Raw genomic sequence first — 57671 nt, 5'->3', positions numbered from 1 at the left:
ATAACCGGAACCGGAAGCATATTTCCGATGACGGCGATCAGATAGGCCGGAAGCGTCGGAATATGGAAAGCTACCGCGTACGGAATCGCACCACGCAGCTCGATGAGCGGAACCATGGAAATCAAAAATACAATCAGATATTTGGTAATCATATACACCTCTCGTTTTTTGCAAAATGTTATCGTTTCTTAGTGCAACGCTCTTATTGTAGCGTGATGCCCGCCATTTGTCCAGTATAAAAAGAAAGAAAGGAGCGGGAGTAAAAGAAATCTTAAGAATTTCTGCATTTTTGTATAATTTTATAACTTTCAAAATTTGAATTTTAGAAAACGGTATGTTAGAATGAAGTGTACTGTTTGCAAAAGAACAGCAGAGATGCCCCCAATGACAGGGGGCGTGGACTGAAATAACAAACGAGGAGGACCCACCTATGATTGCACTGATCGATTATGATGCCGGAAATATAAAAAGCGTGGAAAAAGCCTTTCAAAGCCTTGGAAAAGAGGTTGTACTGACCAGGGATCCAGACGTGTTAAAACGCGCAGATCACGTCGTTCTGCCGGGTGTCGGCAGCTTTGGAGATGCGATGGAAAATCTGAACCGCTATCATCTGGTGCCGGTTATTCATGAAATCGTAGAAAAAGGGACTCCGTTTCTTGGAATCTGTCTCGGGCTTCAGATCCTGTTTGAACGCAGCGAAGAGAGCCCGGGCGTTGCAGGCCTTGGTCTGTTAAAAGGAGAAATTCTCCGGATTCCGGACAAAGAGGGCTTAAAGATTCCGCACATGGGCTGGAATTCCATCCATCTGCAGAACGGTGGACGCTTATTCAAAGGCATCCCGCAGGAATCGTATGTTTACTTTGTCCACTCCTACTATCTGAAAGCAGAAGAGGAGGAAATTGTAAAAGCAACGACAGAGTACAGTACACACATCCATGCATCTGTGGAAAAAGAAAATCTGTTCGCCTGCCAGTTCCACCCGGAAAAGAGCTCAGATCTTGGGCTTGCCATTCTGAAAAATTTTGCGGAAATTGGAGAGGAGGACTGACGGATGTTTACAAAACGAATTATCCCATGCCTGGATGTAAAAAACGGAAGAGTCGTAAAAGGCGTTAATTTCGTCGATTTAAAAGATGCCGGTGACCCGGTGGAGATCGCAAAAGCGTACGACAAGGCAGGAGCCGATGAAGTTGTTTTTCTTGATATCACTGCTTCCTCCGATCAGAGAGGAACCGTCGTTGATATGGTACGCAAAGTAGCAGCAAACGTTTTTATCCCATTCACCGTTGGCGGCGGAATCCGTACCGTGGATGATTTCAAGATGCTGCTCCGCGAAGGAGCCGATAAAATCTCGATCAACTCCTCTGCCATCAACAATCCGCAGCTCATCCACGACGCGGCACAGAAATTCGGCAGCCAGTGCGTGGTCGTTGCGATCGATGCAAAGAAAAGAGCGGACGGAAGCGGCTGGAATATCTATAAAAACGGCGGCCGCATTGATGTCGGCATCGATGCCGTTGCGTGGGCAAAAAAAGCAGAAAGCCTTGGCGCCGGAGAAATCCTGCTCACCAGCATGGACTGTGACGGAACAAAGGCAGGGTATGATATTGAGCTGACAAGAACCATCGCAGAAAGTGTCGGCATTCCGGTCATCGCATCCGGCGGCGCAGGAACGCTGGAGCATTTCTATGACGCTTTAACCGAAGGAAAAGCCGATGCCGCACTTGCCGCATCTCTGTTCCACTACAAAGAACTGGAAATTCGTGAAGTCAAAGAATATCTGGCAGGCCGCAATGTGCCGGTCCGCCTGTAAAAGGAAGGGAGAAAACGATATGCCGCCTCTTAGCGGAAGCTGGGCCAATGCCCTGAAAGGAGAATTCTCCAAAGATTATTATAAAAAACTGTTTCAGACGGTGGGAGCGGAGTACAAAACCCGCACTATTTACCCGCCGGCTGATGATATTTTCAATGCGTTCCACTTTACCCCGCTCGAGCAGGTAAAAGTGGTCATCTTAGGCCAGGATCCGTACCACGAGCCGGGACAGGCGCACGGACTCTGCTTTTCCGTAAAACCGGAAGTAGACATTCCGCCGTCTCTGGTCAATATTTACAAGGAACTCGAAGACGATCTGGGATGCTACATCCCGAACAACGGTTATCTCGAAAAATGGGCACGGCAGGGTGTTCTGATGCTGAACACGGTGCTGACTGTGCGTGCGCATCAGGCAAATTCCCACAAGGAAATCGGCTGGGAGCAGTTCACGGACGCGGCAATCAAAGTGCTCGCCGGGCAGGACCGCCCGATGGTATTCATCCTCTGGGGACGTCCCGCACAGCGCAAAAAAGAGATGATCCACAATCCGAAACATCTGGTGCTGATGTCCGCTCATCCGAGTCCGCTCTCTGCATACCGTGGATTTTTCGGCAGCCATCCGTTTTCCAGAACAAACGAATATCTGGAAGAAAACGGTCTTGCGCCGATTGACTGGCAGATCGAAAATGTAATACGGGAGCAAAAGCATGAGTAAAAAGAAAAATACATTATTGAGAAATACTTCTATTTTAATGGCGGCAACGATTATCTCACGTGTGATCGGTCTTTTATACCGGTCACCGCTCGGCGAAACGATTGGAAATGAGGGACTTGGCTATTACAGTACGGCGAGTAATCTGTATACGATTCTGCTTCTGATCTCCTCCTATAGTATTCCGATGGCAGTGTCAAAAATCGTATCCGAACGTCTGGCATTAAAAGAGTACCGAAATGCACATCGCGTGTTCCACGGTGCCCTTCTTTACGCCGTGATCGTAGGTGGAGTTGCTGCACTGGTGGCATTCTTTGGCGGGAAATTCCTTCTGCCGTATAACCAGCAGAATGCACTCCTCGCCCTGCGTGTATTGGCGCCGACGATCTTTTTCTCGGCTGTTCTCGGCGTTCTGCGTGGCTATTTCCAGGCCCACAGCACGATGATTCCGACCTCAATTTCACAGATCATCGAGCAGGTATTCAACGCCGCATTCAGTATTGGCGCCGCCTGGTTCTTCATCCAGCAGTTCGCGACAAACGATACCGAACATGCCAAATTCGGTGCCGCCGGCGGAACCCTCGGAACAGGAGCCGGTGTCCTGGCAGGCCTCTGCTTCATGTTGATTGTCTATGGCGTAAATCGGAAAACCATTCTGCGGAAAGTGGCAAAGGACACGCGCCACCGCGAAGAATCCTACCGCGAAATTTTTCAGGTTCTTTTTCTGATGGTAACACCGGTTATCTTTACGACCTTTATTTATAACTGCAACGCTTACCTGGACAATTACCTGTTCTTCACCATCCTCGGATGGCACGGAGAGAATCAGAAAGCACTGAATGCCGCATATGGAGAGTTTTCCAACTATTATGTTACCCTGATCAACGTCCCGCTTGCTATGGCAAGTGCATCCGCATCCGCGATGATGCCGGAGGTATCCTCGTGTTATGCGACCGGTGATCTCGATGAGGCAAACGACAAGATTCTTGAGACGATCCGTCTGACGATGTTCATCTCCATCCCGGCAGCTGTCGGTCTTGGCGTCCTGGCATTCCCGATCACAGGAGTTCTGTTCCCGTCAAGCTCGAGCCTTTCCGGCAAACTGTTGATGATGGGTGCAGTCTCAGTTGTGTTTTCGGCACTGTCCACCATTACCAACAGCGTCCTGCAGTCCATCGGCCAGCAGAAAAAAGCCCTGCACAACGCTGCCATTTCCCTTGGAATGGATCTTGCCATCCTGGCTTTGATTCTCGCAGTCTTCCCGAAGACAAATATCTATGCTGTTGTCTTTGCGGGAATCCTGTTTTCCTTAAGCATGTGCATACTAAATAATCTATCAATCCGCAAACACTTGAATTTCCGCAACGAATTCAAAAACACCTATGTAAAACCATTGATTGCAGCTGCAATCATGGGCGTCGTAACCTGGGTTGTTTACTATGGGCTCTTTGCCATCACCAAACGCCCATCCATCAGCATGCTGATCGCAATCCTGATTGCAATTGTTGTATATTTGATTGCTTTTGTGGTTGTAACCGGGACAACCGAGGCCGAAATGCGCCGCATGCCAATGGGAACAAAACTGGTAAAGGTTCTCCGTATCCTGCGGATTTACCGCTAAAACCAATAGAAAAGGCGGTCAGAGTTTTTCGACTCTGACCGCCTTTTCGGTTAACTGAATCAAGCAAATAGCAAAGCGGATTGCGAATATCCGCTTTGCTTGAAACTATGTAAATTTACACGTCTTTTTCTTCACGCAATTTCTGCTTCAGATTCTTATTTGCAGTAGAAAGCATCAGTTTAATACGGTTCAGCTGATTCACCTCCGAAGCACCGGGATCGTAGTCGACAGCCACGATATTTGCCTTCGGATACTCCTTACGGATTGCCTTAATCACACCCTTACCAACAATGTGGTTCGGCAGGCATGCAAACGGCTGGATACAGACGATGTTGTAAACATCACTGTGAATCAGCTCCATCATCTCGCCCGTCAGGAACCATCCCTCACCGGTCTGGTTACCACAGGATACAATCGGGGAAGCATATTTTGCCAGATCCCGCACATCGGCCGGTGGATCAAAATGCTCACTCTTCTTGAACTCCGCAACCGCCGCACTGCGCAGCCAATTGATCAGTTTAATACCGGTATTTCCCAGCATCGAAGAACTTTTTTTGAATCCCAGGTGCTCTACCTTGAAGTTCGTATTGTAGAAGCAGTAACAGAAGAAGTCGATCAGATCCGGGACAACCGGTTCCGCGCCTTCACTCTCAAGCAGCTCCGCCAGATGGTTGTTAGCCGCCGGAAGGAACTTAACAAGAATCTCGCCGACAATACCGACACGCGGTTTCTTTTCATCGGTGATCGGAATGTGGTCGAAATCGCGAATCATCGTGCGGCAGATCTGTTTGAAGCGGGTATGGCTTAAGCGTTTTGCTGAAATAAAATCAATACAGATCTTTTCCCATTTCTGATGAATCCGGTCTGTTGTACCCTTCTTCTGCTCATAAGGACGCATCCGGTAAATACATTTCATCATGATATCGCCGAATTCTGCCGCATAGCAGAGACGGATCGCAAGATCCGGTGTAATCTTAAAGCCCGGATTTTCTTCCAGACCGCTTAAGTTAATGGAGATTACCGGAATCTGTGTCATATCGGCTTTCTCCAGGGCACGGCGGATAAATCCGATATAGTTCGAAGCACGGCAGCCGCCGCCGGTCTGGCTCATGATGACAGCCACTTTGTTCAGGTCATACTTGCCGGAGAGCAGCGCCTGCATAATCTGTCCGACTACCATCAGAGACGGATAGCAGGCATCGTTGTTAACGTATTTCAGTCCGACATCAACCGCCTCTTTGTTGTCGTTCGGAAGCACTTCCAGATTGTATCCGGCTGCGTTGAACGCCGGCTGCAGAATCGAGAAGTGGATCGGTGACATCTGCGGGCAGAGGATGGTGTAGTCTTTCCGCATTTCTTTCGTGAAGACCGGTTTCTGGATCGAGGACGGAAGAATCTCGCGTACCGCCTGTTTCCGGTCATGTGCACGGAGGGCAGCGAGCAGAGAGCGGACACGGATTCTGGCAGCGCCGAGGTTGTTGACCTCATCAATCTTCAGGCAGGTATAAATCTTGCCGCTTCTGGTCAGAATCTCATAAACCTCATCGGTGGTAACGGCGTCGAGACCGCAGCCGAACGAGTTCAGCTGAATCAGGTCAAGATCGTCGCGTGTCTTTACATAGTTTGCAGCTGCATACAGACGGGTGTGGTACATCCACTGGTCATTGACACGGAGCGGACGCTCGAGCGGTGCCAGATGGGAAACAGAGTCCTCCGTCAGCACGCACAGTCCGTAGGAGTTGATCATATCCGGGATACCGTGATGGATTTCTGGATCGATGTGGTACGGACGGCCGGCAAGCACGATGCCTCTGCGGCCGGTTTCTTTCATATACTGAAGCGTTTCCTCGCCTTTTTTCTGCATATCGCGTCTTGCAGCGCCAAGCTCTTCCCATCCGGCATGAACAGCAGCACGGACTTCATCCTCCGGCAGACCGGAGAACTCTTTGACAAGACCATCGGCAAGCACCTTTTCACTCGTAAACGCAAGGAACGGATTGCGGAACGTAATGGAATCGTCCTGCAGCTCGTCCACGTTGTTTTTGATATTTTCCGCATACGAGGTAACGATCGGGCAGTTGTAGTGGTTGATGGCTTCCGGGAACTCGGTGCGCTCGTACGGGATACACGGGTAGAAGATGAACTTCACACCGTGGCGTAAGAGCCAGGTCACATGGCCGTGCGCCAGTTTGGCCGGATAGCACTCGGATTCACTTGGAATCGACTCAATACCGAGCTCGTAGATCTTGCGGCTCGAGGTCGGAGAGAGTACCACGCGGTATTTCAGCCGCGTAAAGAAGGTGTACCAGAACGGATAATTCTCAAACATATTGAGGACTCTCGGAATGCCGACCTCTCCGCGGATCGCTTCATCCTGCGGCAGCGGCTGGTAGCCGAAGATCCGTTTGTATTTGTATTCGAACAGGTTCGGAATATGATCTTTGTTTTTCTCTTTTCCGATACCGCGCTCGCAGCGGTTTCCGCTGATGTACTGACGGCCGCCGGAGAATTTGTTGATGGTCAGACGGCAGCTGTTCGTACATCCCTTACAGTTTGCCATCGTGGTCGAATATTTCAGCTCGTTGATCTTTTCAATGGAGAGCATCGTGGTCTCCTGATCGGCGGAGTAGCGCTCTCTTGCGATCAGCGCCGCACCGAACGCACCCATGATGCCGGCGATGTCCGGGCGGATGGCTTCGCAGTTGGCGATCCGCTCAAAGCTTCGGAGAACAGCGTCGTTGTAGAATGTACCGCCCTGTACGACGATGTGGCGTCCCAGCTCGGTGGCATCCGAAACTTTAATTACCTTATATAATGCGTTTTTAATAACGGAGCAGGCAAGTCCGGCAGAAATATCGGCGACGGATGCGCCCTCTTTCTGCGCCTGTTTTACCTTGGAATTCATAAATACGGTACAGCGGGTACCAAGATCGATCGGGTGTTTTGCAAACAGCGCCTCATGCGCGAAATCCTGCACGCTGTAGTTCAGGGACTGCGCGAACGTCTCGATGAAGGAACCGCAGCCTGAGGAACATGCCTCGTTCAGCTGTACGCTGTCTACGGTGCCGTTTTTGATCTTGATGCACTTCATATCCTGGCCGCCGATGTCGAGAATACAGTCGACTTCCGGATCAAAGAATGCGGCAGCGTAATAATGGGAAATCGTCTCTACCTCACCCTCGTCCAGCATCAGTGCAGCTTTGATGAGCGCCTCGCCGTAACCGGTCGAACAGGACCAGGCGATCTGTGCGGAATCCGGCAGTTTGGAGTAGATCTCCTGGATCGCGCGGATCGATGTGCCGAGCGGATTTCCGTGGTTGTTGCTGTAGAAGGAATAGAGAAGAGCACCATCTTCGCCGACGAGAGCAGCTTTGGTCGTCGTGGAACCGGCATCAATACCGAGATAGCAGTTTCCTTCGTAGGTGGAAAGATCGGCGGTCACGACGTTGTTGACACTCTGGCGCGCCAGAAATTCGTCATACTCGGCCTGATCTTTAAACAGCGGCTCAAGACGGGCAACCTCAAAATCGATAGCAACTTTCTCTTCGAGCCGTTTTTTCAGTGCGAGAAGGGAAATTTCGGTTTTTCCGTCTGCATTCATCGCAGAACCGATGGCTGCAAACAGGTGGGAGTTGTCCGGTACGATTGTATGCTCGTCATCCAGTTTTAAGGTACGGACGAATGCTGTCTTTAATTCCGAGAGGAAGTGCAGCGGGCCGCCGAGAAAGGCAACGTGGCCGCGGATCGGTTTACCGCAGGCAAGACCAGAAATGGTCTGGTTGACAACTGCCTGGAAAATGGAAGCGGAAAGATCCTCTTTTGTTGCACCGTCGTTGATGAGCGGCTGGATATCGGTTTTTGCGAATACACCGCAGCGTGCTGCGATCGGATAAATCGCCTGGTAATGCTTCGCGTATTCGTTGAGTCCGGTTGCATCGGTCTGCAGAAGAGAAGCCATCTGGTCGATGAACGAACCGGTGCCGCCGGCGCAGATACCGTTCATACGCTGCTCCACATTGCCGCCTTCAAAATAGATGATCTTGGCATCCTCACCGCCGAGCTCGATGGCAACGTCGGTCTGCGGAGCGAGTGCTTTTAACGAAGTGGAAACCGCGATAACTTCCTGCGTGAACGGGATGCCGAGGTGGTTGGCAAGAGCAAGTCCGCCGGAACCAGTGATGACCGGCTGCAAGGTCAGTTCGCCCAGCTTTTCGTGTGCTTCCCCGAGCAGGTGGGCAAGGGTTTCCTGAATGTTTGCAAAATGGCGCTCGTAATCGGCAAAGAGAAGCTGGTTCTCTTCGTCGAGGATCGCAATTTTAACAGTGGTGGAACCGATGTCGATTCCGAGAGTATATTTTTTATCAGTCATGAATCAAACTCCTTTTATAATAAGAAACAATCTCAACACATTATACGACAAAAAATAAGGAAATACAATTGGAAAAAGGGCGATGTCTTATGAAAAAAGTATAAAGTCCTTGTGAAAAATGGAGAAACCAGGAGGGAAAAAGGCAGAAAAAAGAAAATTCAGGCATTGTCAAAAACAGATTTTGCCTGTATACTAAAAATAGTATGCCCTGCATGAAAACAGGAGGCAGGGATCATTGAGAAAGGATGAAAAGCGTTATGTATAAAATTCTGAAAATGGAAGGAAGAGCGAAGCGCGCCCATATGGAAACCGTGCACGGCAATATCGAGACGCCGGTATTCATGAATGTCGGAACTGCAGCAGCAATCAAGGGAGCTGTTTCCACCGAAGATCTCCAGCAGATCGGCACGCAGGTAGAACTTTCCAATACGTATCACCTCCATGTGCGCCCGGGAGATGAAGTCGTAAAGAAGATGGGCGGACTCCACAAATTCATGGTCTGGGACAAACCGATCCTGACCGATTCCGGCGGATTCCAGGTGTTTTCTCTGGCAGGCCTTCGGAAAATCAAGGAGGAGGGTGTCTATTTCCACTCGCACGTAGATGGAAGAAAGATCTTTATGGGACCGGAGGAGAGTATGCAGATCCAGTCCAACCTGGCTTCAACCATCGCGATGGCTTTCGACGAGTGCCCGTCTAGTGTGGCAGAGCGCCGTTATGTGCAAAACTCTGTCGACCGCACGGCGAGATGGCTGCAGCGATGCAAAAATAAGATGCAGGAGCTGAACCAGCGGGAAGACACGATCAACAAACATCAGCTTCTGTTCGGAATCAACCAGGGTGCGATTTATGAGGATATCCGCATTGACCATGCAAAACGGATTTCCGAGATGGATCTCGATGGCTATGCGGTCGGCGGCCTGGCAGTAGGAGAGAGCCACGAGGAGATGTATCATATTCTCGATGAAGTGGTTCCGCATCTGCCAAAAGAAAAACCGACATATCTGATGGGTGTCGGAACACCGGCCAATATTCTCGAGGGTGTAGAGCGCGGCGTTGATTTCTTCGACTGTGTATATCCGAGCCGGAACGGACGTCACGGTCACGTTTATACAAATCATGGAAAAATGAATTTGTTCAACCAGAAATACGAATTGGATCCGCGTCCGATCGAGGAAGGCTGCCAGTGCCCGGCGTGCCGTCACTACAGCAGAGCCTACATCCGTCATCTGCTGAAAGCAAAAGAGATGCTCGGCATGCGGCTCTGTGTTCTGCACAACCTGTATTTCTACAACAATATGATGACAGAAATCCGGACCGCGCTGGACGAGGGCAATTTTGCTTCCTACAAACGGGCAAAACTCGCAGGATTTGAGGAATACGACAAAAAGTAATCGGGAAAGTATGAAATCTTTGGAAAATATCCGAAAAAGACTTGCCCATCGGTTCCGGATTGTGTATTATGATAGGTGTGTCTAAAGAACGGGATGTACTCTCGAATAACAGGAGGAAAGAAAATGTTTTTAGCAACAACAACAGCAGCAAACAGCGGTGTGATGAGCACTGGTATGTTAATTATGTGGCTGGTCATCATGTTCGGTATGATGTATTTCTTAATGATCCGCCCGCAGAAAAAAGAGCAGAAAAAACTTCAGGCAATGCTGAATGACCTCGCAGTCGGCGATGCGGTCATCACGACAAGCGGTTTCTACGGCGTAGTCATCGATATCACAGACGACGATGTCATCGTAGAGTTCGGAAACAACAAAAACTGCCGTATCCCGATGCGTAAAACAGCCATTACAGAGGTTGAAAAACCGGAGACAGCAGTCGTTGAAGAAAAAACAGAAAAGAAAAAATAATTTTACACGGCGAAAAGCCAAGAAAAACGCAGGTATTCAAAAAAACGAATGCCTGCGTTTTTTCTGCCCCGAAACTTCTTCGGCGGAACACGGCGAAAAATGCCGCGTATTTTTCTTTTAAATGGCAAAAAAGCAAAAAGATTATTGCGTTTCGTCCGATACAAAGAAATTTCGTGTTGAAATTACCGGAAAAATGGCGTATAATTTAGAAATGCTATAGACGCAGAGAAAATAGAACGGTTTTTCAGCCGGAAGAAAAGAGGGAGAAAGATATGGAATACCGTATTGGATTAATTCACGGTGACGGAATCGGACCGGAAATTGTAAAGGAAGCAAAAAAAGTTCTGGACGCTGTCTGCGAGAAATATGGACATAAGTTTGAATATACCAACCTTCTGCTGGGCGGAGCCTCCATTGATGTGCACGGCGTGCCGCTGACAGATGAAACCATAGAAGAAGCAAAGAAATGCGACGCTGTCCTGATGGGCTCCATCGGAGGAGATGCAAAAACATCCCCATGGTACAAATTAAGCCCGGACAAGCGCCCGGAGGCAGGACTCTTAAAAATCCGGAAATCGTTAGGTCTGTTTGCAAACCTGCGTCCGGCTTACCTGTATCAGGAATTGAAAGATGCCTGCCCGTTAAAAGAAGAGATCATCGGCGAGGGCTTCGACATGCTGATTATGCGTGAACTGACCGGCGGCCTGTACTTTGGAGAGCGCAGCACTGTAGAAGAAAACGGCATCCGGAAAGCAACCGATACGCTGACCTACAGCGAGACCGAAATCCGCCGCATTGCAATCCGTGCATTCGACATCGCCATGAAGAGAAAGAAAAAAGTAACGAGCGTAGATAAAGCAAACGTTCTCGATTCCTCCCGTCTGTGGAGATCCGTGGTAGAGGATGTTGCAAAAGATTACCCGGAAGTTACCTTAGAGCATATGCTGGTCGACAACTGTGCGATGCAGATCGTCCACAATCCGTGCCAGTTTGACGTCGTTCTGACCGAGAACATGTTCGGAGATATTCTTTCCGATGAGGCAAGTATGGTAGCAGGCTCGATCGGAATGCTTTCTTCCGCCAGCCTGAACGAGACAAAATTTGGTCTGTACGAGCCAAGCCACGGCTCCGCACCGGACATCGCAGGAAAGAACATCGCAAACCCGATTGCAACGGTTCTGTCCGCAGCCATGATGCTCCGCTATTCCCTGGATCTCGATCAGGAGGCAGAGGCAGTCGAAAATGCTGTACAGAAAATTTTAAAAGACGGATACCGAACCGTAGACATTATGTCTGAGGGATGTACCCAGGTATCTACATCCGAAATGGGAGATCTGCTGGTAAAAGCACTGGCATAAAACTGTAAGATAAGAAAAGAGGAAAAAATCATGAGAAGTGATGCTGTAAAAAAAGGAATCGCACAGGCGCCACAGCGTTCTCTGATGCGTGCGCTGGGTCTGACCGAAGAAGAAATGAAAAAACCGCTCGTAGGAATCGTAAGCTCCTACAATGAGATCGTACCGGGCCATATGAACCTGGATAAAATTACAGAAGCTGTAAAAATGGGCGTTGCCATGGCAGGCGGAACACCGATCGTGTTCCCGGCCATTGCAGTCTGTGACGGTATTGCCATGGGCCACATCGGAATGAAATATTCCCTCGTTACCCGTGACCTGATCGCCGATTCCACCGAGTGTATGGCAATGGCTCACCAGTTTGATGCACTGGTATGTATCCCGAACTGTGATAAGAACGTACCTGGCCTTCTGATGGCAGCAGCAAGAGTCAATGTTCCGACCGTATTTGTCAGCGGCGGTCCGATGCTTGCCGGCCATGTAAAAGGTGAGAAGAGAAGTCTTTCCAGCATGTTCGAGGCGGTTGGATCCTACGCTGCCGGAACTATGACAGAGGAAGATGTTTATGATTTTGAGTGCAATGCATGCCCGACCTGTGGTTCCTGCTCCGGTATGTACACTGCAAACAGCATGAACTGCCTGACCGAGGTTCTCGGCATGGGCTTAAAAGGAAACGGAACGATTCCGGCCGTATATTCCGAGCGTCTGCGCCTGGCCAAGAGAGCCGGTATGCAGGTTATGGAGCTGTTAAAACAGAATATCCGTCCAAGAGACATTATGACAAAAGAAGCATTCTTAAATGCTCTGACCGTCGATATGGCACTTGGATGTTCCACCAACAGTATGCTGCATCTGCCGGCCATCGCGCATGAGGCAGGCGTAGAGCTGAATCCGGAGATGGCAAATGCCATCAGTGAGAAGACCCCGAACCTCTGCCATCTGGCTCCGGCAGGATACCACTACATCGAGGAGCTGAACGAGGCCGGCGGTGTTTATGCCGTTATGAACGAGCTGAATAAACTGGGACTTCTGCACACCGAGTGCATGACCGCAACCGGAAAGACCGTTGGCGAGAATATCAAAGGCTGTGTCAACAAAAACCCGGAGATCATCCGTCCGGTAGAAAATCCATACAGCAAGACCGGCGGTATTGCTGTCCTGAAAGGAAACCTGGCACCGGATACCGCAGTCGTCAAACGTTCTGCCGTTGTACCGGAGATGCAGGTTCACGAAGGACCGGCCAGAGTCTTCGACTGTGAGGAGGATGCCATCGAGGCAATCCGCGGCGGCAAGATTGTGGCAGGCGACGTTGTTGTCATCCGTTATGAGGGACCAAAGGGAGGTCCTGGTATGCGTGAGATGCTGAATCCGACCTCTGCGATTGCAGGTATGGGACTTGGCTCTTCCGTAGCTCTGATTACAGACGGCCGTTTCTCCGGCGCATCCCGCGGTGCATCCATCGGCCATGTCAGCCCTGAGGCAGCAGAAGGCGGTCCGATCGCGCTCGTTGAGGAAGGCGACCTGATCCGCATCAATATTCCGGAGCACAAGCTGGAGCTTGCCGTATCGGATGAAGAGCTGGCACGCAGAAAAGCTGCATGGACTCCGAGAGAGCCGAAAGTAACCACAGGCTATCTGAAACGCTACGCAAAGATGGTTTCCAGCGCAAATAAGGGAGCCATTCTGGAGTTCTAATAGAAAAAAATCATATCAGCCGTCCGAACGTGCATTTTCATCGGATGGCTGATTTCATACACAAAGCCAAAAGATAAGGAAGGAATCATACAGACATGGAATTAACTGGATCACAGATTGTTATTGAGTGCCTGAAGGAGCAGGGCGTGGACACCGTGTTCGGCTATCCGGGGGGAACGATTTTGAATATCTATGATGAGCTTTACCGTCATCCGGAAATCCACCACATCCTGACCTCCCACGAGCAGGGTGCTGCCCATGCGGCAGACGGGTATGCGCGTGCGACCGGAAAAACAGGCGTATGTATGGCAACAAGCGGCCCTGGTGCGACAAATCTTGTCACTGGAATTGCAACTGCCTACATGGATTCTACCCCGATGGTAGCCATCACCTGCAACGTAGGCAAGGCACTGCTTGGAAAAGACAGCTTTCAGGAGATTGACATTGCAGGCGTTGCGATGCCGATCACAAAATACAGCGTGATCGTAAAAGATATCACGGTTCTCGCAGACACGCTGCGCCGTGCGTTTTCGATTGCAAAGAGCGGAAGACCGGGCCCGGTTCTGGTGGATATCACGAAAGATGTCACGGCGGCAACGTATGAATATGAGCCAAAGACACCGGAAGCAATCGCACTGTCTACCGAAAAAATCACAGAAGAAGGACTGGATCACGTTGTATCTCTGATCCGGGAGTCGAAAAAACCGTATATTTTCGTGGGCGGCGGCAGCATCATCTCCGGTGCGGCCGAGGAAGTGCGTGAACTGGCACACCATATACAGGCGCCGGTCTGCGATACCCTGATGGGAAAAGGCGCTTTCCCGGGAACCGATCAGCTGTACACCGGCATGCTCGGTATGCACGGAACAAAAACATCGAACTATGGCGTGACGAAGTGCGACCTGCTGATCGTGCTCGGTGCAAGATTTTCCGATCGTGTCACCGGAAACGCCGCAAAATTTGCAAACAATGCAAAAATCGTTCAGATCGATGTAGATGCGGCAGAAATCAACAAGAATGTTGTTGTCGAGTCGAGCATCATCGGAGACGTCAAAGAAGTCTTAAAACGCCTGAATGCGAAGCTGGAGCCGATGCATCATGACGAGTGGATTGCCGAAATCGAGGCAATGAAAGAAAAATTCCCGTTAAAGCATGAAGAAGGCCTTACCGGACCGTTCGTGATCGAGGAGATCTATAAGGCAACCGACGGCCAGGCTGTCATCACGACCGATGTCGGACAGCATCAGATGTGGGCGGCGCAGTATTATCGGTATACGAGCCCGAGAACCCTTTTAACCTCCGGCGGTCTTGGAACCATGGGATTCGGTCTTGGAGCTGCCATGGGCGCCAAAATGGGACGCCCGGACAAAACCGTTATCAACATTGCAGGCGACGGCTGCTTCCGCATGAATATGAACGAACTGGCAACCCTTTCGAGACACAACATTCCGGTGATCGAAGTCGTTGTCAACAACCATGTACTCGGTATGGTACGCCAGTGGCAGACACTGTTCTATGGAAAACGGTATTCCAACACTGTTCTGCAGGATCAGGCGGACTTTGTCAAGGTTGCTGAGGCGCTCGGCGTAAAGGGCATCCGTGTGACGAAGAAAGAGGAAATGGGACCAGCCATCCGTGAGGCGATTGCGAGCGGAAAACCGGCACTGATCGACGTATGGATCGACTGCGATGAAAAAGTATTCCCGATGGTTCCGGCCGGAGCACCGATTGAGGATGTCTTCGATGCAGAGGATCTGGCAAAAAAGGAACAAGAAAAGGATTGACATATTTCTAACAAAGAGGTATCATAGTTTCAACGTGGTAAAGTAATACCGTATTACCATATGAATTGCAGACTTGTAAGAAAAACTGCAATACAGGTACAAACGATTACAAGGAAAACCACCGGCATAGGAACGGTGGTTTTCCAGTAATATAAAGTAGCAAGAGAAACAGGAGGATGAAAAATGAGCAGAGTTTATAATTTTTCCGCAGGACCGGCAGTTCTGCCAGAGGAAGTGTTGAAAGAAGCCCAGGAGGAAATGCTGGATTACCGCGGATGCGGCATGTCCGTCATGGAGATGAGCCACCGTTCCAAAGTATTCCAGAATATCATCGATGAGGCAGAAGCAGACCTTCGTGACCTGATGGGAATTCCGTCAAATTACAAAGTTCTGTTTCTTCAGGGCGGTGCCTCCCTGCAGTTTTCCATGATTCCGATGAACCTGATGAAAAACGGTGTCGCTGATTACATCGTAACGGGACAGTGGGCAAAGAAAGCATATGCAGAGGCGCAGAAATACGGAAAGGCAAACAAAATTGCCTCCTCTGAGGATAAAACATTTTCCTACATCCCGGACTGCAGCGATCTTCCGATCAGCCCGGATGCCGATTATGTTTATATCTGTGAAAACAACACCATTTACGGAACCAAATACAAAAAACTGCCGAATACCAAGGGCAAAACCCTGGTGGCAGATGTCTCCTCCTGTTTCCTCTCCGAACCTGTTAATGTCTCCGATTACGGCATCATCTACGGCGGTGTCCAGAAAAACATCGGACCTGCCGGAATGGTCATCTCCATTGTCCGTGACGATCTGATTACCGACGATGTCCTGCCGGGAACACCGACCATGATGAAATTTAAAACGCATGCAGATGCCGGCTCTCTGTATAACACGCCGAACTGCTACTGCATCTACATGTGCGGCAAAGTGTTCAAATGGCTGAAGAAAATGGGCGGACTGGAAGTCATGAAACAGCGCAACGAAGAAAAAGCAAAACTGCTGTATGATTTCCTGGATCAGAGCAAGCTCTTCAAAGGAACCGTTGTACCGGAAGACCGTTCTCTGATGAACGTTCCGTTTATCACCGGAAATGCAGATCTGGATGCCAAATTCGTCAAAGAGTCCAAAGAAGCCGGACTTGAGAACCTGAAAGGTCACCGTACCGTCGGCGGTATGCGTGCAAGCATCTACAATGCAATGTCGAAAGAAGGCGTAGAAGCACTCGTAGCCTTCATGAAAAAGTTCGAGGAGGAAAATCTCTAATGTTTCAGTATCATTGCTTAAATCCGATTGCAGGCGTAGGCCTTGCAAATTTTAATGAAAACTATCAGCAGAGTGAAAGCCTGGAGGGAGCCGATGCGGTTCTCGTCAGAAGTGCAGCCATGCACGGTATGGAGCTGCCGAAAAGTATTCTTGCCGTAGCAAGAGCAGGAGCCGGTGTCAACAACATTCCGCTTGCCGACTGCGCAGAGCAGGGTATCGTTGTATTCAACACACCGGGAGCCAATGCAAATGGCGTCAAAGAGCTGGTGCTTGCCGGCATGCTGCTTGCATCCCGCGATATCGCAGGCGGTATTGAGTGGGTGAAGAGCGACAAAGAAGACGGCGACATTGCAAAGACAGCAGAAAAACAGAAAAAGAAATTTGCCGGCTGTGAGATCAGCGGAAAGAAGCTCGGTATCATCGGACTTGGCGCGATCGGTCAGCTTGTAGCAAATGCAGCAACCCATCTTGGCATGGAAGTATACGGATACGATCCGTACATTTCTGTCGATGCGGCATGGAATCTGTCCCGTGACATTCATCATATCCAGAACGTGGAAGATATCTACCGTACCTGCGATTATATCACCATCCATGTTCCGCTGATGGACAGCACAAAAGGTATGATTAACAAGGCAGCGATCGATGAGATGAAAGACGGCGTGGTTCTTCTGAACTATGCAAGAGACCTCCTGGTTGATGAGGATGCTGTTCTGGAAGCATTAAAGGCCGGAAAAATGAAAAAATATGTGACTGACTTTGCGAACCCGAAGGTAGTCGGCGCAGAGGGAACCATCGTTACTCCGCATCTTGGAGCATCGACCAAAGAATCCGAAGATAACTGTGCTGTCATGGCAGTTAAAGAAATCCGTGATTTTCTGGAGAACGGAAACATCAAAAACTCCGTCAACTTCCCGAACTGTGATATGGGTGTATGCACAGGAGCAGGCCGTGTGACCATCTGCCATAAGAATATTCCTGGTATGCTGGGTGCATTTACCACCGTTATGGGTAACGCCGGTGTCAACATTAGCGACATGACAAACAAAGGTAAAGGCGATTACGCTTACACCATGATGGATCTGGAAAGCGAAGCAACAGAAGAGATCGTAAAAGCGCTGGAAGCAGTAGACGGCGTGTTAAGGGTTCGTATTATTAAATAAAGAAACAGCCATCCGAAAGAAACAAAAAAGGCGGTATCCGGAAAATGGATGCCGTCTTTTTTTCGATGCCCTGCATCCGAAGGAAGCCGCAAGCAGCAGGTGAAAAAGCATAAAAAAGAGAACTGCCGCATCAGAGCAGTTCTCTTTGGAAGAAGTTTAATAGAAAGTGCAGCCGCGTTTTCACAGGTAATATACTGGTCGGTTGTTGCTTTCAGCACATGAAATTCCCTGTTTCCTTCGTAGGAAATGAAGAAGAAAATCAGAGTTCCTCTTTCGTGCAGATCAGATCCGTTTCCAGACGGCTCCGCCGCGTACATCAGCAACTTCAATGCCCTGGGATTTCAGGTCATCGCGGATTTTATCTGCTTCTGCAAAGTTTTTGGCTTTTTTTGCCTCATATCGTTTCAGAACAAGAGCATCAATTTCCGGATCTCCTTCGCCGGTAATCTGATAGCCGGACGCGGTGGAAGCAGAAGTTGTCTTTGCAGCCTCTTTTCTCTTCGCATCTGCATGAGCGAGAAGGGAAAGACCGAGTACCTGATCGAAACTGTCGAGAAGCGCCAGCTTTGCAGCATCATGCATGTCTGCTTTTAACACATCGTACAGCGTTGTGATGGCAAGCGAGGTGTTGAGGTCGGCATCGAGCGCTTTCTGGAATTTCTCTTTTAAAGCAGTCATAGAAGCTTCCTCGGCCGGTCCGTCTTTCGGGTCTAAAGCGGCGATGCGGGCGATCAGCTTGTCGTAGGCAATTTTGGCGTTGTCCAGGTTTTCCCAGGTGAAGACAAGCGCCTTACGGTAATGGGACTGGAGGCAGAAGAAACGGTAGACGAGAGGATCATAACCTTTTTCCTCAAGAAGAGAAACGGTTAAAAACTCACCTTTCGATTTCGACATCTTTCCAGTCGATGTATTCAGGTGATGCACATGGAACCACTGCGGGCACCAGGCGTGGCCGAGGTAGCTTTCGGACTGTGCGATCTCGTTCGTGTGGTGCGGGAATGCATTGTCTACGCCGCCGCAGTGCAGGTCAAGGTATTCGCCATTGTATTTCATGGAGATACCGGAGCACTCGATGTGCCATCCCGGATAACCGACGCCCCACGGGGAATCCCATTTCAAGGCCTGGTTCTCAAATTTGGATTTCGTAAACCAGAGAACGAAATCATTTTTGTTGCGTTTGTTTGTATCTTCCTCTACGCCCTCACGCACACCGACCGCGAGGTCATCCTCGTCGTGATCGTTGAACACATAGTAGTGGTCGAGACGGCTGGTGTCAAAGTAAACATTTCCGCCGGCAAAGTAAGCGTAGCCGGTGTCCATCAGTTTTTCAATGATTTTGATATATTCGTCAATGCATCCCGTTGCCGGCTGTACGACATCCGGGCGCTTGATGTTCAGCTTTTTGCAATCCGCAAAGAATGCATCGGTGTAATACTGTGCGATTTCCATGACTGTTTTGTGCTCGCGCTTTGCACCTTTGACCATCTTGTCCTCGCCGGTGTCCGCATCGGAGCTTAAATGGCCGACATCGGTGATGTTCATGACACGGTTGACGTCGTAGCCTTCATAGCGGAGTGCCTTTTCCAGGACATCCTCCATAATATAACTGCGCAGGTTTCCGATGTGCGCAAAATGATAAACGGTAGGTCCGCAGGTGTACATTTCTACACGGCCCGGTGTGTGTGTCAGGAATTCAGCTTTTTTATGGGTTGCAGAATTATAAAGATACATAAAAGAAGTCTCCTTTTTTCTTTTCGTGCGGATACGGATGCAGAAGTGATGATACACAAGAAAGCAAAAAAGCGTCTGCTGTATCCGACAAGGATATCAGAGACGCCGCGTGCGGTGCCTGTTTTCCGTGTACTGCACTGGTTCCTTATTAAAATTAATATTAGCAGGATTTTTTTTTGATGTCAATAGTCCGGAGACTGTCGAAGACAAAAAGTAAGAAAGTGTTACTGTTCACACGCTACTATCCCGCGAGGCGTTTTGGCATGAATATGTCAAAATCCCGAGACATACAGCGCGAATTTATGCGGTTAGCATAAATTCTGTGCATCGCGAAGCGTGTTACTGAGAACGGAGTGAACAGTAACAAGAAAGTGATTTCGGTGTGAGCGGTCTTCATGGAAGGCTTTGCTTTGTAAAAGAAGGAAACGAAAGTAAAAAACGAAAGTAAAAAACGAAAGTAAAAAACAGTATGACGCTCTTAAATAAGAAGAAATGTGATTTTCAGAAGTCTGTTTTTGCGTCCGGCAGGATTCTTTCCCGGAGCAAAATCTGAAACAAATACAAAAAGACAGTGCTGCAGAACGCAAATGGAAAGAAACAATTATTTGTGTAATCTTTTTTTATTATAAAACCGAAGAATACAGGAAAATAGAAAAACAGCATCAGAACAATACCCAAAAAGAGGAAAATAGAGGATTTTGATGACTTTAAATGCAGTTTATACACTTTTCTCCTGCATCGGATATTGACAAACAGAGAGAGTTCTGGTTATAATGAACCCAGTTGTTTTTGGACAAACGGACAAATGTACGGGCATGAGGGATGAAGAAAACAAATCTTGTTGGACGCATCTCCTTTTTGTACTATTCGTTTTGATGTGGTAAAGTGCCAAAATGAAAAACGGTGGAATGGCGAAGCCGTTCCGGTAAATGTCCGGATGATGCAAAAACAACGCGAATCCATGAAAGGAGTTAGGAAGAAATTATGAAAAGAAAAATTGTAAGCGCATTACTTGTTATGAGTATGACTGCAAGCCTGGTTGCCTGTGGAAATTCCGGCAGCGGAAGTTCTGATCCGGCGGATGAGAGTGTAAGCGTAAGCAGCAGCGCATCTTCCGAAAGCAATGCAAGCGCATCTGCAAGCAGTGAGAGCGAAGCCGAGGCAGAGGAGTCCGAAATGCCGGAAGGATACGATGAGACCAGCACAGAGCTCTATAACGAGGCACTGGGCGATTTCAACGATGCACTTGCTACTGCAAAGGAAGCAGAAACGGTGGATGAGAGATATGCCCTGATGGCAGTTGCCGAGGGAAAACTGATGGAGTCCGCCATGATGTACCCGCTCACCTCAAGAGGTGGTACGTACGCGATGTACAGAATGGCTCCGCGCACCAAGGACTATACCCTTTGGGGAAGCGATAAAGACCGTTATCATCAGTATGTTGTAACAACTGACTTTATCAAGGCAGAAGATTACAACGAGATGAGAGCAAAATGGGATGAGCTTAAAGGAACAGGAACCTATGAGAGCTGGGTAAAAGAATATCTGGCAGGAAAAGGTTACACCTTAAAAGACAGCTTCTCCATGCCGTATGCGAGCGATCCGGTAACATGGGACGGACTTGCAACTTCCCGTGCGGCAGATACCGATGCGATCATCAATACCTATGACGGACTGATGGAGTACGATGTAGAGGGAACTCTGCAGCCGGCACTGGCAGAATCCTATGAAGTATCTGATGACGGACTGACCTATACCTTCCACCTTCGTAAAGATGTAAAATGGACCGATTCCCAGGGACGTGAAGTGGATACTGTAAAAGCAGATGACTTCGTGGCCGGAATGCAGCATATGTGTGATGCACAGGGCGGTCTGGAATACCTGGTACAGGGCGTGATCAAAAACGTATCCCAGTACATCAGCCGTGAAGTTACCGATTTCGACGAGGTTGGTGTAAAAGCTGTTGATGACTATACCGTAGAGTACACACTGGAAGAGCCATGCAGCTACTTCATGACCATGCTTGGCTACACCATCTTCATGCCGATGAGCAGAAGCTACTATCAGTCCCAGGGCGGTAAATTTGGTGCTGAGTACGATTCCTCCGCAGCAGATTATCAGTACGGAAAAGATTCCAACTCGATCGCATACTGCGGACCGTACCTGGTAACCAACGCTACAGCGAAAAATACCATCGTATTTAAACTGAGCGATTCTTACTGGAACAAAGACAACGTAAACATTAAAACCCTGACCTGGCTGTTCAATGACCAGTCTGATGTTACCAAAATGTACACAGATGCAAAAGCAGGTACCGTTGACTATGTAAACCTGAACACCTCCACTATGGAGACAGCAAAATCCGAAGGTCTGTACGACCAGTACGCAGTAGTTTCAGATACCGATGCTACTTCTTTCATGGCATTCTACAATATCAACCGTACTGCGACTGCAAATGCCAACGACGGAACAACAGCAAAGAGTACAAAGTCTGACGAAGAAATCCAGAGAACGAACAAAGCACTGCAGAACGTTCACTTCAGAAGAGCGATCAGCTTTGCAGCAGATCGTGGCGCTTACAATGCACAGCAGGTTGGCGAGGATCTGAAGTATACTTCCCTTAGAAATACCTTTACCCCGGGATATTTCGTAAGCCTGTCAAAAGACACTACCATTCAGATCAACGGAACCGACACAACCTTCCCGGCAGGCACCTACTATGGTGAAATCGTACAGAAACAGATCGACGCCGACGGCGTGAAGATCAAAGTATGGGATGCCGAAAACAAGACCAGCGATGGCTTTGATGGATGGTACAATCCGGAAAACGCAGTAGAAGAACTGAATACCGCAATCGAGGAGCTCGCAGAAGAGGGCATCACCATCGATGAGAGCAACCCGATCCAGATGGAATATCCATATCCGTCTGCAGTAGAAGTTTACACCAACAAAGCAAACTCCTACAAGAAATCAGTAGAGGCTGCCCTTGGCGGAAAAGTTGTGATCAATCTGGTTGATGCCGTAGACCTGGATGGATGGTACTATGCAGGATACTATGCAAACTATGGTTATGAAGCAAACTACGACGTATACGATGTCTCCGGATGGGGTCCGGACTTTGGTGATCCGTGCTCTTACCTGGATACCATGCTTCCGGACTACGAAGGATACATGACCAAATGTTTCGGTATCTTCTAATTTTGGAAAAGGTAAAATTGGAAAGATCAGAACAGTTGAAAGCCAATGAATAAACCGGCAGGGGGATGGGAACAAAAAAAGCCATTCCCCTGTCATATTGTGTTAAGGAATGAGAGAATATGACAAAATATCTTTTTAAGCGTTTGTTGCATGGCCTTGTTTCCGTAGTAATCGTTGTTGGATGCGTTATGACTATGATTTATTCTCTGATGGACCGAAATCTGATTTTCGCACAGGACGCCACCTATTCCCATCAGAGCAATAACCAGAAAAAGGTGTACAAATATCAGAAGTGGGAGACATACGGATATCTTGATTATGTAACCTATGCAGATTATTTGAACGCTCTCAAAGCAAAAGGCGAAATTGACGAGGATACGAGATCCAAAGCAGTAGCATTCGGAAGAACGAAAGACCAGGATTCAGAACTGGTATCTGAATATGTAAAAAAATTTACAGCTTATTATAAAGCAAAAGGTTACACCGTAAGAAGATACGATGCGATCATGATGGGTAAGAAAAAATATGCCAACGGCGGACAGCAGCAGCTGTTTGCATACAGGGATATTCCGCTTGCAACGCGTCTCGGAAAATATTTTTCCGGTTTGATTGACATCGACAGCATTCACGATGCTGCAAAGGTAGAAGGTAAGAGGGGGATTACATTTACCTTACACGATCCGGTATATGGGGGAAAGAAATTTTCACCGGCCATCATGGGAAATGGCACAACACACAAGTACTTGATGTACTTTGACTCAAAATTCCCATACTTCCATCAGAATATAATCACCATAAATTTAGGAAAGTCCTATTCCGTAAATGAGGGTGTGGATGTAGCACTGACCATGACCCGCGCGCAGGGATCCTACGTAAAATCGGAGATTACCTACCCAAGCGGTCTGGTGGAATACAGTGCAGACGATCTGCACAGCGCAACGTATATGAGCGAATCTCAGGATGCAAGCGCTGTTCATTCCGATCGGTTCACAGATGACTATACCAACGTGGATACAATTAAGAGTGGTAAATCAAAAATCGGCTATTCCTTTGTAATCGGTATCATTGCCGTAATTCTTTCCTATCTCATCGCGGTGCCGCTTGGCATTCTGATGGCGAGAAAGAAAGACAAACTGGTTGACCAGCTTGGAACCATCTATATTGTATTCATTATAGCAGTACCTTCACTGGCCTATATTTTCCTGTTTAAGGCAATCGGAGGAAAAATGGGTCTGCCAACCACCTTTGACATGGATTCGAAGAGCAAGCTGATGTATATTCTGCCGATCGTTTCTCTGGCACTGCCGCAGGTGGCAAACCTGATGAAATGGCTGCGTCGATACATGATCGACCAGATGAACTCCGATTACGTAAAATTCGCAAGATCCGGTGGTCTGACAGAGGGAGAAATCTTTACGAAACACATTTTGAAGAACGCAGCGATTCCGATCGTGCAGGGTGTTCCGGCGAGCGTACTGTTCGCACTGACCGGAGCCATCATCACCGAGCGTGTGTACGTAGTACCTGGTGCCGGTAATCTGCTGACCGAAGCAATCAGCAAATATGATAATGGTGTTATCGTAGGTGTTACACTGTTCTACGCAGTGCTCTCCGTGATTTCCATCATCCTGGGCGACGTTTTGATGTCCATGGTGGATCCGCGAATCTCATTCTCAACGAAAGACAGGTAGGGACTTATGAATTATGATTTAGATAAATTCGGTCTGTCTGAGGAAGAACTGTTTTCTCCTGTAGATAACAGCTCTCTGGAGTCTGAGAAAATTACGGCTCCGAGATATTCCTACTGGCATTCCGTGTTCCGCGTATTTTTTAAGAAAAAAATCAATATTGCCGTACTTTGCCTCCTGGGTGTGATTCTGCTGATGACGTATGTGTATCCGCTCTTTGTGGAGTACGACCGTTTCGCCAATCTGATGAACGGCGCGACAAAACATCTGTCTCCAGGCAAAGCATTGCAGCAGCTTGGATTCAATATTCACTGGATTTTAGGATCCGGTGCTTCCGGACAGTCGACATTTGACGCTGTCTGGTTTGGTTCCAGAATTTCAGTTTCCCTGGCGTTTATCTGTGCGCTCATCAACCTTTCGATTGGTGTGATTGTCGGATCTGTCTGGGGATTTTCGAAGAAGGTTGACGTTTTCATGATGGAGGTTTACAACATCATCGGAAATATTCCGTATGTACTTCTGATCTCCGTCCTGGTGCTTATTTTTTCTCCGAGCTTCTGGACCATGGTATTTGCACTGACCGTTACCGGATGGCTTGCCATCGCGTACTTTATCCGTACGCAGGTCGTTATCATCCGTGACAGAGAGTATAATCTGGCATCAAAATGTCTTGGAACTTCGATTTTCCGCATTGCGATGAAGAATATTCTCCCGTTTATGACATCTGTCATTGTTACTCTGGCGGCAACTGAGATTCCGTCCTACATCTCTTACGAGGTGTTCCTGGCTTACATCGGTATGGGACTTTCTGACATGTCTCTTGGAAGACTGATCTATGAGGCTGAAGGCGCCATGCTGACACCGGGATGGGGATTCGAATTCTGGAGTCCGGTTGTTGTCGCTTCAATCATCACCGTAGTATTATATGTAGTTGGACAGAACCTTGGAGATGCGTCCGACCCGAGAACACATATGTAGGAAGGAAAGCCGCATGGAAGATAAAAAAGTATTATTATCGATTAAGGACTTACAGGTAAAATTCCGTGTCCGCGGCCGTATCCTGACGGCAATCCGGGGCGTAACGCTGGATATTTACGAGAATGAGTCCATTGCTATCGTAGGAGAGTCCGGCGCCGGTAAATCCGTATTCACAAAAGCGTTTGCGGGAATGCTGGACAGCAACGGCTTCATCGACCAGGGAGATATCATTTTTAACGATGCCGAGCTGAGCGATACCGTTGTGCCGCTGAACTCTTATGCCAAAAAGACCATCGCATCCACCTGGGAAAAACTGAATGAGTATTCCAAACTGGAATATGGTTCAGAAGTATTCCTGAAAATGAAGGCGCTGGAGCAGGAAAAAGAAGAAAAAATGACGCTGAGCGAGGAAGAGCGTGAGAAAGCAGATGCTGAAATCAAGGAACTTGTAATAAAGAGAACCGAACTTTTCAACTATAAGCAGACACTCGATACTTCCAAAGAAAAAGCGAAAATCAAAGAGACATCTGCCGAGATTTCCCGACTGGATGGAGAGATCAAGGCTCTGCAGAAAGCAAAAGAGGAAAAAATCAAGGCACACAAACAGGCTGCCATGAACGATACGGCCTACAATCAGGCGTATGAGGCAAAAATGGCAGAGTACAAAAAAGAGTACGCCGGTCTGACAGCAAAAGAAATTACGGACGAGACGAGAAAGAGAAACGAGATTCTTGCCAAAGAGATCTATCTTTCTGTCGGACGTTACAAACTGCGTAAAAAGGTTCGCATGATCAAGAAGCTGCACGAGGCATTCAAAGCTGCGATGGAACGCGGTGTGGATCTGAATGACGAGCAGAAACGGAACAGCGTTTTCGACCAGGCAACTTTCCGTGTACGCTATCTGGATGAGACACCGGAGCGGCTTCATGGAACCTGTATCATTAACCTGGCAAAAATCCAGGATCCGAATGACTGGGGCCAGATCCGCGGTAAGAAAATTGCAACCGTATTCCAGGATCCGATGACTTCCCTGAACCCGATTATCACAATCGGAAAACAGATTACTTCTGTTATCATGAAGCATCAGAATGTCAGCGAGGTGGAGGCGAGAGCACAGGCGCTTGAGCTGATGGAAAAGGTTGGGATTCCGAACGCAGAGCAGCGTTTCGATGATTATCCGTTCCAGTATTCCGGCGGTATGAGACAGCGTATCGTTATTGCGATTGCACTTTCCTGCCGTCCGAAGATTCTGATCTGCGATGAGCCGACAACTGCGCTGGACGTTACGATTCAGGCACAGATCCTGAAGCTGATCAAGGATCTTCAGAAAGAGTACAACTACACCATCGTGTTTATTACCCACGACCTTGGTGTCGTAGCGAATATCGCAGACCGTGTTGCCGTTCTGTACGCAGGACAGATCATCGAGTTTGCAAACGTAGAAGAGCTGTTCTACGATCCGCGCCATCCGTACACCTGGGCACTGCTTTCTTCCCTGCCGCAGCTTGCGGAGCGGAATACAAAGCTGTTTTCCATTACCGGTACGCCGCCGTCTCTGTACAATAAGATTATCGGAGATCCGTTTGCACCGCGTAACCAGTACTGTCTGAAGATTGATACTCTGGAGGAGCCGCCGATGTTCAAGGTAACGGATACCCACTATGCCAAGACCTGGCTGCTGGATCCGAGAGCGCCGAAGACGGAGAAGCCGGAAGCTATTCAGAATATTCACGAAAAACTGTTAAAAGCATATAACTTATAGGAGAGTTTGAAAGTGTCTACAAAGCAGGAAAGCAAGACCACTGTTTCGCATCTGCCGGAGCATGGTCCGATTGACGAAAATGGAAGAGAAATCTTACTGCAGGTAAAAAATGTAGATATCACTTTCGGCAAGGGCGATGACGCAGTCAAAGCGGTAAAAAATGCTTCTTTTGACATCTACAAGGGAGAGACCTTCTCCCTCGTAGGCGAGTCCGGTTCCGGAAAGACAACGATCGGCCGTGCGGTCATTCGTGTCAACCCGTGTTCCGCAGGAGAGATCCTGTATAAGGGCGTTAAAATTTCCGGTAAGATTCCGCATTCCCTGGACCGGGAGGTTATCCGAAACATTCAGATGGTATTCCAGGATCCGGCCGCATCGTTAAATGAGCGTGCGACGGTCGATTATATCGTATCCGAGGGTCTTTACAACTTCCATCTGTACGAGAACGAGGCAGACCGTGTGAAAAAGGTAGAGAACATGATCAACGAGGTTGGTCTTCTGCCAGAGCACCTGACCCGTTACCCACATGAGTTCTCCGGCGGACAGCGCCAGCGTATCGGTCTGGCCCGTGCCATGGTTATGGAGCCGGAGCTGGTTGTAGCCGATGAGCCGATCTCCGCACTGGACGTATCGATCCGTGCCCAGGTCCTCAATCTGCTGAAAAAATTCCAGAGAGAAAAACAGGTTACTTATCTGTTTATTGCTCATGACCTTTCCATCGTTCGGTTCATTTCCGACCGTATCGGTGTTATCTACAAAGGAAATATCGTAGAGGTTGCGGATGCAGAGGAGCTGTTTAACTTCCCGCTGCACCCATACACGCATTCTCTGATTTCTGCGATTCCGATTCCGGATCCGCAGCTCGAGAAGAATAAGGTGCTGTACACCTACGACCCGTCCATCCATGATTATTCCGTGGACAAACCGGAATTCGTGGATATCGGACACAACCACTTTGTATATGGAAATAAAAAAGAGATCGAAGAGTACAAGGCACTCCGTGAAAAGGGAGAGCCGCTGCAGCCGATCACCATCCGAAAGCCTGGCGAGGAAGTAAAAGAGGAGAACCACGAGGTTCATCTTTCCAAGGCAGAAGATGAATTCCTGAAAACTCCGGTTCACGATACCGGAAGCGTCTGGTACAAAGTGCTGTCATTCTTCTTCCCGATCATCGGTATCATCGCAGCGATGGTATACAAAAAGAAACAGTACTATCACAACTACAAAGCATGCAAGCAGGGCGCGCTGTACGGATTTGCCGTACTTGCCGTGATTCTCCTGATCTTTATCATTGCATTGATTTTAGTTGCCCTATAGTGGACAGGAAAGAAAAAGTGGCCCGGAACCAGAAAAAAGGTTCCGGTGCCGCTTTTTTTGATTTACGCGAGCAACGAGCCAAAGTCCGTGCTTGCACGAGACCTTGGCGACTGCCGCGATAACTTGAGAAACTCGCGGAGCGTGTTTCTCATAGTTTACAGGAAGCTTCGTTGAACTTTCCTGCAAATCAAAAAGCCTTCCGGGCAGAACGCTTTCTTATGCCGGTTCACAAAAGAGAAGCGTGAGAAGAATTCCGTTCCGATTTTACTTGACGGGAGATGTGTTTTTTGGGACAATAAATCACAGCAAAAAAGAAAATAAAAGGAAAGAGGAGCAACAGAATGGGAAGAACAGTAAAAGATCCGAACAGACGGCTGCCAAAGCCGGTACAGAAGGTCTGGCTTTCCGAAAAAAATGTCGGACGGCGCATCCTGCTTGTAGTACTGCTTCTGGCGATTGGATCCGGTTTTCTGGTGTATGGTTTTATGAACTTTCTGCACGGAGATTCCGGCTGGCGTGAGATCAGTGTAAAGGCAGGCGCGGATTTGAACTGCGGTGAGGATTTTACCTTGAAATATAACGTTGGCGCAAGCGGGGTTTCCGCAGGCGGGGAGGCAAAGGTACTTTCGCTGCTTTACACAGATGCGGCGGTGAAAGGCTACCGGCTTTTCAATATAGATGAGAGCTTTGAGGATGTGACAAACCTGTATGATATCAACCAACATCCAAATGAAGTGCTGACGGTAGATCCGGTTTTATACGATGCACTGAAAAAAGTATCCGATGCCAATTGCCGGGAAATTTATCTGGGACCGCTGTATGCGTCCCTGGAAAATCTCTGCGCCAGCAATGATGATGCGGCTGCAGCGCAGTTTGATCCGAACCGGAACGATGCGGCAGCAGAAGAAACGGCAGCAGTTGCTGCCTTTACACAGAACCCGGATGATATTTCACTGGAGCTGTCAGGGGAAAACCAGGTCTGTCTGCATGTGTCAGACGCGTATCAGGCGTATGCCGCAGAGATGGGCTATACCGCATATCTCGACTTTTTCTGGATGAAAAATGCTTTTTTGATTGATTATCTGGCGGATACGATTCGCGGCGAGGGCTATCAGCTCGGCATTATTTCCAGTAAGGACGGTTTCGTGCGCTGTCTCGATGAGACGGGAGAAAAAGAGTACCGGTATCCGCTGTATCATCTTTCCGGGAACGAAATCCAGTCATACGGAACAATGACGTATGAAGGACCGAAAAGCATCGTGTTTTTCCACGCTTACCAGGCGGGCAGCCCGGATGCGTACCGCTATTATCAGTATCAGGACAAAACGATGTGCACGCCGTATCTTAGCGCGGCAGACGGAAAAGACCACACAGCAGCATCCGAACTGATCGTCTATTCCGGTGAATATGGCTGTGCCAATACGCTGCTTGCAGCATTTTCTGATTATCAGGCCGAATCGCTTTCCAGGGAGTCCCTGGAAACACTGACTTCACAGAACATTTACAGCATCTGGTTTGAGGACGATGAGATGCAGACGACAGATGAAGATCTTGCCGTAATCGTAGGAAATGAATAAAAAACAAACCAGATTTGCATTGTACAATCGCAGTTAGGATGGTAGAATAAAAACAGAATTTGAAAAATCATTTCCACAATCTGCAAGCCCCACTTCGCGATCTGTTTTGACCTTATCCGGTTGCTGCAGACCGTTTGGGCTGAAAATGGGACTCGCAGCTCACGAAAAGCTTTTTTCAAACACGCTCTGGCATGAATGAGTGCTTTTTTATGCGATTTTGTATGGGGGAAGCAGCAGCGAGAGCACGTAAAATAAAAAAGGAGGGGTTATAATTTTGAAAATGGAAGAAAAATTATACGATTATATGGATTGGGCGGAAATAGAAGCCGTGGTCTATTCTGAGGAGAATCATCCAAGAGATATCTTAGGCCCGCGCGTAACGGAGGATGGTGTTTTGATTCAGGCGTTTTTCCCGGATGCAACCCGTGCAGCCGTACATACGATCCGCGACGGAAAACAGACCGAGATGGTTTGCGAGGATGAGGCGGGATTTTTCGCTGTGCTGCTTCCAGGAAAGAAAATTCCGTCCTATACGCTGATCTACTGGGACGGCGACGGAAACCAGATGGAGCATTACGATCCGTACGCCTATCCGATGCAGTTCACCGAGCAGGAACAGAAACAGTTTGAAAACGGCATCTGTTATTCCATCTATGAGAAGCTGGGTGCACACCCGGTAAAGATCGATGGTATCAGCGGTGTTTACTTCGCTGTCTGGGCACCGAATGCGATCCGTGTCAGTGTTGTCGGAAATTTCAATAACTGGGACGGAAGAGCATATCAGATGAATCTTCTGGAGTCCGGAATCTACGAGCTCTTTATCCCCGGTGTTCGCGCGGGCGACATCTATAAATATGAAATTAAGGCAAAGGGCGGTCTGACGTATCTGAAATCGGATCCATACGCGAATGCAGCACAGCTGCGTCCGAACAATGCGAGTGTTGTGGTTGATCTTGGAAAATATGCCTGGCAGGATGAGAACTGGATGAAGAAGCGTGGTGTCACACAGGGCGACAAAGCGCCGATTTCTGTTTATGAAGTGCATCTTGGCTCCTGGAAAAAACCGGACGATGGCCGTGAATTTTATAACTACCGTGAGATCGCTCCGATGCTGGCTTCTTATGTGAAAGAGCTCGGCTACACCCATGTTGAGCTGATGCCGGTGATGGAGCATCCGCTCGATGAATCCTGGGGTTATCAGGTAACGGGCTATTACGCACCGACAGCACGATACGGAACGCCGGATGACTTCCGCTATTTTATGGATACGATGCACCAGAACGACATTGGTGTTATTCTCGACTGGGTACCGGCACACTTCCCGCGCGATACCTTCGGACTTTCTGCGTTTGATGGAACGTGTCTGTACGAGCATTTTGACCCGAGACAGGGATCCCATCCACACTGGGGCACGCTGATTTACAATTACGGCAGACCGGAAGTAAAGAACTTCCTGATCGCCAATGCGCTTTTCTGGGCAAAAGAGTACCATGCCGACGGAATCCGTATGGATGCGGTTGCATCGATGCTGTATCTTGATTATGGCAAGCAGGACGGGGAGTGGGTCGCAAATATCTACGGCGGAAATGAGAACCTTGAGGCAATCGAATTTTTAAAACATCTGAACTCCATCTTCAAAAAAGAGTTCCCGGATGCGCTTCTTATCGCAGAGGAATCGACTGCATGGCCGAAGGTGACGGGAGAACTCGACGATGAAGGACTTGGCTTCGACTACAAGTGGAACATGGGCTGGATGAATGATTTTACGGAATATATGAAAAACGATCCGGTATACCGCGGGGCACATCACGATCAGCTGACTTTTTCTATGGTATATGCATACTCGGAGAAATTCATGCTGAGTCTGTCGCACGATGAAGTGGTTCACCTGAAAGGGTCTATGTATACCAAAATGCCGGGTACACCGGAGCAGAAAATGGCAAATCTTCGTCTGGCGTACGCTTATCAGATGGTGCATCCCGGAAAGAAGCTTCTGTTTATGGGACAGGAATTTGGACAGGAAAAAGAGTGGAATGAGAAACAGTCCCTGTCCTGGGAGCTTCTTGAGGACAAGAAACATCTGCAGTTAAAGAACTATATGGCGGCACTTCATGCATTCTACAAAGCAAATCCGGCATTGTATCAGCTTGACGAAAAGCCGGAGGGCTTTGAGTGGATCAATGGCATGGAGTGGGAAAAGAATCTTCTGATCTTCCTTCGCAGAACAAGGAAGAAAGAAGATACGCTGCTTGTCATATGCAACTTCTCGAATGTCGAGTACGATGATTTCCGCATTGGTGTGCCGTATCCAGGAAAGTACAAAGAGATGTTCAACAGCGATGCGGAAAGCTATGGCGGAACAGGCGTCGGAAATCCACGCGTGAAAATGTCGAAAAAAACAGAGTGCGACGAGCGGAAAAACTCGATTACCGTAAAACTCGCACCGCTTTCTGTTCAGGTATTTTCTTATACGAAGCCGGAGACGGGCGCTGCAAGCAATAAGAGCGCAAAGGCAAAAACTGCAGCGAAAGCGGCAGCAGAGAAGAAAACCGGAAAGAAGGGAAAACCGGCTGGAAAAACGGAAGAAGCAGTAAAAGCAGTAAAAGCAGTAAAAGCAAAGAAAACAACAAAGACTGCTCAAAAAGCAGAGAAAAAAGCAGAGAAAAAGGTATCGGAAAAAACGGTGAAAACCGCAGAGAAAAAGCAGGGAACTACGACTGCGACAGAGAAGGTGGAGAAAGCCGTAAAGCAGGCGATCGACAGCAAACCGGTGAAAACGGTAGAGCAGACGGTGGACAAGCTGGTGAAAGCCGGAAAATCCGCAGCGGCAGAGGCAGCAAAAGCCGTGGAAAAATACCGCGCAGCCGCCGATCCGGAAAAGAAGCCGGCTACAAAGCCGGAAACCAAGTCGGAAGCAAAATCAGAGGCAAAACCAGAGACAAAAACGAAAAAAAGCACAGGCATGAGTGAACTCGGCGAGGAGCTGCAGAGAAAATTCGAGACAGAGGAGAGATAACACATGGTGAATCTGACAGCGGCGGAACGCGTCTATGAATACTGGATCGACAAGGCCTCTTCGGCTGCCGATCTGGTGCTGAAGATTGTGTTTGCAGTAATTCTGTTTCTGGTTGCACGCAAACTGATCCTGTGGCTCTGTGGTCTGATCCGGAAAAACATGCGGCGTTTTCACACGGAGGAGGCGGTGGTCAGTTTCACCGTTTCCATGGTGAAATACAGTCTGAACACGCTGCTGGTGCTGACCATTATCGTTCAGCTCGGCATCGTATCCGAAGCGTCGATCGCAGCAGCCATCGCCTCCGCCGGTGTTGCCGTATCCCTGGCATTGCAGGGCGGCCTCTCAAACTTTGCAGGCGGGGTGATGATTCTGCTGCTGAAGCCATTTAAGGTCGGTGACTACATCATTTTCCCGGGCGAAGGCCAGGAGGGAACGGTCAAAAAGATTGAGATGTATTACACGACAATCAACAGCATCGACAACCGTACCATCATGATCCCGAACGCCAATCTTACGAATCACACCATCATCAACGTGACGGCAATGGACCGCAGAAAGCTGGAAATCAAAGTCGGCATTTCTTATGAGTCCGATATCAGAAAAGCGAAGGATATCCTGCGCCGCCTCGTTGAGGAGGAGCCGCATTTTCAGTCGGAGGAGCAGCAGTTTTTCGTAGATGAGCTGGGCGAGAGCGCGATCACGGTCGGTCTGCGCGCCTGGGTCGCAACGGAAAATTACTGGCCGGTCAAATGGAAAATGAATGAGCGCATCAAAGAAGAGTTTGACGCGGCGGGAATTTCCATCCCGTATAACCAGCTCGATGTCCACATCTGCCCGGAACCGGCGAACAAAAAAGCCGGAAAAGGCGATAAATAAAGGATATTTTGAAAATTAACCCTTGCAATTGCACGGAAAAGGTGCTATAGTAAAGTTGTTAATAAGTGACTGTTAAGGAGTGGACGATTTCGTCCACTCTTTCTTGTGTACAGGGAAATGAAAGAATTTTTCGAAAGTTTCCCTAAATCAAAAAAGGTGGTGAGGATTTGAGCAGAAGAGAAGAATACGAACAGAAGGCAGAAGAACTGATCACTCCGATTGTAGAAGCCAATGGTTTTGAACTGGTGGATGTGGAGTATGTCAAAGAGGGCGGTACCTGGTACCTGCGTGCTTACATCGACAAAGAAGGCGGAATTACCGTAGATGACTGCGAAATCGTCAGCCGTGCATTTTCTGACCGGCTGGACGCAGAGGACTTTATCGATGACGCCTATATCATGGAGGTCAGCTCCCCGGGCCTTGGACGTCCGCTGAAAAAAGAGAAAGACTATAAGAGAAGCATGGGAAAAGAGCTGGAAATCCGGACATACCGTGCGATCGAGAGAAACCGGGAATTTTACGGAATACTCACCGCATATGATGATAACAGTGTGACCATTTTGGAGGAGGACGGAACAGAGCGCGTCTTCCAGAAAAGCGATATTGCATTGATCCGTTTAGCATTTGATTTCTAAACAGACGCAGATACAGGAGGAAAAGAGAAAAATGAATACAGAATTAATGGAGGCCCTTGAAGTTCTTGAGAAAGAGAAGAATATCAGCAAAGATACCCTGCTTGAGGCAATTGAGCAGTCGCTGATCCAGGCCTGTAAAAACCATTTTGGCAAAGCAGATAATGTAAAGGTAAGCATTAACGCCCAGACTGGTGATTTCAAAGTCGTAGCAGAGAAAACCGTTGTTGATCTGGTACAGGATCCGATCATGGAGATCGCCCTTTCCGATGCAAAACGTGCAGACTCCCGCTATGAACTCGGCGATATCGTTCCGGTAGAAATCAAATCCAAAGAGTTCGGCCGTATTGCAACCCAGAATGCCAAAAACGTCATTCTTCAGAAGATCCGTGAGGAAGAGCGTAAAGTTCTGTTTGATCAGTACTTCGAGAAAGAGCACGATGTGGTTACCGGTGTGGTACAGCGCTATGTGGGACGCAACGTCAGCATCAACCTCGGTAAAGTAGACGCTCTGCTGACCGAGAACGAGCAGGTCAAAGGCGAGAAATTTGAGCCGACCCAGCGTGTGAAAGTATACGTTCTGGAAGTAAAGAATACAACCAAGGGACCGAAAGTCATGGTATCCCGTACCCATCCGGAACTCGTAAAACGTCTCTTTGAGTCTGAGGTTTCCGAGGTTGCAGAAGGCATCGTAGAGATCAAGAGCATTGCCCGTGAGGCAGGAAGCCGTACGAAAATGGCAGTATGGTCCAACGATCCGAACGTCGATGCAGTCGGCGCATGCGTCGGTATGAACGGAAGCCGTGTCAACGCGGTTGTCAATGAGCTGAACGGAGAGAAGATCGACATCATTACATGGGATGAGAACCCGGCACTCCTGATCGAGAACGCACTGAGCCCGGCAAAAGTTATCTCCGTTATGGCAGATCCGGATGAGAAGACCGCAAAAGTAATCGTTCCGGATTACCAGCTTTCCCTTGCCATCGGTAAAGAGGGACAGAACGCAAGACTTGCCGCACGTCTGACCGGATTCAAGATCGACATTAAGAGCGAGACCCAGGCACGCGAGGCAGGAGACTTCGACTACGTAGAAGAAGAGGAATACGAGGAAGAGGACAATTACGATGAGTCCGCAGCAGAGGAGGAAACCATCTCTGCAGAAGAAAACTTCGACGAGAATGATGTAGAAACAGCAGAGAAAGCCGGAGACGAAGAGTAATTAAAATAAAAACAAAGGCGGGATGAGCATTTGAGTACAGTTCGTAAAGTGCCGCTGCGTAAATGCATTGGCTGCAATGAAATGAAAAACAAAAAAGAAATGATCCGCGTGGTGAAAACCACCGAAGGAACGATTGTTCCGGACACAACCGGAAGAATGAACGGACGCGGTGCTTATGTCTGCTCTCTGGAATGTCTGGGGAAAGCAATGAAAAACAAAGGACTTTCCCGTTCTCTGAAGGCAGAAATTCCATCAGAGGTTTATGAGCAGTTAAAGGAGGCATTTGCGAAGATTGAACAGTCAAAGTAAAGGATTATCCATGCTGGGCCTTGCCATGAAGGCGGGTAAGGTATCGAGCGGCGAATTTGCGACCGAGCAGGCCGTAAAGAGCGGCAGCGCATACCTTGTCATTCTGGCGGAAACGGCGTCGGCCAATACACAGAAGAAATTTCGCAATATGTGTGCATACTATAAAGTGCCATGCATTCTTTTTGGGGACAAAGAGCAGCTTGGAAGAGCCATCGGAAGAGAATACCGTTCTTCCCTTGCCGTATGTGAAGCGCATTTTGCAGAAAAAATAGCAGCATTGTTGGCAGAAGCGTAAGGCGTAAGGCCGGAAAGGTCGGTGGATGGATGCAGGAAACACGAAAACCGCAGAAAGAGGAGAAAAGATCATTGGAAAAGAAAGATACAGAAAATATGGAAATGAAGAAACCGGAAGAGCAGGCAAAACCGAAGAAAAAGAAAATTATTTCCGTTGTGCGTCCGCAGAACGCAACAAGTAAAGAAGCAAAAGAGTTCACAAAGAACCAGGGACAGAAAAAAGACCGTCCGTCCCGCGGAAACGGCCGTCCGGAAGGAAACCGCAATGGAAACGGAAGAAGCGAGGACCGTCCGAACCGTGGAAACGGAAACGGCGGAAATGGAGATCGTCCGAACCGCAATGGAGACCGTCCGCAGGGAGAGCGCCGTTTCAACAATAACGGAGACCGTCCGAACCGCAATGGAGACCGTCCGCAGGGAGAGCGCCGCTTCAACAATAACGGAGACCGCCCGAACCGCAGCGGAGACCGTCCGCAGGGAGAACGCCGCTTCGGCGGAAACAATGGAGACCGCCCGAACCGCAGCGGAGACCGTCCGGGAGGAGACCGCAATAACGGCGGAAGAAGCGGAAACGGTGAGAGAAGCGGAAGACCATTCGGTGAGCGTTCCGCACGTCCAAACGGAGGCAGACCGGGAAATAATGGCGGAAGACCGTTCGCAGGAAAGGATGATGATTCCCAGAATCAGAACCGCCGTCCGGGAGGAGACCGCCGCAGAACCGAGCATAAGAGCTCTGCAGGCGATACAATGAGCCTTGGCATCAAGAAGCCAGGCCGTGATACAGGAAGAAAAGAAAAAGACAAAAACAAAGATTCTTTAAGAGAAAATAAATTCAGTGAAGACAGAGGAAGAGGCGGAAACCGTCCGAACCAGGGACATCATCAGCAGTCCAGACTCCCGAAAGCGCTCCAGAAACCGGTCAACAAACCGAAACAGGAAGCTCCGAAGGATGAGGTAAAGGAGATTACCCTGCCGGAGAAAATGACCATCCGCGAGCTGGCTGAGAAGATGAAAATGCAGCCGGCAGTCATCGTAAAGAAACTGTTCATGGAAGGAACGATGGTTACCGTAAACCATGAGATCGATTTCGAAAAAGCACAGGAAATCGCGCTTGATTATAACATCATCGCTGAGCCGGAAGAGAAAGTCGATGTGATCGAAGAGCTCTTAAAAGAGGACGAAGAGGATGAAAAAGACATGGTTCCGCGTCCGCCGGTAGTCTGCGTTATGGGACACGTTGACCACGGTAAAACATCTCTTCTGGACTGCATCCGGAACACCCATGTCACCGACCGTGAGGCTGGCGGTATTACCCAGCACATCGGTGCATACACCGTTTCGATCAACAAACAGAAGATTACGTTCCTCGATACCCCGGGACATGAGGCATTCACCGCTATGCGTATGCGTGGAGCCAATGCAACGGATATCGCCATTCTCGTTGTCGCAGCAGACGACGGTGTGATGCCGCAGACCGTTGAGGCAATCAACCATGCAAAAGCAGCCGGCGTTGAGATCATCGTTGCGATCAATAAGATCGATAAACCAGGCGCAAACGTAGAGCGTGTAAAACAGGAGCTCTCCGAGTACGAACTGATTCCGGAGGACTGGGGCGGAAGCACCGTATTCGTTCCGGTATCTGCAAAGAACAACGAAGGTATCGACGATCTGCTTGAGATGATCCTTCTGACTTCCGAAGTGCTTGAGCTGAAAGCAAACCCGAACCGGAAAGCAAGAGGTCTTGTCATCGAGGCTGAGCTGGATAAAGGAAAAGGACCGGTTGCTACCATTCTGGTACAGAAAGGTACCCTGCATGTCGGCGATTACATCGCAGCAGGCGCATGCTCCGGTAAAGTCCGTGCGATGATGGATGATAAGGGACGCCGCGTCAAAGAGGCAGGCCCGTCTACTCCGGTTGAGATCCTCGGACTTTCCGATGTTCCGAACGCAGGAGAGATCCTCGTTCAGACCGATAACGATAAAGAAGCAAAGAACTTCGCAGCAACCTTCGTGGCAGAGAACAAGAAGAACCTGCTTGAGGAGACAAAAGCGAAGATGTCCCTGGATGATCTGTTCAACCAGATTCAGGAGGGTAACTTAAAAGAACTGGCACTTGTTGTCAAAGCCGATGTACAGGGATCTGTCGAGGCAGTAAAACAGAGTCTTGTCAAACTCTCCAACGAGGAAGTTGCCGTACGCGTCATCCACGGCGGTGTCGGTGCGATCAACGAGTCCGACGTTATGCTGGCAACCGCATCTTCCGCCATCATTATCGGATTTAACGTACGCCCGGATGCGAACGCAAAATCCATGGCAGAGCAGAACGGCGTAGACATCCGTCTGTACCGTGTCATCTACCAGGCAATTGAGGATGTTGAGGCAGCCATGAAGGGTATGCTTGAGCCGGTTTACGAAGAGAAAGTTATCGGCCATGCCGAGGTACGTCAGCTCTTCAAGGCATCCGGTGTCGGAACGATCGCCGGAAGCTATGTACTGGACGGAACGTTCCAGAGAGGCTGCAAAGTTCGAATCAGCCGCGAAGGAAACCAGATCTTCGAAGGAAATCTGGCATCCCTCAAACGTTTCAAAGACGATGTCAAAGAAGTGCGCTCCGGCTATGAGTGCGGTCTTGTATTTGAAGGATTCAACGATCTTCAGGAGTTCGATCAGGTCGAGGCTTATATCATGGTAGAAGTGCCGAGATAGAAATGAGGAATTAAGTTGAGAAAAAACAGTATTAAAAACACCAGGATCAACGGGGAAGTACAGAAAGAGCTTTCCAACATCATCCGGAACGAGATCAAGGATCCGCGCATCGGAATGATGACCTCTGTCACAGCGGCAGAGGTAGCGCCGGATCTGAAGACGTGTAAAGTATATATCAGTGTGTTTGGCGATGATGAGGCGAAGAAAGAAACCATCCGCGGCTTAAAGAGCGCGGAGGGCTTCATCCGCCGTATGCTGGCCAAGACCATTAACCTCCGCAATACACCGGAGCTGACCTTTGTCCTGGATGAGTCGATTGAATATGGCGTTACGATGTCGAAACTGATTGATGAAGTAACACACAAAGAAGACAAAAAGGATGAGGAAAATGAAGAAAATTGAAGAAATTCTAAACGGAGTCTCCTGCATGGCCATCGCCGGACACGTTCGTCCGGACGGTGACTGCATCGGTTCCTGCCTGGGATTATACCAGTATCTTCGCGACAATCGGCCGGAGATTCAGGCAGATGTCTATCTTGAGGATCCACGGCCGGAATTTTCCTATCTTCCGGGTTTTTCTGAGGTAAAGACAAGCTGTGAAGAGAAAGCGTACGACCTTGTGGTCCTTCTGGATGTATCCAGCGAGGAGCGCATCGGCGTTGCCGCACCGCTTCTTGCAAAAGCGGGAAAGACGATCTGCATCGATCACCATGTGACGAATACAGAATATTGCGAAATCAATCACGTAGAGCCGGATGCAAGCTCTGCCTGCGAGGTGCTGTTTGGGCTTCTGGAGGAAGAAAAGATCTCCGAGCCGTGCGCCGAGGCGCTGTACACCGGTATTGTGACCGATTCCGGCGTATTCCAGTACAGCAGCACCTCTCCGCACACGATGCGGGTTGCGGCCGCTCTGATGGAAAAGGGAGTTCCGTTTACCAGAATCATCGAGGATGCATTCTTCAAGAAAACATACGTACAGAACCAGATTATGGGACGCACGCTGACAGAGAGCATCATGCTTCTCGACAAGCAGTGTATTGTCGGTATCGTGCGGAAGAAGGTCATGGACTTCTATGGCCTGACATCGGGAGATATGGACGGCATTGTCATCCAGTTAAAAAATACAGAAGGCGTTCACGTAGCGATCTTCCTGTATGAGCTGGAGCCGCAGGTCTTCAAAGTAAGCCTCCGCTCCGACGAGCTGGTTGATGTGAGCAAAATCGCAGCCGTATTCGGCGGCGGCGGCCATATCCGTGCGGCTGGCTGCACGATGTCAGGTTCTCCGTATGATGTAATCAACAATCTGACTCTGTATATCGAAAAACAGCTTCTTGCAGAAGAGGAAGAAGAGACGACAGAGGAAGAAGCATAAACAGGAAACAGCCGGGCGCAGAAAATATATCCACGCCCGGTTTTCTTGTGAAAAAGAGGGAGACAAAACAACATGATAAACGGAGTTCTGAACGTATGGAAAGAGGCGGGATTTACGTCGCATGACGTGGTTGCGAAGCTGCGCGGCATCCTGCACCAGAAAAAAATCGGCCACACCGGAACCCTAGACCCGGATGCGACGGGCGTGCTTCCGGTCTGCCTTGGAAAGGGAACGCGTCTCTGCGATATGCTGACCGATGAAACGAAGACGTATGAAGCGCTGCTTCACCTTGGAATCGCAAGGGATACGCAGGACATGAGCGGAACCGTGACAGCAGAAGCGCCAGTGACCGTGACGGAAGAAGAGGTGCGGGACTGCATCGCCTCGTTTGTCGGGGAGCAGCAGCAGGTGCCGCCGATGTATTCCGCGCTGAAGGTTAATGGAAAGAAACTCTACGAGCTGGCGCGGGAAGGCATCGAGATCGAGCGGAAGGCCCGCACGGTGCACTTTTACGAGATCAGCATTCTGGAAATGAAGCTTCCGCTGGTGCGCATGGAGGTAACGTGTTCGAAGGGAACGTATATCCGCACCCTGTGCCACGATATCGGCGAAAAACTGGGCTGCCACGGATGTATGGAGCAGCTGATCCGCACGAGAGTCGGCCAGTTTGACCGAAACGGAGCGCACACGCTTGACGAGATCGCAGCGATTGTCGGTGAGGGCCGCCTTTCGGAGATCCTCGTGCCGGTCGATGAAATGTTTGCCGCGCTGCGCAGCTTTGCGACAGCGGACGATCATGCGAAAAAGCTTGCGGAAAACGGAAATCCGCTGAAACCGGCGCAGATCCGCGAAATCGGGGAAACTGCTTCCGGCGGGGACTTCGCAGAAGACGAGGAGTTCCGCCTTTATCTCGATGGCGGAACGTTTGTCGGTATTTATCAATACAGACCATCACAAAACTTAACCAGACCGGTCAAGTTATTTCTGGAGAGAACATGAGATATCTAACAAAAACACTGGATTTTGACAGCAGAGGGGACAGCGTTGTAACCCTGGGAAAATTTGACGGCCTCCACCGGGGGCATATGCTTCTGATCCGTCGTGTCCTTGCAATCGGCAGAACGGAAGGACTGGAAACGGTTGTGTTTACGTTTGACGTGCCGCCGCAGTCGAAAGTGCAGCATGTCAAGCCGCATCAGCTGCTGACGAATGAGGAGAGAAGAGCCCGCCTCGAACAGCTTGGCATGGACTGCCTTGTGGAATGCCCGTTTGTGGATGAAGTGATGCACATGACGCCGGAAGCCTTTATCAAAGAGATTCTGGTGGATAAGCTGCACGCGAAAAAAGTTGTTGTGGGAAAGGATTTCGGTTTTGGCTACAAGAGAAGCGGCACAGCCGAAATGCTGAAAGAAATGGGCCCGTCCCTTGGTTTTGAAACCGAGATCATCGAAAAAGCAGAGGAAAACGGCCGCGAGATCAGCAGCACCTGGGCACGGGAAGAGCTGGAACAGGGCAATATGGAAGCCGTGAGCGGTCTGCTCGGCTACGATTACGCGGTTCACGGCGAGATTGTCCACGGTCATGCACTCGGCAGAACGATCGGCGTGCCGACCATCAATCAGATCCCGCCGGCAGAAAAGCTGCTTCCGCCGTTCGGCGTCTACGTTTCCGAGGTGAAAATCGAAGGAAAAATTTATTACGGTATCACAAACATCGGTGTTAAGCCGACGGTACAGGAAAAATTTACCGGCGTGGAGACGAATCTTTTTGACTGCAGCGAGGATCTCTATGGAAAACAGGCGGAGGTTTCTCTGTTAAAATTTCTGCGCCCGGAGCAGAAATTTGTTTCGATCGACGCGCTGAAAAACCAGCTCGATCATGATGTTGCGGCAGGAAAAAAATATGTAGAAAAAAAGTTCGCTCAGCAGTGAAACACTCGCTGTTTCGCTGCGTAAGAAAGTGATTCAGGTGTGAGCAGCTCTCCTTTTGCGAAGCAAAACTTAAAATGAGAGCTGCGAAAGTTACAGTTCGGAGAACTGTAACTACGTGAAAATTCATCGCGAAAACATCTGATTTTAGTATTTACAATTCGAAAAGCGTATGCTATACTAATCGAGTATGTGGGACAAAAAAGATCCCCGGACCCTGATTCAGAGGCAGGACACTCCGACCACTTCTTAGTCAGCGGTGCAATCAAAATAATAGGAGGAATTTAAAATGATTTCGAAAGAAAAAAAACAGGCAATCATCAAAGAGTATGCAAGAACTGAGGGAGATACAGGATCACCGGAAGTACAGGTAGCTGTTCTTACCGCAAGAATCGAGGAGCTCACTGAGCATCTGAAAGTTCACCACAAAGATCATCACTCCAGAAGAGGTCTTCTGAAAATGGTTGGTCAGAGACGTGGTCTGCTTGACTACTTAAAGAAAACTGATATTGAAAGATACCGTGCTTTAATCGAGAAGTTAGGAATCAGAAAATAATCAGCTTGGAACAACGGGCGGGATACATTTTCCGCCCGTTTCTTTGCTTGTAAGATCAAAGACAGCAAACGACATGGAGCCATTCTGGGCGCAGGAATTTTATCCGAGACCACTGAAAAACACATTGAAAGCTGCATCTTGTCCGTATTCCGGTGTGCTTTTCAGTTGTTTCGGAAATTCTGCTCAGAAGAAAAAAAGGAGATTATTTATGTACAAGAGTTTTTCTATGGAACTGGCAGGCAGAACCCTGACCGTAGACGTAGGCCGTGTAGCAAAACAGGCAAACGGCGCAGCATTTATGCATTATGGCGATACTGTAGTTCTTTCTACAGCAACCGCATCTGAGAAACCGCGTGATGGCATCGACTTCTTCCCATTAAGCGTTGAGTACGAAGAGAAGATGTACGCCGTTGGAAAAATCCCGGGCGGATTCAACAAAAGAGAAGGAAAAGCAAGCGAGCACGCAATTCTGACCAGCCGTGTCATTGACCGTCCGATGCGTCCGCTGTTCCCAAAAGATTACCGCAACGATGTTACCTTAAACAACATGGTAATGTCCGTAGATCCGGAGTGTGATCCGGAAGTAGTCGCAATGCTGGGTTCCGCAATCGCAACCTGCATTTCCGACATCCCGTTTGACGGTCCGTGTGCCATGACTCAGATCGGTATGATCGACGGCGAGTTCATCGTAAACCCGACTCTCGCACAGAAAGCAGTATCCGACCTGAAACTGACCGTAGCTTCCACCAGAGAGAAAGTCATCATGATCGAAGCCGGAGCAAAAGAGATTCCGGAAGCAAAAATGATCGACGCCATCTACAAAGCACACGAAGTAAACCAGGAAATCATCAAATTCATCGACAGCATCGTAGCAGAGGTTGGAAAACCGAAACACGCTTATGAGAGCTGCGCTATTCCGGAAGAGCTGTTTGCAGCGATCAAAGAGATCGTTCCTCCGGCCGAGATGGAAGAGGCTGTTTTCAGCGATGACAAACAGACAAGAGAAGAAAACATCCGTGTCATCACCGAGAAACTCGAGGAGGCATTTGCCGACAACGAAGAGTGGCTGGCAGTATTAGGCGAGGCTGTTTACCAGTATCAGAAAAAGACTGTTCGTAAGATGATCTTAAAAGACCACAAACGTCCGGACGGCCGTGCGATCACAGAAATCCGTCCTCTGGCAGCAGAGGTTGACATTATCCCGCGTGTTCATGGTTCCGCTATGTTCACCCGTGGACAGACTCAGATCTGCAACGTAACAACACTGGCTCCGCTTTCCGAAGCACAGAAACTGGACGGACTGGATGAGTTCGAGACCTCCAAACGTTACATGCATCAGTACAACTTCCCGTCCTACTCTGTAGGTGAGACAAAACCGTCCCGCGGACCGGGACGCCGTGAGATCGGCCATGGTGCTCTGGCAGAACGTGCCCTGGTTCCGGTACTTCCGACCGAGGAAGAGTTCCCGTACGCAATCCGTACCGTATCCGAGACCTTCGAGTCCAACGGTTCTACTTCCCAGGCAAGTATCTGTGCATCCACCATGTCTCTGATGGCTGCCGGTGTACCGATCAAAAAACCGGTTGCAGGTATCTCCTGCGGTCTGGTAACAGGCGAGACCGATGATGATTACCTCGTACTGACCGATATCCAGGGTCTCGAAGACTTCTTCGGCGACATGGACTTTAAGGTAGCTGGTACCCACGACGGAATCACTGCAATCCAGATGGATATCAAGATCCATGGACTGACCCGTCAGATCGTAGAAGAGGCGATTGCCAGAACGAAACAGGCAAGAGAGTACATCCTGACCGAGGTTATGGAGAAAGCGATCGCAGAGCCGCGTAAGACGGTCGGCGAGTTCGCTCCGAAGATCATCCAGATGATGATCGACCCGCAGAAGATCGGTGAAGTTGTCGGCCAGAGAGGAAAGACCATCAACGCCATCATCGATGAGACCGGCGTAAAGATCGACATCACAGATGACGGTGCAGTTTCCATCTGCGGAACCGAGCAGGCTATGATGGATCAGGCAAAGAAATATATCGAGATCATCGCAAGCGACTTTACCGAGGGACAGATCCTGACCGGAAAAGTTGTCAGCATCAAAGACTTCGGTGCTTTCCTTGAGTTCGCACCTGGAAAAGAAGGTCTGGTACACATCTCCAAGCTCGCCAAACAGCGTGTTGAGAAAGTAGAAGACGTTGTCAGCCTTGGCGATGTTGTAAAAGTAGTCTGCATGGGCAAAGATAAGATGGGCCGTGTAAGCTTCAGTATCAAGGATGTTCCGGCAGACGCGAAATAAATAGATCTGCCAGACGATAAAGAGCGGGGAACACAGAAAAAGGGATCTGCAAAACGGTTCGTTTTTCTGTGTTTTCTTATGTCCAATAGGAGTGAAAGCTATGAGATACCATAATATAACGAAAGACGATATGCTGAACGGAGACGGCCTGCGCGTCGTGCTCTGGGTCGCCGGATGCGGTCATCACTGCAAGGGATGTCAGAATCCGATTACCTGGGATCCAAATGGCGGCATCCCGTTTGATGACGCGGCAAAGGCAGAAATTTTTGAACAGCTGGACAAGGACTACATTTCCGGCATCACCTTTTCCGGCGGAGATCCGCTGCATGAGGCAAACCGGGCGGATGTGACGGCTCTGGCAAAAGAGATCAAGGAAAGATATCCGAAAAAAGATATCTGGGTTTACACCGGATATGAGTGGGAATCCGTCTGTGATCTGGAACTGATGGATTACACGGACGTGGTTGTGGACGGTCGCTTTATTCTTGCCAAGAGGGACGTTACCCTGGAATGGAAGGGCAGCCAGAATCAGAGAGTCATTGATGTGAAAAAGACGAGAGCACGCGGCGAAGTCGTACTGTTCGGCGAAAAGTAGTCACGCAAAAAGAAAAGGAGACGCTTTATGGAAACCATTAAAATTCAGTATTTAAACGATGAAATTGAGCGCCTGCGCTATATCGACGGAAAGTCCGACTGGATCGATCTGCGCGCAGCAGAGGAAGTGGAGTTAAAGGCCGGAGAATTCAAGCTGATCCACCTCGGCGTTGCCATGCAGCTGCCGGAAGGCTATGAGGCGCATATTGTGCCGAGAAGCAGCACCTTCAAGAACTTCGGTATTATCCAGACGAACCACTGCGGTATCATCGACGAGAGCTACTGCGGACCGAACGACTGGTTCTACATGCCGGCGTATGCCCTGCGCGACACCGTGATTCATGTCAATGACCGTATCTGCCAGTTCCGCATCGAGAAACACCAGCCGACCATCGGCTTTGAAGAAGTTGACCACTTAAACGGCGAGGACCGCGGCGGAATTGGAAGTACAGGAAAACAGTAAATCTGAGCTGCGAATTATTATAGAAAGACCCCGGAAACATCAGTGAAAACTGGCGTTTCCGGGGTCTTTTTTATTTTATCTGAACCGTATTATTCGTGATTTTGAATTTTTTAAAGCTGTTGATGAAGCTCGAAATCCTGCTGTACCCATACTGCTTCACATCAAAGCCCGGGAAGCGGCTCCGTAGAGCGTCGTGGATGATGCTCAGGTTGTCGATATGGCCGCCGTTGGAGCAGATCAGGTCGGTGATGCATTTCTCAATCTGCTGGCGCGATACGGTGTTCTGGCGCTCTTTCACGAGGTAATTGTGACCCGTCTTCAGCACCTCGATATCATTCATACTTTCCAAAAACGTAGAAAGCTTCGAATAGCCGTAATTTCGAACATCAAACTCCGAAAATTTCTTCTGTAAAATACTGCCGATCTCACTGAGCGTCGTATTCTTTCCGTGGTCATTATTTTCCGTCAGCACACGGGAAACCGTCCGTTCAATCTCGGCCTTGCTCGTAATCGCTTCATCCTGCGAAGCGCCATATCCATAGCGCGCCGAACTTTCCGAAACAGCGGTAATCGCAGGAGAGATATCATCCTCATTCTGGGAGATCACCTCAAGAATTTTAAAGGCATCACACGCCACACGGAACGACGATGGAGTCTTCTGCTCACCCATACCGAGCACGAACATTCCAGATTCGCGCAGCCGCTGTGCCAGCTTCGTAAAGTCGGAATCCGAGGAGACCAGGCAGAAGCCCTCCACATTTCCGGAATAGAGAATGTCCATCGCATCGATGATCATCGCGGAGTCGGTCGAGTTCTTTCCGTTCGTATTGCTGTACTGCTGGATCGGGTTGATCGAGTAGCGTAAGAGCTGCTCCTTCCAGCTTTTCTTCGAGATATCGGTCCAGTCCCCGTAGATTCTCTTGTAAGTAGCGACGCCCTGGTCCGAAACCTCGTCCAGGATATATTTGATGTATTTCGGGGAAACATTGTCCGCATCGATCAATACGGCAAACCGGCTGTCTTTCTGTTCCATAGATTCTGTCCTTTCTGCGGCTTGAATAGTTACGAAAATAGATACCTCTAGTTTAGTACATTTCAGCCCACAAATCAACCGGGAGTTTGAAATGACAAAAAAACTTGTCAAAAGTATTGACAAATAAAGTTGTCAATAGTAGAGTAGTAGATGACAAGAAAAGTTGTCAAATAGAGAGCTCATCTAAAAAACGTGACAAGAAAGGAGATGCTGCGATGCCGCTGTACAATCAGTTAAAAGAGTACCGTTCGAAGCTCGGCATCAACCAGACCGACCTTGGGAAAATGGCGGGGGTATCGAGACAGACTATCAGCCTGATCGAGAGGGGAGATTATTCACCGTCGGTGACACTGGCGTTAAAACTTGCAAAAATCTGTGAAGTAAAAGTAGAAGATATTTTTCAATATGAGGAGGATGAATCATGAAAGAAAAACAGGGGAACAAACCAAATTCCTACGGAAAGTTGATGAAACGGATGCTGATTTATCTGGGAATCGGCGGAGTCTGCGGTTTTTTTGTCGGAATTTTTATGACGTTCGGAGTGAAAAATGGCATGAGTGATCTGAGCGATCTGGTCCGCCCGCTGGCACTGCCGATCATTGCGGTAATTTTCGTTGTAAGCATTGTCCTGATGGAATTTTACAGCCGGAAATTAAAGGATACGATGAAGCATCTCGAAGAAGCAGAGGATGAACAGTACGAAGTCTTAAGCTATGAAGAAGAGAAATACGGCGCGATGCTGATGAACTGCAATGTGATTTCGCAGGTCTGCGATATCATCGTGCTGACATTTACCTTTTCCCGTTCCTGGCTGGAAGAAGCATCGGGAAAAGAGCTTGCCGGATTCCTGGCAGCCTGTGTTCTGTTTTGTATCAACTTCTTTCTCTATGGCTATTATCAGATGCGTTACGTGAAAATGGTTCAGGCGGCTCATCCGGAGAAGAGAGGAGATATGAACTCGAAAAACTTCCAGAAAGACTGGATGGCAAGCTGCGATGAGGCAGAAAAAGAGATGGTATATCAGAGTGCCTATAAGGCCTATATGGCGCTGGGCAAGATGATTCAGATCCTGCTGTGTGCGACGATGATCCTGCATCTGGTGTTCCATACCGGTATTCTCGCAGTCATTGTCGTGGGCGTCATTTATCTGACGATGACACTCACATATCATCGTTCCTGTGTAAGTCTGCAGAAAGCAAAACTGAATCTGTAATCCTGTAAATACAAAAAACTGCGTGGAATGCATTTCAGAATCGTGCATTCCGCGCAGTTTTGCGTTTGGTATGAAAAATGTCAGCTGATCGGAGCCGTCGGTGTCTTTGAATCATACTTTTTGTCGATATCTTTCATGACAAACAGATACGAAACACCGGTAAAGACAGCTGCCGTCACCCAGGCTGCCGGGTCACAGAAGCAGGCGAGCGGATAGCTGATGACTTTTATGGCAATCACAGCTACAATAAGGCGCGCAAAGAGTTCAGAAACACCGCCCATCATAGGCAGAAAGCCGTAGCCGCAACCCTGCATTGCATTTCGGAAAATAAAGATGGTGCAGAGCGGTACATAAAAAAGAGCACACATATAGGAATAAGTCTTTGCCCATGGCATCATGGCGGCCATATCGACATCACCCGAGAAGAAGAGGGAAAGACATGGCTTCAGAAGAAGGAAGACGAGAGCAGCGGCTGCGATCGAATACGTGACGGAAGTCAGAAGTGCAGCGCGAACTCCCTTTTTAATCCGTGGAATATCGCCCTTTCCGAAATTTTGTCCACTGTAGGTTGCCATCGTCTGTCCCATTGCGGAAAAGCCCTGTGTGACCAGATTCTGCAGCTTACAGGCCGCCGTGAAAGCGGCAACCGCCTCCGAGCCGAACAGGTTAATGGCAGCCTGCATAATCATTGTACCGGATGCGGTGATGGCAAACTGGAGTGCCATCGGAATGCCCATCGAGAGCTGATGGCGGGAATCTGCCGCATGAAGCTTCCAGTGGTGTTTTTCCGGCCACATATCCGGCATGGAGCGATAAATATAAAAAAGACAGAGCACAGCAGAAATTCCCTGGGAGAAAACGGTTGCATATCCGGCTCCCGCAACGCCCATTTTAAAACGAATGATGAGAAGCAGATCCAGAAGAACATTTAATACAGCCGAAAAAATCAGGAACATCAGCGGAGTCTGGCTGTTTCCTACTGCACGCAGATAGGAGGAAAGCAGATTGTAAAAAATCGTAGCGATCAGGCCACCGCAGATAATCATAATATAGGTATAAGCGTCCTGAAAAATATTTTCCGGTGTGTTCATGAGATGCAGCAACGGCCGCATGGAGATCATGCTGAAGAATGTCAGGACAACCGTGAAAAGGAGAGCCAGTAGAATGCCGTTTGCCACACTTCGCTTTACTCCGCTCGTATCCTTTGCACCGAACCGTTGCGATGTCAGAACCGTAAAGCCTGCTGTGATGCCCTGCGCAAATCCAAGCACCAGGAACATAATCGTTCCCGTAGAACCAACTGCAGCCAGTGCATCCGCTCCGACATATCGGCCAACGATAATCGTGTCTGCCATGTTGTAGAGCTGCTGGAAAATGTTTCCGATAATCAGCGGCAGCGTAAACTGCAGAATGACCGGAAGCGGACTTCCCTTTGTCATGTCTTTTTCCATGAGAAAACCTCCTCGAAATGATGGTAAAATAAGTTTTATCTTCGCTTAAAACGAAAGTTATTTTATCACATTCTGAAGAGGTTGTCATACCCTTATTTTGACATTTTTTCTGCGAAATTTGACGAAGGGAAAAGTGAACGACTTGAATAGACAGTTATAAAAATTTTTCGTATGCAGACTTTATTTTTTCCGCCATTTGCTGCAGCCTTTGCGCGCGTAGACCGAAAATACGAACTGCAAGATCACCGCAGGAAAGTATAGTTGCGCCGCCGTCAATTTCCGGATCGGAGGCAAGAAATTCCCGGATTTCATCCAGAAGGGTATCTGCGTGCTCCGATCGTGAGAGAAAGAGATTTACGTCTCGAGTCCCTGCGAGTGTGAATACGCACCGATTGGAAATAAAGCATCGTTGATCTGAAGAAGATAAAAATTAAGTTCGGACATAAAAAGTCTCCTGAAAATCATAAGATACGGAATGAGCCTGCCCGCGAAAAGAGGTCGGCCCATTCTTCCGAAGGTACGGACAAAAACCGCATCAGTGATGATGGTTGTGGATGGATGCGGAAATTCGCTGGTCAAAATCGAGCTTTTTCACCTCTTTTACTGCCGTGACGCCGTGAATCTTCTGCAGCATAATAAGCATGGGCTCGTTGTAGATTGTAATAAACGTATCGTCTTTGCCCCAGAACAGCGATGCATAGCAGTTGCCGATCTCTGTTCCGTGATCGGTTGTCTTTTTATGTATTTTTTTGAAGGCCTCGTGCCATTCAATATCGACATATTCGACAGTTTTTCCGGAAAGATCAAAGTCCGGAAGTTTCCCCAAAATTTGTTCGCAAAGCATGAAAACACATCCTCCTTATCGAATTACCAGAGCTGAAGCAACATCATGACACCCGGAATCCACGCAGTGACGATGCCCTCAAAAACCTGAAGGCATGGCACAAATTTTCCGAGTTTCTTTCCGCAGATATCCTCTACGAAGGAAGTACCCCAAAGAATTGCCCAAAGATACCAGATTCCTGCCCAACGCAGATCCGGTGTAATACCAAGTGCGGCACTTCCGGTAAAGCCCTCGATGGTTCCGAAAATCACAGCATTGACGGCGACAAATGTGGAAAACCAGGCAAACGGAATCGGGCTTGCATTCAGAAACTTATTGACCGCAACAAAAAGGTACGTAAAGCAGAACAGCAGTCCCGTTCCGGCTGCATAGTAATTTCCCTGCATCAGATTTACAAAGTTGATGAAAAGGGAAAGCCCGCCGGTAAAAATATTCATTACAGCGGCCGAGCGTCCGTCCACATGATACAGGGCGCACATGCCGTTATTGATCAGTACAATTCCTACAAATAAAAGACACACTCCAAGCATAATAAAATTCTCCTCGTATGGTTTTATATGATACAGAGCCGTTTAGAACAGGCTGTAAAGCTGGGTCAGCGGCAGCTTTTCGGCCGGTCGGGAAGTGATTTCCTCTCCATCGACTGTTACTTTATACGTCTCCGGATCTACAGTAAGCTTCGGTGTGCGGTCGTTCCATACCATAGCCTTCTTGCTGATATTGCGACAGCCGTGTACCGGGACAACGTTTTTTTCCAGTCCGTAAGCATCTTTTATGCCTGCGTCAAAGGCAGCCTTAGAAACAAAGGTCAGGCAGGCTTCCTGTTTTGCTTTTCCATGAGCGGCAAACATTGGCTGGTAGCAGACCGGCTGTGTTGTCGGGATGGAAGCATTGGCATCTCCCATTTTGGAAGCAACAATCATGCCGCCTTTGATGATCATATCCGGTTTGGAACCGAAGAAAGCGGGATTCCAGAGCACGAGATCTGTCGTATGATCCTGACCGCTATCTGGCACATACTCTCAGATTTAAAGTCATATACACCAGAAGGTTTTCTTGAATCTCGTCCTGTGAAGGAAGAAAAGATTCTTTCTACTTCACAAGCACTTAATCTTTTAAGGCAACGTGGTTATGTCATTAAAGGCGAACCATTAACCGTTTCCGGATTAGTGTTGCGTTTATATTTAGTTTTTAAGCCAGCTTTTTAGGTGGTTTATTTGTCATGTCCTTTATTTCTTGGTTGCCCGCTACTTATTTGTTTCAAACTTTTTGCTGTCCCTCCTTACAGAAATCCTTTTAATTTCGCATTTTCCAGTGATGCGGCTTTCGTATCGTCGGCCGCCTGTGCGCAGGTCAGGTCATTGAGACCGAAGACACGCTTTCTGCCGCCCATCTCGGTGAGCTGAACCTCTTTTTCCTCGCCCGGCTCAAAACGGACCGAAGTTCCGGAAGGGATGTCGAGGTGATAGCTGTATGCTTTTTCCAGGTCAAAGGAGAGGCACCGGTTGACCTCAAAGAAATGAAAATGGGAGCCGACCTGAACGGGACGGTCGCCTTTGTTTGCTACCATGATAGTGACTGCCTTTTTGCCTTCATTTAATGTGATCTCGCGATCGGAAGCCATGATTTCACCGATTTTCATATGATGGTTCTTCCTTACTGAATCGGGTTATGTACAGTTACCAGTTTGGTTCCGTCCGGGAACGTCGCCTCGACTTGAACCTCACCGATCATATCGGCAACGCCGTCCATAACATCGTCTTGGGTCAGAATTTTGGTGCGAGCTGCATCAGCTTAACAACAGTTTTTCCGTCCCTGGCCAGCTCGAGAAGTTCTGAACTGATGTAGGCGAGTGCTTCCGGGTAATTCAGTTTCAGACCGCGCGCTCTCCGCTCTTTGGCAAGATTGCCGGCCATATGAAGCATTAATTTTTCCTGTTCCTTGGGATTAAGTCTCATGGTTTTCCTCCTTTTTGCACACAAAAAAGAGCAGACAATAAGGAGATCTTTTTTTTCAGACTCCTTTGTCTGCTCTTTCGTGTTGTTTTTATACTACGCATTATAACGGGTGATTTTCCATTGATCAAGAACTTTTTGCTATTTTTTTGATTGCTTTTATCATGCAGAACAGAGGAAAAACCATATAAAACAAAGAGAAGAAGGGAAAATGCAGAAGAAAAGAAAGAAAATCTCTGAAAACAAACAGTATATAACAGTTGACAACAGTGTTTAACTGTTATATACTGTTTATCGTAAAGGAGAGAAAAAACGATATGCATATTATTTTGAATCATTCCTCCATGGTGCCGATTTACGAGCAGCTCATGGAGCAGATCAAATCAGACATTATAAACTCTTCCTTAAAAGAAGGAGAGGCGCTCCCATCCGTCCGTTCTCTAGCAGGAGAGCTCCGGATCAGCGCTCTGACCGTCAAGAAAGCGTATGACAAGCTGGAGGGGGAAGGGTTTGTTACAACAATTCACGGAAAAGGAACGTATGTAACGGCCTCCGACAAACAGCTCGCGCTGGAAGCGAGGCAGAAAGAAGCGGAGGCGGACTTTGAAAAAGTCATCGACCGCGCCCTTGCGATGGGCATGAGCCGGGAGGATATTCTGGAAACCGTAACCCTTCTTCTGGATGAAAAATGAGGAAGATTTGATCAGTGACAGGAAAGGAAGAGACAGACATGATAAAAATGCAGAATGTCAGAAAAACGTATCCGGGGTTCGATTTTGAACTTTCGCTGGAAATCCCGGAGGGAAGAATCACCGGACTTATCGGAAAAAACGGAGCAGGAAAGAGCACGGCGATCCGCCTGATGCTCGGCCTTGTAAAAGCGGAGAGCGGAACGATCGAACTCTTTGGAAAACCGATCACAGAGATCACAATGCAGGACCGGCAGAAAATCGGTGTATCGCTGGCAGAGTCGGGCTTCAACGGACAGTTTACGATCGCGGAGGTGAAAAAGATCCTGGCGAAAATGTATCCGGAATTCGATGAAACCTGGTTTATGAGAGAATGCCGGGAACTGCGGCTGCCGGAAGGAAAACAGCTCAAGGAGTTTTCCAATGGAATGAAGGCGAAACTCCGCGTACTGACCGCGCTGTCACACAAAGCACAGCTTCTGATTCTCGACGAGCCGACCGCAGGCCTTGACGTAGAGGCGCGGAACGAGATTCTCGATTTGCTGCGTGATTATGCGGCGGAAGATGAGAACCGGACGATTCTCATTACTTCCCACATTGCCTCTGATCTCGAGCATCTCTGCGATGATATTTATTTGATTCACGGCGGAAAACAGCTCCTGCACGAGGAGACCGATGTGATTCTCGAGCAGTACGGCCTGATTAAGGCAGACGAAGCGCAGTATGCGGCGCTCGACAAGGAATATCTGCTCGGTTCCCGGAAAGAGCCGTATGGCTATGCATGCCTGACAAACGACAGAAAATATTACGAAGAAAACGTTCCCGGTCTCGTGGTGGAGCGGGCCGGAATTGATGAAGTCATTCTGATGATGACAGGAGGAAAAAGAAAATGAGTGGATTATTAGAGAAAGATATCTGTCTGCTGCTGAGAGGCCATCGAAACATGTTGATTCTGTTCTTCATGATCTGTGTGTTCCTCGGACTGGGACAGCCCGGCACCTTTATTCTGGGCTACCTTCCATCTCTGATGCTCGTTGTACTGATCGGAACGTTTTCCTGCGATGAATCCGACAACGGATTCCCGTTTCTGTTCACACTCCCGATTGACCGGAAAACGTATATTCAGGAGAAATACGTATTCTGTGTAGGCGGAACCGTAGTATCCTTTGCGATTGCCTGGATGTTATACATGGCATCTCAGGTGCTGCACGGTGTTTCGAATCTGTCCGGTCTTCTGCTGGAAAATGCGGGAATGATCCCGGTCTTTCTGGCTGTATTTTTCATTGCCCTTTCGGTGATGATCCCGGTGCAGATCAAATTTGGAGCAGAAAGTGCACGGGTTCTGATGGCGGGAATCTGCTTTTTCTTTGCAGGTGTGGTTCTGTTTGTGCAGAAAATTGCAGGAGAAGCGACGCTGGATCAGATCGCGGAGCTGCTTGGCACCATCACGGGAAACGTTCCTGGACAGGCGGGAATTTTTGCGGTAAGCATCGCAGTTGTGCTGATTTCGTATGGGATCAGTGTAAGATTTATGGAGAAACGGGAGATTTAGAGAAATTCAAAGACGCCGGATTTCATGTTTGTATGTGAAATCCGGCGTTTTTGACGTGAGGAAAAACAATACGGAAACTTGAAAAAACTGCCGTGATATGGTATTCTCATAGAGTCGTTGACTCGAAAATAATAGAAGAAACAAGAGGAAAAACATGAAGAAATTATTTGCACAGATTGTGAAATTCGGTATCGTCGGCGTTATCAGCTTCGGCATCGACTACGTGACCGGTCTTATTGTCCTGAATCTTGTGATGGCGCTGACTTCCAGCTCTTACTTTGAAGCGGCATCCCTCATCGGTTCCGTTGCCGGATTTACCGTATCGGTCATTGCAAATTACATTTTAAGCTTCAAATTTGTCTTTGAGCGGAAAGAAGAAATGAACAAAAAAGTCGAGTTCATCACCTTTGTCGTCCTTTCCCTGATCGGCATGCTGCTCAACAGTTTCCTGATCTGGATCGTCGTAGGCCCGATCTACGGCGGTAATGTTGCACTGCAGCAGAACATAGGCCATAACCTGATCTACACAATCGCGAAAGTATTCGCGACGGCGATTGTTATGGTATACAATTTTGTGACCAGAAAAATATTTCTGGAGAAAAAGTAATTTTGAAAAGAGTTTGAAAAAGGCAGCGCAGAAAAACGCTGCCTTTTTTGAAAAAAGAAAGGCTGGTGCGTAAAAAATGGAACATTCGATCTTACAGACAGTATTGTGGAGTTACCTGATTTGTATTAATATCATTACCATAGCAGTCTATGGAATCGACAAACGAAGTGCGGTGCGGGGAAAATGGAGAATCCGCGTTTCCACCTTGCTTGGACTTGCGGCAGCCGGCGGCTCGGTGGGAGCCTTGCTGGGCATGCACCTGTTTCATCACAAGACAAGAAAAAAGAAATTCACGATTGGAGTCCCGCTGATGCTGGCGGCGCAGATCCTTCTTCTTTTCTTTCTGGCAAAAGCAGGTCTGCTGTTTTTTGCATAGAGAGCAGCAGAATTTGAAAGAGGGTTAAAAAAATGAGAGAAGAACAAACGAAGGCGACAACAGAACGCCTGATTTTTCACGTAGATGTCAACAGCGCCTTTTTATCCTGGGAGTCGGTGCGGCGGATCAAAGAGGGACTGCCGGATCTGCGGGACATTCCTGCCTGTATCGGCGGCGATCCGACGAAGCGGACAGGAATCGTTGTGGCAAAGTCGATCCCGGCGAAAAAATGCGGTGTCCAGACCGGTGAACCTGTGGCAATGGCACTGCGGAAATGTCCGAACATGGTCATTGTCCCGAGTGATTTCGACCTCTACGTCAGGTGTTCCCGTGCCTTCAAGAAAATCTGCGCCGCCTACACCCCGGTCATGGAATCCTTTTCGATCGATGAGGTATTCCTCGATATGACGGGAACTTCCCTTCTGTATCCGGACCCGATTGCGGCGGCGCACGAAATCAAGGACCGGATTTACGAGGAGCTTGGATTTACCGTCAATATTGGAATCTCCACAAATAAACTCCTGGCCAAAATGGCATCTGATTTCGAAAAACCAAACAAAGTACACACTCTGTTCCCAGAAGAAATCCCCGAAAAAATGTGGCCGCTTCCGGTACGCGAGCTGTTGTTCCTCGGAAAAGCATCCGAAAAGAAACTGATCGAGGCCGGAATCCGCACAATCGGAGACTTGGCGCATGCGCGCGAAGCGGATATCCAGACGCTGATCGGCAAGAAAAACGGCCATCAGCTCTACCAGTACGCCCGCGGCATCGATGATTCCCCTGTAAAAGCGCAGCCCGATGAGGCCAAAGGCTTCAGCGCCGAGACGACCTTCAACGAGGACATCATCTCCATCGAACAGGTGAATCCGATCCTTCTCGCCCAGTGCGACATCGTAGCCGCCCGCATGCGTCGGAAAAAGAAAAAATGCACCTCCGTTTCCGTAACGTTTCGCACTCTCGAGTTTCGAAACCGTTCACACCAGACCAAACTCCCCAATGCGACAGATGTGACAGATGAAATCTACCGCTGCGCCAAACAGCTCTTCCGCGAATCCTGGAAAGGCGAGCCCCTCCGCCTGATCGGCGTCGCCGTGACCGGTCTTACCGAAGACGATTTCGAACAGCTCTCCCTCTTCGAAGATCCCGAAAAGAAGGAGAAAAGCCGTAAACTCGATGCCGCCCTCGACGCGATCCGCCAGAAATACGGCAACGACAAAGTCACCCGCGCGAGCATCCTGAACTGCACACAGGGGATTGCGAGAAAAGCGAAGGCACAGATGAAAAATGATGACAATATTCGGAAAAATATAAAACATTAATTGATATATTTCCGAAAATAATATAGAATAATCAGAAAGAAGAATGCCGGAAAGGAGGATACAGATGAAAAGCTGTAAAGAAATGGCAAAACAGTGGGGCGTTACAGAGCGTACCGTAACAACTTTCTGTAAAACAGGTAAAATTCCAGGTGTCGTAAAAGAAGGAAAGAGCTGGCGGATTCCAGATGGAGCAGAAAAACCTGCAGACGGCAGAGTACTGTCAGGAAAGTATGTAAAAAAAGAGGGAAAAGAAGCAAGAAAGCCACTCCCGATCGGAATATCTGATTACGTACGGGCACAGTCGGAATATTATTATGTGGACAAGACAGGAATGATCAAAGAATTTCTGGATCGAAAACCACTGATATCACTGTTTACGCGGCCGAGACGATTTGGAAAGACGTTGAAAACTGCGCGTCGCATTCTCGTTACTTTAGCCTGCAAATAAAAAGTCAATACTAAAATTGAAGA

Annotated in this window: 52 protein-coding genes and 1 pseudogene (1 of these 53 running past the window's edge); 42 read left to right on the top strand and 11 right to left on the bottom strand. The window is 48.6% G+C overall.

Features of this window, described 5'->3' with window-relative positions; genetic code table 11:
* Positions 1-152 carry the start of a COG2426 family protein gene (locus DWX32_RS07660; protein ID WP_055265411.1) on the bottom strand. 328 nt of this gene lie to the left of the window's left edge, so the window shows 152 of its 480 coding nt (coding positions 1-152); it begins with the start codon at positions 150-152; its stop codon lies beyond the left edge, outside the window.
* Between the two features lie 278 nt (positions 153-430).
* On the opposite strand from DWX32_RS07660, the gene hisH reads away from it, so the two are divergent.
* Genes hisH through DWX32_RS07640 form a run of 4 tightly spaced genes read left to right on the top strand, consistent with a single transcriptional unit; the run spans position 431 to position 4146 of the window.
* The gene (gene hisH / locus DWX32_RS07655; RefSeq protein ID WP_055265413.1) at positions 431-1048 is read left to right on the top strand and encodes an imidazole glycerol phosphate synthase subunit HisH; all 618 of its coding nucleotides are present in this window, start codon (positions 431-433) and stop codon (positions 1046-1048) included.
* A gap of 3 nt (positions 1049-1051) precedes the next feature.
* The gene (gene hisF / locus DWX32_RS07650) at positions 1052-1813 is read left to right on the top strand and encodes an imidazole glycerol phosphate synthase subunit HisF (protein WP_055265415.1); all 762 of its coding nucleotides are present in this window, start codon (positions 1052-1054) and stop codon (positions 1811-1813) included.
* Between the two features lie 19 nt (positions 1814-1832).
* On the top strand, positions 1833-2528 hold the full coding sequence (locus DWX32_RS07645; protein WP_055265417.1) for a uracil-DNA glycosylase: 696 nt from the start codon (positions 1833-1835) through the stop codon (positions 2526-2528).
* On the top strand, positions 2521-4146 hold the full coding sequence (locus DWX32_RS07640; protein WP_117801686.1) for a putative polysaccharide biosynthesis protein: 1626 nt from the start codon (positions 2521-2523) through the stop codon (positions 4144-4146). Before DWX32_RS07645 ends, DWX32_RS07640 begins: the two co-directional genes overlap by 8 nt.
* A gap of 115 nt (positions 4147-4261) precedes the next feature.
* Here DWX32_RS07640 and DWX32_RS07635 read toward each other — a convergent pair whose 3' ends face one another.
* The gene (locus DWX32_RS07635) at positions 4262-8515 is read right to left on the bottom strand and encodes a 2-hydroxyacyl-CoA dehydratase (protein WP_118659569.1); all 4254 of its coding nucleotides are present in this window, start codon (positions 8513-8515) and stop codon (positions 4262-4264) included.
* 257 nt (positions 8516-8772) lie between these two features.
* On the opposite strand from DWX32_RS07635, the gene tgt reads away from it, so the two are divergent.
* From tgt to DWX32_RS07600, 7 genes are all read left to right on the top strand, one after another.
* Positions 8773-9909: a tRNA guanosine(34) transglycosylase Tgt gene (gene tgt / locus DWX32_RS07630; protein ID WP_118659634.1), complete on the top strand. Its 1137-nt coding sequence runs from the start codon at positions 8773-8775 to the stop codon at positions 9907-9909.
* Between the two features lie 123 nt (positions 9910-10032).
* Positions 10033-10377, top strand: coding sequence for a preprotein translocase subunit YajC (yajC, locus tag DWX32_RS07625; protein ID WP_117509198.1), 345 nt, complete (start codon positions 10033-10035; stop codon positions 10375-10377).
* A 272-nt stretch (positions 10378-10649) separates the two neighbouring features.
* Positions 10650-11735, top strand: a complete 1086-nt coding sequence (leuB, locus tag DWX32_RS07620) for a 3-isopropylmalate dehydrogenase (protein ID WP_117801683.1) — start codon at positions 10650-10652, stop codon at positions 11733-11735.
* A gap of 30 nt (positions 11736-11765) precedes the next feature.
* A complete protein-coding gene (ilvD, locus tag DWX32_RS07615) occupies positions 11766-13427 on the top strand; it encodes a dihydroxy-acid dehydratase (RefSeq protein WP_117801682.1) in 1662 nt (553 codons plus the stop codon).
* A gap of 95 nt (positions 13428-13522) precedes the next feature.
* Positions 13523-15211 carry a biosynthetic-type acetolactate synthase large subunit gene (gene ilvB, locus DWX32_RS07610; protein WP_118659567.1) on the top strand — a complete coding sequence of 563 codons (1689 nt, stop codon included), beginning with the start codon at positions 13523-13525 and terminating at the stop codon, positions 15209-15211.
* Positions 15212-15394: 183 nt separating this feature from the next.
* Positions 15395-16477, top strand: coding sequence for a 3-phosphoserine/phosphohydroxythreonine transaminase (serC, locus tag DWX32_RS07605; RefSeq protein ID WP_118640254.1), 1083 nt, complete (start codon positions 15395-15397; stop codon positions 16475-16477).
* Positions 16477-17640 (top strand): phosphoglycerate dehydrogenase, encoded by a 1164-nt coding sequence (locus DWX32_RS07600; protein ID WP_118640255.1) that lies wholly within the window; start codon positions 16477-16479, stop codon positions 17638-17640. Before serC ends, DWX32_RS07600 begins: the two co-directional genes overlap by 1 nt.
* A gap of 282 nt (positions 17641-17922) precedes the next feature.
* Here the strand turns inward: DWX32_RS07600 and cysS are convergent, their stop codons facing one another.
* On the bottom strand, positions 17923-19371 hold the full coding sequence (gene cysS, locus DWX32_RS07595) for a cysteine--tRNA ligase (RefSeq protein ID WP_118640256.1): 1449 nt from the start codon (positions 19369-19371) through the stop codon (positions 17923-17925).
* Positions 19372-20355: 984 nt separating this feature from the next.
* Here cysS and DWX32_RS07590 point away from each other — a divergent pair.
* From DWX32_RS07590 to DWX32_RS07565, 6 genes are all read left to right on the top strand, one after another.
* Entirely contained in the window at positions 20356-22569 is a 2214-nt protein-coding gene (locus tag DWX32_RS07590; RefSeq protein WP_117509191.1) for an ABC transporter substrate-binding protein, read from the top strand.
* Between the two features lie 119 nt (positions 22570-22688).
* Positions 22689-24260, top strand: coding sequence for an ABC transporter permease (locus DWX32_RS07585; protein WP_118640257.1), 1572 nt, complete (start codon positions 22689-22691; stop codon positions 24258-24260).
* Between the two features lie 6 nt (positions 24261-24266).
* Positions 24267-25235: an ABC transporter permease gene (locus DWX32_RS07580; RefSeq protein ID WP_055228618.1), complete on the top strand. Its 969-nt coding sequence runs from the start codon at positions 24267-24269 to the stop codon at positions 25233-25235.
* A 13-nt stretch (positions 25236-25248) separates the two neighbouring features.
* Positions 25249-26997, top strand: a complete 1749-nt coding sequence (gene oppD, locus DWX32_RS07575) for an oligopeptide ABC transporter ATP-binding protein OppD (RefSeq protein ID WP_118659565.1) — start codon at positions 25249-25251, stop codon at positions 26995-26997.
* A gap of 12 nt (positions 26998-27009) precedes the next feature.
* Positions 27010-28314 (top strand): ATP-binding cassette domain-containing protein, encoded by a 1305-nt coding sequence (locus tag DWX32_RS07570; protein WP_270423095.1) that lies wholly within the window; start codon positions 27010-27012, stop codon positions 28312-28314.
* Between the two features lie 341 nt (positions 28315-28655).
* A complete protein-coding gene (locus DWX32_RS07565) occupies positions 28656-29891 on the top strand; it encodes a hypothetical protein (protein ID WP_118659563.1) in 1236 nt (411 codons plus the stop codon).
* Here DWX32_RS07565 and DWX32_RS20865 read toward each other — a convergent pair.
* Positions 29816-30070 carry a DUF6783 domain-containing protein gene (locus tag DWX32_RS20865; RefSeq protein WP_416388117.1) on the bottom strand — a complete coding sequence of 85 codons (255 nt, stop codon included), beginning with the start codon at positions 30068-30070 and terminating at the stop codon, positions 29816-29818. The two genes, DWX32_RS07565 and DWX32_RS20865, sit on opposite strands and share 76 nt — an antisense overlap.
* A gap of 101 nt (positions 30071-30171) precedes the next feature.
* On the opposite strand from DWX32_RS20865, the gene glgB reads away from it, so the two are divergent.
* The 15 genes from glgB to DWX32_RS07490 all read left to right on the top strand — a co-directional run bounded on the left by glgB (position 30172) and on the right by DWX32_RS07490 (position 46161).
* Positions 30172-32907: a 1,4-alpha-glucan branching protein GlgB gene (gene glgB / locus DWX32_RS07560; protein WP_118659632.1), complete on the top strand. Its 2736-nt coding sequence runs from the start codon at positions 30172-30174 to the stop codon at positions 32905-32907.
* 3 nt (positions 32908-32910) lie between these two features.
* Positions 32911-33783, top strand: a complete 873-nt coding sequence (locus tag DWX32_RS07555; protein WP_022462926.1) for a mechanosensitive ion channel family protein — start codon at positions 32911-32913, stop codon at positions 33781-33783.
* A gap of 167 nt (positions 33784-33950) precedes the next feature.
* Complete coding sequence (gene rimP / locus DWX32_RS07550) at positions 33951-34418, top strand: ribosome maturation factor RimP (protein ID WP_022462927.1); 468 nt, start codon at positions 33951-33953, stop codon at positions 34416-34418.
* Between the two features lie 31 nt (positions 34419-34449).
* Positions 34450-35634: a transcription termination factor NusA gene (gene nusA / locus DWX32_RS07545; RefSeq protein ID WP_117804402.1), complete on the top strand. Its 1185-nt coding sequence runs from the start codon at positions 34450-34452 to the stop codon at positions 35632-35634.
* 30 nt (positions 35635-35664) lie between these two features.
* Positions 35665-35943 (top strand): RNase P modulator RnpM, encoded by a 279-nt coding sequence (rnpM, locus tag DWX32_RS07540; protein WP_022462929.1) that lies wholly within the window; start codon positions 35665-35667, stop codon positions 35941-35943.
* On the top strand, positions 35927-36238 hold the full coding sequence (locus DWX32_RS07535; protein WP_055221524.1) for a L7Ae/L30e/S12e/Gadd45 family ribosomal protein: 312 nt from the start codon (positions 35927-35929) through the stop codon (positions 36236-36238). The genes rnpM and DWX32_RS07535 overlap by 17 nt, the downstream gene beginning before the upstream one ends.
* A gap of 95 nt (positions 36239-36333) precedes the next feature.
* Positions 36334-38943, top strand: coding sequence for a translation initiation factor IF-2 (gene infB, locus DWX32_RS07530; protein ID WP_334291847.1), 2610 nt, complete (start codon positions 36334-36336; stop codon positions 38941-38943).
* Between the two features lie 15 nt (positions 38944-38958).
* A complete protein-coding gene (rbfA, locus tag DWX32_RS07525; RefSeq protein ID WP_022462931.1) occupies positions 38959-39345 on the top strand; it encodes a 30S ribosome-binding factor RbfA in 387 nt (128 codons plus the stop codon).
* Positions 39332-40315: a DHH family phosphoesterase gene (locus tag DWX32_RS07520; RefSeq protein WP_118659561.1), complete on the top strand. Its 984-nt coding sequence runs from the start codon at positions 39332-39334 to the stop codon at positions 40313-40315. The genes rbfA and DWX32_RS07520 overlap by 14 nt, the downstream gene beginning before the upstream one ends.
* A 72-nt stretch (positions 40316-40387) precedes the next feature.
* Positions 40388-41314: a tRNA pseudouridine(55) synthase TruB gene (gene truB / locus DWX32_RS07515; protein ID WP_118659559.1), complete on the top strand. Its 927-nt coding sequence runs from the start codon at positions 40388-40390 to the stop codon at positions 41312-41314.
* The gene (locus DWX32_RS07510; RefSeq protein WP_117760893.1) at positions 41311-42246 is read left to right on the top strand and encodes a bifunctional riboflavin kinase/FAD synthetase; all 936 of its coding nucleotides are present in this window, start codon (positions 41311-41313) and stop codon (positions 42244-42246) included. The genes truB and DWX32_RS07510 overlap by 4 nt, the downstream gene beginning before the upstream one ends.
* Before the next feature lie 286 nt (positions 42247-42532).
* Positions 42533-42799 carry a 30S ribosomal protein S15 gene (gene rpsO / locus DWX32_RS07505; RefSeq protein WP_022462935.1) on the top strand — a complete coding sequence of 89 codons (267 nt, stop codon included), beginning with the start codon at positions 42533-42535 and terminating at the stop codon, positions 42797-42799.
* 208 nt (positions 42800-43007) lie between these two features.
* Positions 43008-45104 (top strand): polyribonucleotide nucleotidyltransferase, encoded by a 2097-nt coding sequence (locus DWX32_RS07500; protein ID WP_022462936.1) that lies wholly within the window; start codon positions 43008-43010, stop codon positions 45102-45104.
* 100 nt (positions 45105-45204) lie between these two features.
* On the top strand, positions 45205-45699 hold the full coding sequence (gene nrdG, locus DWX32_RS07495) for an anaerobic ribonucleoside-triphosphate reductase activating protein (RefSeq protein WP_118659557.1): 495 nt from the start codon (positions 45205-45207) through the stop codon (positions 45697-45699).
* Positions 45700-45726: 27 nt separating this feature from the next.
* Entirely contained in the window at positions 45727-46161 is a 435-nt protein-coding gene (locus tag DWX32_RS07490) for a dUTP diphosphatase (RefSeq protein ID WP_118659555.1), read from the top strand.
* 70 nt (positions 46162-46231) lie between these two features.
* Here the strand turns inward: DWX32_RS07490 and DWX32_RS07485 are convergent, their stop codons facing one another.
* Positions 46232-47194 carry an NYN domain-containing protein gene (locus DWX32_RS07485; RefSeq protein WP_055221515.1) on the bottom strand — a complete coding sequence of 321 codons (963 nt, stop codon included), beginning with the start codon at positions 47192-47194 and terminating at the stop codon, positions 46232-46234.
* Positions 47195-47409: 215 nt separating this feature from the next.
* Here DWX32_RS07485 and DWX32_RS07480 point away from each other — a divergent pair, with 215 nt between their 5' ends.
* Both DWX32_RS07480 and DWX32_RS07475 read left to right on the top strand, forming a co-directional pair.
* Positions 47410-47619, top strand: a complete 210-nt coding sequence (locus DWX32_RS07480) for a helix-turn-helix transcriptional regulator (RefSeq protein ID WP_022462940.1) — start codon at positions 47410-47412, stop codon at positions 47617-47619.
* Positions 47616-48407, top strand: coding sequence for a DUF3169 family protein (locus DWX32_RS07475; RefSeq protein ID WP_055228607.1), 792 nt, complete (start codon positions 47616-47618; stop codon positions 48405-48407). Before DWX32_RS07480 ends, DWX32_RS07475 begins: the two co-directional genes overlap by 4 nt.
* Before the next feature lie 80 nt (positions 48408-48487).
* On the opposite strand, the gene DWX32_RS07470 is transcribed toward DWX32_RS07475, so the two are convergent.
* From DWX32_RS07470 to DWX32_RS07450, 4 genes are all read right to left on the bottom strand, one after another.
* Positions 48488-49858 carry an MATE family efflux transporter gene (locus tag DWX32_RS07470; RefSeq protein WP_118659553.1) on the bottom strand — a complete coding sequence of 457 codons (1371 nt, stop codon included), beginning with the start codon at positions 49856-49858 and terminating at the stop codon, positions 48488-48490.
* Between the two features lie 535 nt (positions 49859-50393).
* A complete protein-coding gene (locus tag DWX32_RS07460; RefSeq protein ID WP_055228605.1) occupies positions 50394-50702 on the bottom strand; it encodes a hypothetical protein in 309 nt (102 codons plus the stop codon).
* Between the two features lie 23 nt (positions 50703-50725).
* Positions 50726-51232: an AmiS/UreI family transporter gene (locus DWX32_RS07455; protein WP_118659551.1), complete on the bottom strand. Its 507-nt coding sequence runs from the start codon at positions 51230-51232 to the stop codon at positions 50726-50728.
* Positions 51233-51274: 42 nt separating this feature from the next.
* Entirely contained in the window at positions 51275-51718 is a 444-nt protein-coding gene (locus DWX32_RS07450) for an urease subunit alpha (protein ID WP_022462945.1), read from the bottom strand.
* On the opposite strand from DWX32_RS07450, the gene DWX32_RS07445 reads away from it, so the two are divergent.
* A complete protein-coding gene (locus DWX32_RS07445) occupies positions 51695-51910 on the top strand; it encodes a hypothetical protein (RefSeq protein ID WP_226906351.1) in 216 nt (71 codons plus the stop codon). The two genes, DWX32_RS07450 and DWX32_RS07445, sit on opposite strands and share 24 nt — an antisense overlap.
* A 74-nt stretch (positions 51911-51984) precedes the next feature.
* Here the strand turns inward: DWX32_RS07445 and ureB are convergent, their stop codons facing one another.
* Together ureB and ureA are read right to left on the bottom strand one after the other, a co-directional pair.
* Complete coding sequence (gene ureB / locus DWX32_RS07440; protein WP_118659549.1) at positions 51985-52344, bottom strand: urease subunit beta; 360 nt, start codon at positions 52342-52344, stop codon at positions 51985-51987.
* Positions 52345-52358: 14 nt separating this feature from the next.
* A pseudogene (gene ureA / locus DWX32_RS07435) lies at positions 52359-52660 on the bottom strand (urease subunit gamma).
* 314 nt (positions 52661-52974) lie between these two features.
* Here ureA and DWX32_RS07425 point away from each other — a divergent pair.
* From DWX32_RS07425 to DWX32_RS07395, 7 genes are all read left to right on the top strand, one after another.
* Positions 52975-53349 (top strand): GntR family transcriptional regulator, encoded by a 375-nt coding sequence (locus tag DWX32_RS07425; RefSeq protein ID WP_022462948.1) that lies wholly within the window; start codon positions 52975-52977, stop codon positions 53347-53349.
* Positions 53350-53387: 38 nt separating this feature from the next.
* Complete coding sequence (locus DWX32_RS07420; RefSeq protein ID WP_022462949.1) at positions 53388-54239, top strand: ABC transporter ATP-binding protein; 852 nt, start codon at positions 53388-53390, stop codon at positions 54237-54239.
* Positions 54236-54898 carry an ABC-2 transporter permease gene (locus tag DWX32_RS07415; RefSeq protein WP_055228602.1) on the top strand — a complete coding sequence of 221 codons (663 nt, stop codon included), beginning with the start codon at positions 54236-54238 and terminating at the stop codon, positions 54896-54898. The genes DWX32_RS07420 and DWX32_RS07415 overlap by 4 nt, the downstream gene beginning before the upstream one ends.
* Positions 54899-55052: 154 nt before the next feature.
* Positions 55053-55505 (top strand): GtrA family protein, encoded by a 453-nt coding sequence (locus DWX32_RS07410; RefSeq protein WP_117509180.1) that lies wholly within the window; start codon positions 55053-55055, stop codon positions 55503-55505.
* A 76-nt stretch (positions 55506-55581) separates the two neighbouring features.
* The gene (locus tag DWX32_RS07405) at positions 55582-55881 is read left to right on the top strand and encodes a DUF1294 domain-containing protein (protein ID WP_055228600.1); all 300 of its coding nucleotides are present in this window, start codon (positions 55582-55584) and stop codon (positions 55879-55881) included.
* A gap of 32 nt (positions 55882-55913) precedes the next feature.
* Complete coding sequence (locus tag DWX32_RS07400) at positions 55914-57200, top strand: DNA polymerase Y family protein (RefSeq protein ID WP_118659545.1); 1287 nt, start codon at positions 55914-55916, stop codon at positions 57198-57200.
* Between the two features lie 64 nt (positions 57201-57264).
* Complete coding sequence (locus tag DWX32_RS07395) at positions 57265-57648, top strand: AAA family ATPase (protein WP_118659543.1); 384 nt, start codon at positions 57265-57267, stop codon at positions 57646-57648.
* The last annotated feature ends 23 nt before the right edge of the window (positions 57649-57671 follow it).

Origin of the sequence: Blautia sp. AF19-13LB, assembly GCF_003479105.1 — a bacterium.
In the GTDB taxonomy this organism is placed as follows: Bacteria; Bacillota; Clostridia; order Lachnospirales; family Lachnospiraceae; genus Fusicatenibacter; species Fusicatenibacter saccharivorans.
The sequence above is the reverse complement of the archived record's forward strand: the minus strand, read 5'-3'. Positions and strand labels throughout refer to the sequence as shown.

What these genes read in the sequence shown, in the direction of transcription:
- hisH (WP_055265413.1), top strand. Translation starts at nt 431, where the DNA reads ATGATTGCACTGATCGATTATGATGCCGGAAATATAAAAAGCGTGGAA.
- hisF (WP_055265415.1), top strand. Translation starts at nt 1,052, where the DNA reads ATGTTTACAAAACGAATTATCCCATGCCTGGATGTAAAAAACGGAAGA.
- DWX32_RS07645 (WP_055265417.1), top strand. Translation starts at nt 1,833, where the DNA reads ATGCCGCCTCTTAGCGGAAGCTGGGCCAATGCCCTGAAAGGAGAATTC.
- DWX32_RS07640 (WP_117801686.1), top strand. Translation starts at nt 2,521, where the DNA reads ATGAGTAAAAAGAAAAATACATTATTGAGAAATACTTCTATTTTAATG.
- DWX32_RS07635 (WP_118659569.1), bottom strand. Translation starts at nt 8,515, where the DNA reads ATGACTGATAAAAAATATACTCTCGGAATCGACATCGGTTCCACCACT.
- tgt (WP_118659634.1), top strand. Translation starts at nt 8,773, where the DNA reads ATGTATAAAATTCTGAAAATGGAAGGAAGAGCGAAGCGCGCCCATATG.
- yajC (WP_117509198.1), top strand. Translation starts at nt 10,033, where the DNA reads ATGTTTTTAGCAACAACAACAGCAGCAAACAGCGGTGTGATGAGCACT.
- leuB (WP_117801683.1), top strand. Translation starts at nt 10,650, where the DNA reads ATGGAATACCGTATTGGATTAATTCACGGTGACGGAATCGGACCGGAA.
- ilvD (WP_117801682.1), top strand. Translation starts at nt 11,766, where the DNA reads ATGAGAAGTGATGCTGTAAAAAAAGGAATCGCACAGGCGCCACAGCGT.
- ilvB (WP_118659567.1), top strand. Translation starts at nt 13,523, where the DNA reads ATGGAATTAACTGGATCACAGATTGTTATTGAGTGCCTGAAGGAGCAG.
- serC (WP_118640254.1), top strand. Translation starts at nt 15,395, where the DNA reads ATGAGCAGAGTTTATAATTTTTCCGCAGGACCGGCAGTTCTGCCAGAG.
- DWX32_RS07600 (WP_118640255.1), top strand. Translation starts at nt 16,477, where the DNA reads ATGTTTCAGTATCATTGCTTAAATCCGATTGCAGGCGTAGGCCTTGCA.
- cysS (WP_118640256.1), bottom strand. Translation starts at nt 19,371, where the DNA reads ATGTATCTTTATAATTCTGCAACCCATAAAAAAGCTGAATTCCTGACA.
- DWX32_RS07590 (WP_117509191.1), top strand. Translation starts at nt 20,356, where the DNA reads ATGAAAAGAAAAATTGTAAGCGCATTACTTGTTATGAGTATGACTGCA.
- DWX32_RS07585 (WP_118640257.1), top strand. Translation starts at nt 22,689, where the DNA reads ATGACAAAATATCTTTTTAAGCGTTTGTTGCATGGCCTTGTTTCCGTA.
- DWX32_RS07580 (WP_055228618.1), top strand. Translation starts at nt 24,267, where the DNA reads ATGAATTATGATTTAGATAAATTCGGTCTGTCTGAGGAAGAACTGTTT.
- oppD (WP_118659565.1), top strand. Translation starts at nt 25,249, where the DNA reads ATGGAAGATAAAAAAGTATTATTATCGATTAAGGACTTACAGGTAAAA.
- DWX32_RS07565 (WP_118659563.1), top strand. Translation starts at nt 28,656, where the DNA reads ATGGGAAGAACAGTAAAAGATCCGAACAGACGGCTGCCAAAGCCGGTA.
- glgB (WP_118659632.1), top strand. Translation starts at nt 30,172, where the DNA reads ATGGAAGAAAAATTATACGATTATATGGATTGGGCGGAAATAGAAGCC.
- DWX32_RS07555 (WP_022462926.1), top strand. Translation starts at nt 32,911, where the DNA reads ATGGTGAATCTGACAGCGGCGGAACGCGTCTATGAATACTGGATCGAC.
- nusA (WP_117804402.1), top strand. Translation starts at nt 34,450, where the DNA reads ATGAATACAGAATTAATGGAGGCCCTTGAAGTTCTTGAGAAAGAGAAG.
- infB (WP_334291847.1), top strand. Translation starts at nt 36,334, where the DNA reads ATGGAAATGAAGAAACCGGAAGAGCAGGCAAAACCGAAGAAAAAGAAA.
- DWX32_RS07520 (WP_118659561.1), top strand. Translation starts at nt 39,332, where the DNA reads ATGAAGAAAATTGAAGAAATTCTAAACGGAGTCTCCTGCATGGCCATC.
- truB (WP_118659559.1), top strand. Translation starts at nt 40,388, where the DNA reads ATGATAAACGGAGTTCTGAACGTATGGAAAGAGGCGGGATTTACGTCG.
- DWX32_RS07510 (WP_117760893.1), top strand. Translation starts at nt 41,311, where the DNA reads ATGAGATATCTAACAAAAACACTGGATTTTGACAGCAGAGGGGACAGC.
- rpsO (WP_022462935.1), top strand. Translation starts at nt 42,533, where the DNA reads ATGATTTCGAAAGAAAAAAAACAGGCAATCATCAAAGAGTATGCAAGA.
- DWX32_RS07500 (WP_022462936.1), top strand. Translation starts at nt 43,008, where the DNA reads ATGTACAAGAGTTTTTCTATGGAACTGGCAGGCAGAACCCTGACCGTA.
- nrdG (WP_118659557.1), top strand. Translation starts at nt 45,205, where the DNA reads ATGAGATACCATAATATAACGAAAGACGATATGCTGAACGGAGACGGC.
- DWX32_RS07490 (WP_118659555.1), top strand. Translation starts at nt 45,727, where the DNA reads ATGGAAACCATTAAAATTCAGTATTTAAACGATGAAATTGAGCGCCTG.
- DWX32_RS07485 (WP_055221515.1), bottom strand. Translation starts at nt 47,194, where the DNA reads ATGGAACAGAAAGACAGCCGGTTTGCCGTATTGATCGATGCGGACAAT.
- DWX32_RS07480 (WP_022462940.1), top strand. Translation starts at nt 47,410, where the DNA reads ATGCCGCTGTACAATCAGTTAAAAGAGTACCGTTCGAAGCTCGGCATC.
- DWX32_RS07475 (WP_055228607.1), top strand. Translation starts at nt 47,616, where the DNA reads ATGAAAGAAAAACAGGGGAACAAACCAAATTCCTACGGAAAGTTGATG.
- DWX32_RS07470 (WP_118659553.1), bottom strand. Translation starts at nt 49,858, where the DNA reads ATGGAAAAAGACATGACAAAGGGAAGTCCGCTTCCGGTCATTCTGCAG.
- DWX32_RS07460 (WP_055228605.1), bottom strand. Translation starts at nt 50,702, where the DNA reads ATGCTTTGCGAACAAATTTTGGGGAAACTTCCGGACTTTGATCTTTCC.
- DWX32_RS07455 (WP_118659551.1), bottom strand. Translation starts at nt 51,232, where the DNA reads ATGCTTGGAGTGTGTCTTTTATTTGTAGGAATTGTACTGATCAATAAC.
- DWX32_RS07445 (WP_226906351.1), top strand. Translation starts at nt 51,695, where the DNA reads ATGATCCTGACCGCTATCTGGCACATACTCTCAGATTTAAAGTCATAT.
- ureB (WP_118659549.1), bottom strand. Translation starts at nt 52,344, where the DNA reads ATGAAAATCGGTGAAATCATGGCTTCCGATCGCGAGATCACATTAAAT.
- DWX32_RS07425 (WP_022462948.1), top strand. Translation starts at nt 52,975, where the DNA reads ATGCATATTATTTTGAATCATTCCTCCATGGTGCCGATTTACGAGCAG.
- DWX32_RS07420 (WP_022462949.1), top strand. Translation starts at nt 53,388, where the DNA reads ATGATAAAAATGCAGAATGTCAGAAAAACGTATCCGGGGTTCGATTTT.
- DWX32_RS07415 (WP_055228602.1), top strand. Translation starts at nt 54,236, where the DNA reads ATGAGTGGATTATTAGAGAAAGATATCTGTCTGCTGCTGAGAGGCCAT.
- DWX32_RS07410 (WP_117509180.1), top strand. Translation starts at nt 55,053, where the DNA reads ATGAAGAAATTATTTGCACAGATTGTGAAATTCGGTATCGTCGGCGTT.
- DWX32_RS07405 (WP_055228600.1), top strand. Translation starts at nt 55,582, where the DNA reads ATGGAACATTCGATCTTACAGACAGTATTGTGGAGTTACCTGATTTGT.
- DWX32_RS07400 (WP_118659545.1), top strand. Translation starts at nt 55,914, where the DNA reads ATGAGAGAAGAACAAACGAAGGCGACAACAGAACGCCTGATTTTTCAC.
- DWX32_RS07395 (WP_118659543.1), top strand. Translation starts at nt 57,265, where the DNA reads ATGAAAAGCTGTAAAGAAATGGCAAAACAGTGGGGCGTTACAGAGCGT.